The organism is Cupriavidus sp. USMAHM13 (genome assembly GCF_001854285.1).
In the GTDB taxonomy this organism is placed as follows: Bacteria; Pseudomonadota; Gammaproteobacteria; order Burkholderiales; family Burkholderiaceae; genus Cupriavidus; species Cupriavidus malaysiensis.
This window is the reverse complement of sequence record NZ_CP017752.1, coordinates 2,034,468-2,090,062: the sequence shown is the minus strand read 5'-3', so window position 1 is coordinate 2,090,062 and position 55,595 is coordinate 2,034,468. Positions and strand designations below refer to the sequence as shown.

Genomic DNA, 55,595 nt, shown 5'->3' with positions numbered 1-55,595 from the left:
GACCGCGGAGGGCAACCACCTGTACCAGCGCGTCACCCATATCCTCGACTCGGTCGAGGACGCCCTGCGCGAACCGCGCTACCAGGTGCGCGAGCTGGCCGGCACGGTGCGCTTCGCCGCCTCCTACACCGTGCTGGGTTACTTCCTGCCCAGCCTGCTGGCGCGCTTTCGCGCGCACTATCCCGACGTGGTGTTCGACCTGTGCGACATGGACCGCCCGCAGATCGAGGCCGCGGTCCTGTCCGGCGACATCGAGCTGGGCGTGGTGCTGCTGTCGAACGTGACGCGGCCCGAGCGCTTCGCCCACCGCACCCTGCTCCGCTCGCGCCGCCAGCTATGGGCGCCGCCCGGCCATCCGCTGCTGCAGGGCGGCGCGCCCACGCTGAAGCAGATCGCGGCCTGGCCCTATATCCTGCTGACGGTGGACGAAGGCGAGGAATCGACGCTGCGCTACTGGCGCAGCAAGCGGCAGACGCCCGCGGTCGCCTTCCGCACGGCGTCGATGGAAGCCATGCGCGGCCTGGTCGCGCATGGCTTCGGCATCACGGTGCTGTCCGACATGGTGTTCCGGCCCTGGTCGCTGGAGGGCAAGGAGATCGAAGCGCGCCCCATCGCCGACGTGATCCCCGACATGGAAGTCGGCCTGCTGTGGCGGCAGGACGCCACGCTGGCCAGGCCGGCCGAGGCGCTGCGCGACTTCCTGATCTACGCCTGCGGGCGGTGATTGGCGGTGATTGGCGATGATTGGTGTGGATTGGCGGTGATGGGCGGTGATGGGGGTGCCGCGGTGCGGCAGGCCGCACATGGCAGCCGCCGCGCCCGGCCCGCATTCAGTTCTGGCGCCGCAGGCCCTGGGCCAGGTACAGCACCACGGCGGCGTTGGCCAGCGCCAGGCCGATGTGCAGCAAGGTCGGATGCACCACCGCCTGGTACAGCTCCAGCGGGATATAGATGCCGCCCGACCACACGCCCAGCCAGCTCGCCCAGGCGCGCTCGCGCCACAGGCCGTAGGCCTCGGTGAAACGCATCGCGGCATAGGCCAGCGCGGAACCGCCGATGGCCCACAGGCGCGCGTCGCTGGGATGGTCGAACAACTCCAGGAAGACACGCGGATAGTGCATGCCGGGGTTGAGGTGCAGCTTGCGCACGACCTCTTCGGCCGCCGACTGCGCGCCATGGTGGAGCAGCGCGATCAGGCCCAGGCCCGCCAGGATCACCAGCGCGCCCTTGGCGGCCTCGAACAGGGCCACGCCCTTCAGGCCCAGATGCCGGCTCGGCTTTGCCATCGGATTCCCTTCTCTTCTCTGTTGACGGTTGACGGTCGACTGCGGTCAACGGTTGCGATGGCGCTATTGTGCAGCATCCGGCGGGGCGGGGCGCGGCAGAGCCTTGCGTGCGCACCCGCCCGCCGGCGCGCCACAATCCGACAGGCCATGGCATCACCGCAACGTCAAGCGACGCTGAGAAAAAGTCTGCGAGTTGTCAGCGCCTCAATTGCGGCAATGGCTGACTAGACATCTGTAACGCCGACGAGGCGACTGTCTGCGGCCCCCGCGCCCGATTCCTCGGTCCGTCCCCGCCGCAATGGCCCTGCGCATGGAACAGAATTGCCAGATACGGGGAAAAAGCGACCCAGGCAGCACACAACACCCAGTCGCCATACATCCGCCTAAAGCTATCGGGCAACTATCCGTATACCTATGAGTCGCTCTCCTCTTAGTGTCTTCGGCACAAAGAGCAGTCTCCTTTCGGCCTTTTCCTACGCTTTCCGACATGTTACCCGGAGCTTTATCGCAGGACAGCTACGATTTAGCTACAGAGTTGCCGTCCATCTTTGGTGCGGAAGAGAGTCGGCTCGTTGGCGAGGAACCCCGCAGGTTCGAAGGCGCATTGTCCACCTTTGCCGTCAGTGCGCTGCTAGAAGCCTCTGCCGGGCTGGCCGTTCAGGTGAACGAGCAAGGTCACATCGTTGCGGCGTCGCTGAAGTCCGCCGATGTCCTGGAATATTCCCGCGACAGCCTGTTGCAATGCCGCCTGGCCGACCTTGTCACGGGGCAAGACCAGGATCATTTTCTCCGGGCCTTTCATCTGGCTTGGGAACACGGTTCAGCCTCGACCCAGCCGTTGCAGTTCTCCAAGGGCCTGACCGGGTCAGCCTGGCTGGAACTGCGCCTCGTCGTACTCAATACCGAAGGTGCTGCTTCGCTGGTCGTCTATGGTCAGGATGTCACGGCCTGGAAGCAGAACACTGACGAACTGTCTCGGGAGATTTTGCGTGACCCCTTGACTGGTCTGGGTAACCGCCTCATGGTGCGCGAGGAATTGCAGTTGGCGATTGAGCGCACCCAATCCCAGAACACCCACATTGCTGTGGCCATCCTGGACCTGGATGGGTTCAAGAAGATCAATGATTCGCTCGGTCACGATATCGGGGATGAACTGCTGCGACAGATCAGCAAGCGGTTGAAAGCTGCCGTACGTGAACACGATATCGTCTCGAGAGTCGGTGGTGATGAGTTCGTCATCGTGCTGCCCAATCTTTCGACCGAGAAAGAAGCACGAAGCGTGGCAACGCGGATATTGACCACTATCCAGCAACCCATCCCTCTGGCAGGCCATCAACTGCAGATGTCCACCAGCATCGGGCTGGCCTTGTATCCCCAGCACGGAAGCAGCGAAGCCGACCTGATGAAGAATGCTGACGCTGCCATGTACCGGGCGAAGGAGCAAGGCAAGAACGCCTACTGTGTTTACAACTCTGAGATCGGTATTCAGAAGGAACACGCCTTGGCGATGGAGCTGAGCATGTTCCAGGCCATTCGGAACGGTGAGTTCGACTTGCACTATCAGCCCATCTGCAGGGCCATGACTCGGGAAGTGATCGCTGTCGAGTCTTTGATGCGCTGGACGCACGATGAGCAGGATGTTCCTCCGGCCGAGTTCATTCGGCTCGCCGAAGAAAACGGCCTGATTCATCTGTTAGGCGGATGGGCTCTGCGTACGGCGGCGATGCAATTATCGCAATGGGATAGTGTCGGTCTGCGCCTGGACTACTTGACAGTGAACGTTTCACCGGTTCAATTCTTGCACCCTGGCTTCCCGGCAACTGTGTACAAGGCAGTCCAGGACTCGGGTATCGAACCCCATCGGCTGGTGCTGGAAATTACTGAGGGGGCACTGATTCGTGACCCCAAGAAAACCGAAGCCGTGTTTGAGGAGCTGAAAGCCTTCGGTGTCAAGTTTGCGATTGACGATTTTGGTACGGGATACTCGAACCTGCGCAATCTGAAGCGGTTCCCTTTGACCAGCCTGAAGGTCGACCGAAGCTTCGTCAGCGAGGTTTGCGAGTCGTCGAATGATCAAGCCATCGTGTCACTTATCCTGCTGCTGGCAAAGGAACTCGGCCTGACGATCGTCGCCGAGGGCGTAGAAACCGAAGCGCAACTGAGCTTCCTGGTGGAGCGAGGTTGCACCTACATCCAGGGCTGGCTGGTGTCAAGAGCGCTCCCTCCTCAGGCACTAGAAGAGCGCATTCATAGTGGAAAACTTAAGCTGGGCTCCTGATTCCAGCATTTCTTATATCGGGGGAAACGGATGACAAGTAAGAACCCAATTTTCAAGACATTGTGGTCGCGCATCAATGAGCGAGGTGACTTTCCCACTCTCCAGCGCAACATCAGCAGTATTGTTTCTGCGATGCACAATGAAGAGGCCAATACCTCTCAATTGGTATCCGTGGTGCTATCGGACTTCACCCTGACCCAGCAGGTGATTCGACTCGCCAACTCAGCCATGTATGCAGCTTTTGGCGGCAATGTGACGACTGTGACGCGCGCATTGTCCGTGCTGGGCGTAGACGCCATTGGACACCTGGCGCTGGGGTTGCAGCTCTTGGAGAACTTCAGCGGACTTGCGGAAACACGCGAAGCGGCTGGAAGCGAACTGCACCGCGTCCTGGTGGCCAGCGAATTTGCACGCAAAATCACGATCAGCAAGGGCCCGAAGGAGGCGGAAGAAGCCGTTGTGTGCACTTTGCTGCGGAATCTTGCGCGACTTCTTGTGGTCTTCTACTTCCCCGAGGAGTGGGTCGAGATTCAAAAGTTGTCGGCGACAGAGGGCATGACCATCTCTGCCGCATGTGAGCAGGTTCTAGGAGTCAGCCTTGAAGAACTCGGCGAAGAAGTGACGCGACGCTGGAGCTTACCCCCGGCGATCGCTCAAAGTATCCAGCCCAAGCCGCTTGATGTGTCTACGCCTTTAGGCACGCATGTCGCCTGGCTTAATGCTGTGGCCACCCTCTCCAGCGACGTTGCCGAACAATTGCTGGAGCGGCGAGAAGCGGATTCGATTGGCGAAATGCTCACAGAACATGCAGCTTGGCTGGGGGTCGAGGATTCGCTCATGACGGATTCCGCGCTCGACAGTGCTTCGTATCTGACTCAACTGGAACAGGAAGGCATATCGACTCCGACTGCAGGTGGCCCGGTCCCATCCCAAGGAAAACCCGCGGATTCCGAGGCACGGCTGGAACGCAGTCTCGATGAAGTGGCCACAGTGGCATTGACAACACCCGCAGGTGCCTTGACCCCTCTCGTTCTTGAGTCATGGATGCACGCCATGGGCTTCGAGCGGTGCTTCGGCATGTTCCTGAATTACGCGACCAAGCGCTACGAAGCAAAGCTTGGTTTTGGCGCAGATATCCCGGCCAAGCTCTCCAGACTCTCGTTCGAACAAGGCTTTTTCCCGGATGTTTTTCATTTGGCGTTGACACAAATCGCCGCCATTTTTGTAGAAGACGCTGCCAGCAGTCCTATTATCAGTCGACTGCCCGAGTGGTATGTCCGGGAATTCGCGAAAACACGATCATTCATTCTGCTGCCCCTGCAGCTTCGCAATCGAGCAATCGGGCTTTTTTATGGTGATTGGGGACAGACGCCCTGTCCGGCAGTGTCGCGCCAGGAGCTCTCCAAGATGTACAAGCTGGGTGAAATACTGATGCAGAGCTTTGAGCGGGCAGTGCCGGCTGCGCCGCCCCCCGCCTATGCACAAGGTATCGGGGCCTGACGCCCGCACTCTCCCACTTTCCCACTCTCTTACCCGCGCCAACTCACCAACTGCCGAATCGTGTCCGGGTCGGTGACGGACCGACAGCGCGTCAGGACGGTCATGCGGCATCACCCCGGTTTCGGCATTCAGCACCGGATGCCGATATCGGCATAAGGTACACCGTCACGGCGCGGCGTCCCGTATGCCTTTTTCCAACCGCCATCTCACCAGATCATCCGCGCCTGGTCTATCGCGACCTGCCCTCCTTCTATGCCGGCGTGGTGTTCGAGGCCGTGCCGAAGTCCGCGTTCTATATCGGGGGCAAGCCAGCCAATGACTTCGTGCGCATTGCCGTCGATCACATCGCACGCCAGATCAACGACGACGAGACGAAACAGAGATTCCTCGCGGCCGTTGCAAAGCAACTGGCACCGTACATCGCGGAAAGAGGCTTGCGCGGGGAAATGCACGTCGACGAGACACCCTTCAGCCTGTGGACCATCCAGGGCATTCGCCCGCCGGTACCCGGCACGCCGCAGGGTGAGACATGGCGGACGGAGAACAGGCCGTCCGCCTATTGAGCCAGGACGGGGCGGACGGGGTTGGTGGCGGCCGCTGGGCGGGCATGGAATCAGGCTCCTTGATGCGCTCCTCGCAGTCGGCGCTGCCGCCAACCCTGAAATGGCTTGTGAAATCGCGCCCTGCCTCTCATCCCGAAATCATCGGTTTTTTGAGATCACACCACTCATGTATTGATTTAAATCGCGCAGGTCCTTGACGCTCCAAGCGTGGGGCGGCAGCTTTACACCATTCTCCTTCAAAGTCCTGGGGATCAAGTCTCCATTTGGACGGAGGATTACCGATGATACGATCACGCCAGGATAATCGACCAGCCGTTTCCTGAAAGCGGATGTTGTCAGATCAGGCGTAGGGGGATTGCTCTTATTTGCCAATGGCCCTGTCCCTTTGAGATCCGCGCCGTGACACACAGCACATCTCTGCATATAGAGACTTTTCCCATTGACATTTTCCGCGAAGGATAGCGATGCCTGAATCAGCGATGAAATTCCTAGCGAAGCGATGACTAATATTTTCATTCTTATGCAGCCGTTTTATAAATCAGGTCGAATCGATGGCAAACCCTCTAGGTGCCACTGCCACGCACCCCGCACACAGGATGCTGCAATGGCCCGACGGTAAGGCAAAGAGCATAGCCGCGCACGGACTCACGGCCCGAGCGTGATCTTCCCAGTGAGATCCGCCATGCGTGGTGACAGCCCCCTTCGATCAGAACGCGGGCATTGCGTCCTGATACGCCATGGTTCCCTGCATCAGGCGCCACCGGTAGATTGCGTGCGGATTCCCTTGCAGGTACTGCCATCACGCACGCGAGCGTGCGCGAAGCTCCGTGATGCCGTGCCTGATCTCGGGTTGCCCGCCTGCTGTCAGGCCATTTCACTGGCAGCTTCGCCAGCCAGCGCGACTTCCGTCGCGTCGGTCACGGTGCTTTGCGCGATCGCGTGGTCGACTTCCGAAACCATGTCGCCCAGACCGATGACAACCGTGATATTCGGCGTCCAGTTCTTGCGGTCGGTGCTGGCCTCGGCAAACGTGGTCACCGTTGCCGTGTAGCCCTGGGCCCGTAGGTCAGAGGCCAGCCGCTGCGCACGCGGCTCCAGCGCTGCCTGGGGGTTGTCTTCGTCGATATCGAGTACCAGCCTGGTCTCGAATTCTTCCTTGCCCTTCTGGATTGCCGTCTGCATTGCCTTGAGCTGCTTGTTCGCGAGCGCGACGAGCTTGCTGTACCTGGATTCTTCCTGGCTGGCGCGCAGTGCCTTGGCAGCGTTGATGATTTCGGTGCGATCCACGAACATGATGGCCTTTCGAGGTGAGGGAGAGAAAGCGCACGCGCCGCGCGGGCTTGGCTTCAGGAGCCAGCTTTTGCAGGGTGCGACGATAACTGTATAAATATACAGTACCCGCCGGCTAACCGGCAAGGGATGGTGCTGTGGAAGGTCACCTTGAGGGGAGCCGACTGGTGCCTTCCGACCCATCTCTGCCATCGGCAAAGCCCGTACCAACGTCTACAGTTCATCTCAAAACAGCCACCTAAACTTCCACCTAAACTCTCACTGACGCGTTTTCTCTAGCGTAAGAGTTCCACAATCACGACATCTGTGTCGTCTTGCGCTCTCAACATGAGCCACGTTTCACCCCGAATGGCAATGCCATCGCGTCGCGTCAGCCTGATCGGCCCTACGTCCAGTCGCCCATGATCTGCGACCAAATAAGCAGAACCAGGCATCGGCAAAACGTGCTGCATCGCCGTGCCTTCACGCAGCGTCGCGATACGCACGCGCGCGTCGGCGTGAATGGGCAAGGCGCCGGCGCGGACGTCCTCCGGGTCCCCGCTCGCCAGCGTAACGAATCGGCCCTCGCGACATCCGAGCGAACAGGCTCGCGTCGAGCAGCGCGGCGTACTGGCCGGTGTGCGCGGGCGCAGCCAGATCTGGAACTGCCGTGCGGGTAGATTCTCCTCGTTGCGCTCGGCGCGATGGAGCGCCGCTCCGGCACTCATCACATGGATGGAATTAGCGACCAGACGCGTGCGATTGCCCGCGTCGTCTTCGTGCGTGATTGCGCCCGAACGCACCCACGTGACGATCTCGACGTCGCGGTGAGCCTGCAGGCCGAGGTCCGAGTGCGGCGCGAATTCAACGTCGTTCCACCCGTGGAGCGGACCGAGTTGTCCCTGGTCGGCGCGCCCGGATCCGCCCACGCTGAAATGCTGGCGCGTGTCGACACAGCCGCGCCGGACGGTGGCAAGTGCAAGAAAAGGCCGATGTTCAGTCATGACGGAGTTCGGTTCGAGTACGCTGGGTGCGGATTACGATGGTCAAAGACCGCGTCCACCGCACCCCACGCACCCCACGCACCCTGGCCACGCTCAGATCTGCTGCTGGCCGCCGTCGACAAACAATTCGATGCCGTTGACGAAGCTCGCATCGTCCGAGGCCAGGAACAACGCCGCGCTTGCGATCTCGCCGGGATCGCCGAGGCGCCCCATCGGGATCTGGGCCGCCAGATAATCGGCAAGCCCCTGGCGCTGGGCAGCATCGTCACCGGCAAGATCGAGCAGGCCGGGCGTGCGGGTCGCACCCGGGCTGATCGTGTTCACGCGGATCTGGCGGTCCTTGAGATCCAGGATCCAATTACGCGCGAAAGCGCGTACCGCAGCCTTCGAAGCCGAGTACACGCTGAATGCCGCCGTGCCCGCGCTGCCGGCCGTCGATCCCGTGAGAATCACCGATGCCCCCTTGGCGAGCAACGGTAGCGCTTTTTGCACCGTGAACAGCACGCCCTTCACGTTGCGATTGAAGGTGTCATCGAAATGTTCTTCGGTGATGCTGCCGAACGACAGCATCGAGCCGCCGCCGGCGTTCGCGAACAGTACATCCAGACGGCCCTGTTCTTCCTTGATTTGCGCATACAGCGCGTCGAGTTCGCCCAGCTTCGTGGAATCGACACGCACGCCGGTGGCTTTGCCGCCGGCTTCGTGGATGCTTTTCACTGCGGCATCGAGTTCGGCCTGACGGCGGCCCGTGAGATAGACGTGTGCCCCTTCGGCTGCAAAGCGCTGGGCGGTGGCGAGGCCGATGCCGCTGCTTGCGCCGGTGACGAGTGCGATCTTGTTGTCGAGTTTGCGTGCCATGGTATTGCTCCTTTCGTTCAGGCCAGTGTTTGCGTTGGTGTTGGGGTGTTGGGGTGTTGCGTGCTGCGATGTGAGGAGAATATCGACGGCCCGATCCTTTCGAAATAGAATTGATTGCAATCCAACGTTGCAAAAATGAAAAGATGAGGACAAATGGCGAAGCTGCCTGATTTCGAAGGACTCGCGATGTTCGCGAAGGTCGCCGAGGAGGGATCGTTCGCGGCTGCGGCGCGCGCGATGGGCGTGTCGGTGGCGACGGTCTCGCGCGCTGTGGCCCGTCTGGAAGACCGGCTGGGCGCGCGGCTTTTCAACCGCACGTCGCGCCAACTGTCGCTCACCGAGTTTGGCCGGACGATCTGCGAGAAGGCCGGCGAGATCTATCGCCAGGCAGAGGAGGCGGAAAGCGCCGCGCGCGAGATGTCGGTGCAGCCGCGCGGCCTGGTGCGCGTCGCCGTGCCGATGTCGTTCGGGCTGCGCTGGGTCGCGCCGCTGCTACCGGGCTTCTTTCGCAGGTATCCGGAGGTGTCGATCGACCTCCATCTATCCGATGCGTCGGTCGACCTGGTTGCCGATGGCTTTGACGCCGCGCTGCGCATTGCTGCGTTGCCGGATTCGTCGCTGGTGGCGCGGCGGCTGTGCGCGGTGACGCAATTCGTGGTGGCGTCGCCGGAATATCTACGGCGTGAAGGACGGCCCACGCATCCGCGCGAACTGATAGACCGGCCATGTCTCTCGTACGCATATCGCGCGCGTAGCGATGTGTGGCGCTTCACGAACGACGCGGGCGACGAGGAACCGGTGATGCCGACCGGCCCGCTGCGCGTGACAAATTCCGATGCACTGTTGCCCACGCTGCTCGAGGGCGTTGCGATCGCGGAACTGCCCGAGTTCATCGCGGGCGAATATCTGGCCGACGGCCGTCTTGAGGCGATTCTCACCGACTGGTCGCTGACGAAAGGCGGTCTTTACTTCGTCACGCCCTCGGCGCGCGCGCGGCCCGCGAAAGTCGCGGTGCTGTCGGATTACTTTGCCGAACACCTTTCCGAGCCAACATGGCGATGGCCCAAATGATGCAGCGGCGCAGTGGATCAGCCGGCGTTCATCATTGCATTTATGCAATGATGAATCTCAAACAATTCCATTTCGCGAATAAGTTCGCAAATAAGTTCGCAAATAAGTTCGCAAATAAGTTCGCAAATAAGTTCACGAATATGGTCGGATCCGCATAGATCCGTATTCTCCTTTCCACCGGTTGCACGACCTCATGTCGCAAGCCACTCAGGCAAAAGGAAGGAGAATCACAATGGACACGCAAGCCACCCCGAATACGCCTGGTATCGCCACAGCCGCCTTCCTCAATGCGCTGAACAGCTATTTCCACTTCGATCCGAGATTTTCCAACCCGGCTTTCTTCAGGTCTTCCGGAGCCATCACAACGCGAAACTCGCAGTCAGCGTTGAACATTAGAAACCACGGCTCTACGAGTGCAGGAATCAGCGACGGCTCATCGAGGTTGACGACCAGGATGGCTCCGCGTGCTCCGTTTTGCTCGGTGAAATAGGCGGCTTCCGGCTTTGTTTCTTCTAGTATTCTCGCCATCACTTCTCCGATGGTGCCTTCGCGCACAAAAGCATTAAATGGCTCGTGGGGAATTCGTATGTTGAGAAGCATGCGCATGATCATCTTCCTTGCTTGCTTGAGGCCCTCAATGGGCTCTTCAAGCATAAGGGTTCCCCGACGTTGTTTTAGTGGGCCAGGCAACACAAGGCTAGACTCCTCGCTCATTCGTGCGGAACAGTACTGAGCATCTAAAACCAGGGAACTGACGCGGGCGATAGACAGCGGCCGACGTCTGCCGTTTGTCGCGAACTGACGCTTGACTGTCAGCCCACGCTCGCCGGCGAACGCCGCAGTTGGTTGGTCGCGGTCGGATACCAGCCGTGAAACGGCGACCGTCTCTGGCCGACCCGTCCCGGCCGTTGGACAAGCCGCAGCAAGCGGCGGCTCCCCGACCGCCAGCGGCTGCCGGCTGGTCATAGAGCAGATATCGAATTTTTAGTAAGACAACGCCGCAACGGTCTTTGCGACCGTCTGCAGCGACTGCCGCAGCGCTTCCCGCGACACCGAAGCCAGCGCGAGGCGTATGGCGTGTGGTACATGCTTTGAAGTCGAGTAGGGATGTGCAGGGGAAACCAAGACCTGCTCGCGTATCAATGCTTTGCAAAGCGCGTCGGCACGCACCTCTTCGGGCATGGGTAGCCACGCGAAGTATGAGGCTGGATGACGCAGAGGTTTTAAATGTCCAAGGATCTCCGTGACCAGGGCTTGCCGTCGACAAGCATCAACGCGCTTCTCTGCTTCCAGCCGGGCTACGGTGCCGTCCTCGATCCAGCCGCAAGCAATTGCCGTCATCATGGCGGGAGTTTGCCAGGTCGTTGCGCGGATCGTGCGTTCCAGAGAGGGAATCCACTGAAGCGGCGCGTGAATCATTCCTACCCGCAGTCCCGCGGCAACGCTCTTGGAGAGGCCTGACACATAGACAGTGAGCTCAGGTGCAAGCGCGGCAAGAGGCGGCGGGGAACGATCCTCGAGGAATGCGTATGCGCCATCCTCGATGAGCATCAGCCCATGTTTTCTGGCGATCGCAACCAACTCACGTCTTCTCTGCGCGGCAATGACCCATCCAAGCGGGTTATGCAGCGTGGGCATGGTGTAGAACGCTCGTACTCTACGACGTTTGCACAACTGCGCCAGGGCATCGAGATCGGTACCCCGGCCAGCCGCGGGAACGGCCACTAATTCGATGCGGCAGGTCTCGGCCGCGAGCTTGAAACCTGGATAGGTCAGCGCGTCTGCCGCGACGACATCGCCGGGCTCGAGCAACGCCATACTCGTCACGCTCAGACCGTGCTGCGCGCCACTGACGAGTACAGTGTTTTCCATCGAAGCCGAGATGCCGCGACTGCTTAGGTGCTCCGCCATGATTCTCCGCTCATGGGCACGGCCGCCGTGCGGTTGATAGCGCAGGAGCGCTTCAACATCGCCCACACTCGCGAGCTGGCGCAATGCCGCCCTCAGCAGTTCCGTCTGACCCGGTACCGATGGACTATTGAAACTAAGGTCGATGGTCGGAGCACTCCAAGCGGGTAGATCCACGCCGTGGCCGCGCGGGAGCGCTTCCTTCACAAACGTCCCGCGGCCTACCTCGCCGCTCACCAACCCCATCGACTCCAGCTCGGCGTAGACGCGTGTAGCTGTGACCAGTGCAAGTCCTTCGCGCGCGGCCAGCTTGCGATGGGTGGGCAACTGAGTGCCGGGCCGCAGGCGTCCCTCGCGGATATCGGCTGCCAGCCGGTCGACTATCTCCTTGTAGCGAAGCTTAGGCATCGGACAATGTTTGCATGACAATTTTTTGGATGTATTGATTATCAGCGCTACGCTCCGCCCAACAACGTCCGCACGTGTGGGAAAACACATCATGGAACTGAACGCCATCACCATCCTTGTCACCACTCTAGGGGTGTTTCTCATCTGCTTCATGAAGGGGGCGTTCGGTGGCGGCTTCGCCATCGTGGGCATCCCGATCCTCTCGCTGGTGATGGATCCCGTCACGGCGGGCGGCTTGCTCGCCCCATTGTTTATCGCTATGGACATCGCCGGATTGCGCTACTGGAAGCCGTCTACTTGGTCGAAGCCGGATTTGCGCCTGCTGGTACCTGGGCTGGTGGCGGGCATCGGCGTTGGCTACCTGCTGTTCCGCTTCCTCGATCACCGCGCGATCTCGATCGTGATGGCGGCGGTGACGCTGGCCTTCGTGGGGTTGTGGCTGCTGCGCGGCGGCGAGGTGACGGTGCGCCCGAGATCGTCGCCCAAAGCTGTCGCCGCAGGTTTTACCTCGGGCATCACCACGATGGTCGCGCACTCGGGTGGTCCCCCGCTAGCGATGTATCTGCTGCCGCTCGGCCTGAGTAAGTATGTCTATGCGGGAACAACAAGCATGTTCTTTACCGTCGGCAACCTTCTCAAGGCGGTACCCTGGCTCGCGCTGGCGCGCCCCACCGGCCCGGTGTGGATGCTGATGGGCATTAGCCTGCTCGCTGTGCCGACAGGCGTCTGGCTCGGGTGGCGCCTGCATGACAGACTCGATCAGCAGCAGCTTTATCGGGCATGCTATGGCTTGCTCGTCCTCACAGCGGCAAAACTCATGTGGGATGGAGTTGCGGGCTACGCGAGTTGAGGGTCTTCCGCGCGGCGCCGAATTTTCGCCCACGCGACTGTTGAGCATACTCCCGCTGCCTCTAGTCCACTGAACTCCGATTCGTCTGGAGGGAGAATAGGACGACGGCAAACACCTAGCGAGAAGGAACGGAGACGGGCAACCACGAGTGGAACTGAGACGACTGCGGCTGGGCTTACTGCCCTGCTTCGATACATTGTTGGCGCGCCGCGGCCTCCTGGATCGCATCGGAGATGCGGGCTGCCTGCTCCGCCAGCGTGCGCGCGGCGGCGGCCACGAGACCTTGCAGCGCGTCGGTGGTCGTCTTATCCAGCATCGCCGGTTCGCCCGCATCATTCGCGGCCTCGTCGTTGATCAGGGCGCGCGTGACGGCCTCGATGCCGTAGGCGATCGCCTGCGTCGTGTTCAGCAGATCGATCAGATCATTGGCGCAGGGAAGCGGCGTGCCGTTCGCGCGCACGTCGAGCGCTACGCCGCCCCGACCAGCCGCTATGACGTGGCGGAACACCTGCGCACCGAAGAGGAAATGCAGGCGTACATCGAAGCCGCCTTCGAAGAGGCGGGCAACGATGCCGCTTTCATTGCGCGTGCGCTTGGCGACGTGGCCCGCGCCCGTGGCATGAGCCAGGTGGCCCGCAATGCAGGTTTGTCCCGTGAGAGCTTGTACAAGGCGCTCTCTGGCGAACGAAGCCCCGATTTCGCCACCGTGCTCAAAGTCGTGCGCGCTTTGGGCCTGCGGCTGCATCCCGAATTGGCGGGCACCTGACAGCCAGGGGAGGCTCGCCCCGCCTCCGCGCTCCATTCAATCAATGCTTCTGCGCCTTGTAGGTGCCGACCAGCTCCGCCTCGGCCAGCACATGGCCCTGCATGGCGCGTTCCAGCGCGCTGCGGTCGGGCGTGCCGAGGTCCGGCAGCACCACGTCCAAGGCGTACAGGCGATGGAAGTAGCGGTGCCTGCCCACCGGCGGGCAGGCCGCGCCGTAGCCGGTGCGCTGCCAGCCGTTGCTGCCCTGGCGCGTGCCGGGCGGCAGCCCGGCGGCGGACACTGCTTCGGGCAGCCCTGCGGTGTCGGGCGGCAGGTCGTACAGGATCCAATGCACCCAGGTCATGCGCGGCGCGGCCGGGTCGGGCGCGTCCGGATCCTCGATGACCAGTGCCAGGCTGCGCGTGCCGGCGGGCACGCCGGACCAGTCCAGCGGTGGCGATACGCCGGCCCCGTCGCAGCTGAAGCGCTGCGGCAGGACGGCACCGGCGTGAAACGCGGGAGATGTGAGGGTAAGCGGCATGGCAAACCTCGTCTGGGCAGGAAGCGAAGCCGCCAGCAGCGGGCCCAGTATCAGGACGGCGAGGCGCGATCGGCGCGGCATGGCGGCTCCCGGGCGATGCGCCGCCGGCACGCGGCGGCACTGATTCACCCTAGGGCGGCGCGCGGCGTCCTGCAAGCCCGGCGCGCGCCGCGGGCGGCGCTGGAGCCCGGCCGCCGCCGGCATCGCGCCATGGCACCTGCCCGCCACTTGGCGCCCGCACAACCACCGCCGCACGCACTTTCCCGTGCGGCTGAGCCTCCGCGCTTGGGCCGCCCGGCGCCGTACGTGTAAACTGTGCGATTTTTCATTCCGGCGGTATGTCGCAAGTGCCCCGGCGCACCGGTCTCAGTGGCCCCACGCTCATACGCGTGCTGGCCCGCCTGACCGACGCCGCAGCTCCCGAATCGAAGCGGTCGCTCTCGGACCAGCTCAGCCAGTGGCTGGGCTGGACCGAAGCCATTGCCTTGTCCACGGCCCTGAAAGCCCCTGCGGCCGAAACGGCGGCCGGCGCGCGCGCGCCGTCTGCGCAGTGCGATGCCGAGGCGGCGGAATGTGCGCGCGTGCGCACGGCGCTGGCCGAAGCCGTGCGGGAGGACGGCGCGCTCGCCGCCCGGCGCCGCGCGCCCGCCCGCACGGCGCTGCCGGAACCCGGCGGCACGGTGGCCTATGCGGTCTACCGCCAGCGCTATCTCACGTTGCAGCAGACCATGGAGACCGGCATCGCCGGCCTGCGCGGCCGCCTGCGCACCGCCCTCGCGGCCGGCGCGCCGGGCATGGCCAAGCTGGCCATGGTCGACGCCGTCATGGAGCGCGTGATGAGCGCACACGAGCGCAGCCTGCTCGCCGCCGTGCCGGGGATGCTCGAGACACACTTCACGCGGCTGCGCCAGGGCGAGGAAGTCCGGCTGGCCGCCGCGCTCGCCGAAGGCCGGCCCGCTCCCGTGGCGGCGGGCGCGTGGCAGAGCGCGTTCCGCCGCGATATGCAGAGCGTGCTGCTCGCCGAACTGGAAATCCGCTTCCAGCCCATCGACGGACTGCTGGCCGCGCTGCGCGCCAGCTAACCAGGACATCATGACCCGAACCCTCATTCCCTCGATCGTCTTCTTGGCAGGCCTGGCCGTGTTGGGCTGGGTCGGCGCCGGCTACGCGGCCAGCAACCTGCCGGCCCTGGCCGTCACCCTGCTGATCGCCGCCTGCTACGTGACCGGTGCCGTCGAGCTGCGGCGCTACCGCCAGGCCACGGATTCGCTGGCGCAGGCCGTGGCCGGGCTGGACACGGCCCCGGCCAGCCTCGGCGACTGGCTGCAGCGCCTGCATCCGAGCCTGCGCCATGCCGTGCGCCTGCGCGTCGAGGGTGAGCGTGCCGCCCTGCCCGGCCCCGCGCTGACCCCTTACCTGGTCGGCCTGCTGGTGCTGCTGGGCATGCTGGGCACCTTCCTCGGCATGGTCGCCACGCTGCGCGGCACCGGCATGGCGCTCGACAGCGCGACCGACCTGCAGGCCATCCGCGCCTCGCTGGCCGCGCCGGTCAAGGGCCTGGGCTTCGCCTTCGGCACCTCGGTCGCCGGCGTGGCCACCTCCGCCATGCTGGGACTGCTGTCCGCGCTGTTCCGCCGCGAACGCATCGAAGCCGCGCAGGCGCTCGACGCCCGCGCCACCACCACCCTGCGCGCTTACTCCCAACAGCACCAGCGCGAGGCATCGCTGCAGTTGCTGGAGCGCCAGGCCGAGGCGATGCCGGGCCTGGTGGAAGGACTGCAAGCGATGATGCGTGCCGTCGCGCAGCAGAACCAGGAACTGGGCGAGCGCCTGGCCGCCAGCCAGGCGGCCTTCCACGACCGCACGGAGTCCACCTACAAGCAACTGGCCGCCTCGGTCGAGCAATCGCTCAAGGACAGCGTCGCCCACAGCGCCCAGGCCGCCGGCGCGGCGATCCAGCCGGCCGTCGAAACCACCATGGCAGGCCTGGCGCGCGAAGCCGAGACCTGGCGCGACACCGTGACGCACGCCGTGCAGCAGCAGCTGGACGGCCTGTCGGAGCGCTTCGCCACCACCACCGGCGCGGTGGCCGGCCTCTGGCAGCAGGCGCTCACCGAACACCAGCGCGCCGGCACGGCCCAGGCCGAAGCGCTGCGCAGCTCGCTCGACGGCTTCGCCGCCACCTTCGCGCAACGCTCGGCCGGACTGGTCGAGCAGGTCTCGGCGCGCCTGGACCTGGCCGCGGACAAGGCCGCGCAGGCCTGGGAACAGGCCCTGACCAGCCAGCGCGGCCACAGCGAGGCGCTGGCCGCCGACCACCGCAAGGCCCTGGCCGGGACGGCCGCGGCCTTTGCCGGGCAGGCCGAAGCGCTGCTGCGCACGGTCGACCGCTCGCACGCCGAACTGCAGGCGCAGCTCGGCAGCCAGGACGCGCAACGGCTCGATGCCTGGACCAGCGCCCTCGGCACGGTCGCCGACGGCCTGCGCCAGCAATGGGAGCAGACCGGCACCCAGGCCGCCGCCCGCCAGCAGGCCATCTGCGACGCCCTGGCCCAGAGCGCCCGCGACATCTCCTCGCAAGCGGAGGCCTACAACAGCAAGACCGTCGCCGAGATCGACCGCCTGGTCCTGGCCGCCGCCGAGGCCCCCAAGGCCGCGCTGGCCATGCAGGCCGAACTGGCCGCGCGCGACGAGCAGCGCCTCGCCACCTGGACGGACTCCCTGGCGACCATGGCCCAGGCCCTGCGCCAGGAATGGGAACAGACCGGCACCCAGGCCGCCGCGCGCCAACAGGCCATCTGCGACGCCCTGGCCCAGAGCGCCCGCGACATCTCCTCGCAGGCCGAGGCCTACAACAGCAAGACCGTGGCCGAGATCGACCGCCTGGTCCTGGCCGCCGCCGAGGCCCCCAAGGCCGCGCTCGCCATGCAGGCCGAACTGGCCGCGCGCGACGAGCAGCGCCTCGCCACCTGGACCGAGTCCCTGGCGACCATGGCCCAGGCCCTGCGCCAGGAGTGGGAGCAGACCGGCACCCAGGCCGCCGCCCGCCAGCAGGCCATCTGCGATGCGCTCGCCCAGAGCGCCCGCGACATCTCCTCGCAAGCGGAGGCCTACAACAGCAAGACCGTGGCCGAGATCGACCGCCTGGTCCTGGCCGCCGCCGAGGCCCCCAAGGCCGCGCTGGCCATGCAGGCCGAACTGGCCGCGCGCGACGAGCAGCGGCTGACCAACTGGACCGAGTCCCTGGCGACCATGGCCCAGGCCCTGCGCCAGGAATGGGAACAGACCGGCACCCAGGCGGCCGCGCGCCAACAGGCCATCTGCGACGCCCTGGCCCAGAGCGCCCGCGACATCTCCTCGCAAGCCGAGGCCTACAACAGCAAGACCGTCGCCGAGATCGATCGCCTGGTCCTGGCCGCCGCCGAGGCGCCCAAGGCCGCGCTCGCCATGCAGGCCGAACTGGCCGCGCGCGACGAGCAGCGCCTCGCCACCTGGACGGACTCTCTCGCCACCATGGCCCAGGCCCTGCGCCAGGAATGGGAACAGACCGGCACCCAAGCCGCCGCGCGCCAACAGGCCATCTGCGACACCCTGGCCCAGAGCGCCCGCGACATCTCCTCGCAGGCCGAGGCCTACAACAGCAAGACCGTGGCCGAGATCGACCGTCTGGTCCTGGCCGCCGCCGAGGCCCCCAAGGCCGCGCTGGCCATGCAGGCCGAACTGGCCGCGCGCGACGAGCAGCGCCTCGCGACCTGGACCGAGTCCCTGGCGACCATGGCCCAGGCTCTGCGCCAGGAATGGGAGCAGACCGGCACCCAGGCCGCCGCGCGCCAGCAGGCCATCTGCGATGCGCTCGCCCAGAGCGCCCGCGACATCTCCTCGCAAGCGGAGGCCTACAACAGCAAGACCGTGGCCGAGATCGACCGCCTGGTCCTGGCCGCCGCCGAAGCCCCCAAGGCCGCGCTGGCCATGCAGGCCGAACTGGCCGCGCGCGACGAGCAGCGCCTCGCCACCTGGACGGACTCCCTCGCCACCATGGCCCAGGCCCTGCGCCAGGAATGGGAGCAGACCGGCACCCAGGCCGCCGCGCGCCAGCAGGCCATCTGCGACACGTTGGCCGACACGGCACGCGGCATCGCCGCCCAGGCCCAGGCCCACCATGACAGCTCGGTCGCCGAGGTCGCGCGCCTGATGCAGGCCGCGGCCGAAGCCCCGCGTGCCGCCGCCGAGACCCTCGGCGAGCTGCGCCAGAAACTGTCCGACAGCATGGCACGCGACCAGGCCATGCTCGAAGAGCGCGCCGGCATGCTGTCTACGCTGGAAACCCTGCTGCAGGCGGTCGGCCAGGCCTCCACGGAACAACGCGCGGCGGTGGAAAGCCTGGTCGCCGGGGCGTCCTCGCTGCTGGAACAGGCCGGCGCGCGCTTCGCCGGCCAGGTCGAGTCCGAAGGCGGCCGGCTGGAAGCCATGGCGGCCCAGGTCACCGGCAGCGCGGTGGAAGTCGCCAGCCTGGGCGAAGCTTTCGGCATGGCCGTGCAGCTGTTCAGCGAATCCAGCGACAAGCTGGGCGCACAGCTCCAGCGCATCGAGGCCGCCCTGGACAAGTCGATGGCACGCAGTGACGAGCAGCTCGCCTACTACGTGGCGCAGGCGCGCGAAGTGGTCGACCTGAGCGTGATGTCGCAGAAGCAGATCCTCGACGACCTGCAGCAGCTCGCCGCCACGCAGGCGGCCAACGGCGCCGAGGCGGCATGAGGGAGGACATCGACGCCGGCGTGGAACCGGCCGCCCCGATCTGGGCCGTCTTCGGCGACCTGATGTCCGTGCTGCTGGGCGCCTTCGTGCTGGTCCTGCTGGGCGCCATCGGCATGCAGCTCGAACTGACGGCACGGCTGGAAGACGAGGTCCGGCACCGCCAGGAGGAAATGCAGCGCCGCGAGTCGCTCGAGAAGGCGCTGGCGGTGCCGCTGGCAGCCGGCCGCGTGACCCTGGTCAACGGCCGCATCGGCATCAGCGGCAGCGTGCTGTTCGCCCTCAACTCCGACCAGCTCCAGCCCGAAGGCCGCGACCTGCTGAAGAGCCTGGCGGGGCCGCTGTCGGCCTACCTCAGCGCGCGTGACGAGATCCTGATGGTGAGCGGCTTCACCGACGACCAGCAGGTCAAGGAAAGCAACCGCCGCTTCGCCGACAACTGGGAGCTGTCGGCCCAGCGCGCGCTGACGGTGACGCGCGCGCTGATCGAGGCCGGCGTCCCGCCCGCCTCGGTCTTCTCGGCCGCCTTCGGCGCCGAGCAGCCGGTCACCTCGAACGCCGACGCCGAAGGCCGCGCGAAGAACCGCCGCGTCGAGATCGCGCCGATCCCGCGCGGCTCCACCGGCGCGGCGAAACCTCGTGGCTGACGGCATCATGGACCGTGGCATGGCGGAGCCCGCACAGGGTGCGGCGCACGCGGCGCCGGCCGGCCCGTCAGCCACCGCCCCGCACGATGCGCCGGCCCAGGCACCGACCCCGGCGGGCAACGATGCGCCGCCGGATGCCATGCAACAACTCGAAGCCTGGCAGGCATGCGGCGCTGACCGCCTCGACCCGGTACGCTTCCGCCTGATGCAGGCCCTGGCGCGCCGTGCCGCGCCCCACCAGGGCGCAGCGCGGCGCGTGCTCGACGACAAGCTGGCGGCCCGGCTCTCTGCCTATCGCCTCGCGCTCGAAGCGGCGGGTACCAAGGCGGCGGCATCGACCGATTCCATCCCATCCTCCACGCCCGGCACCGCTGCGGCGGCACCGCCGGCCGCACCGCGCCTGCCCGCACGCGGTGCGCTGGCGGCACTGGCCGACCAGCTCGCCGGCCGCGCCCGGGCCAGAAGCACGGCAGAGCCCCCCGCGACCGCAAGCGCACGGATCGCCACGCCGGCCCGGCCGCCAGTCCCGGCCGAGCCGGAACTGATCGACTACTTCCGCGACACCTGGACCCGCGTCAGCGCCAACCAGCGCGTGCAGCAATCGCTGCAGCAGGTGCCCGAGCATGCCGGCCCGCTCAATTCCCACTACCTGATCCACCGCTCGCTGACGCTGATGCAGGAATTGTCGCCGGAATACCTGCACCAGTTCCTCTCCTATGTCGACGCCCTGACGCTGCTCGAACAGATGCAGCGGGTCGACGCCGCGCCAGCGGCGGAGGCGCCCGCGGGCGCGGTGGTGCGCAAGAAGACGCGGGCCAAGGCGCGCTAGCCTCCCATCCCCTCCAGCCGCGCCTTCAGCCGCACCACCGCCTCGGCCGACTCGGCCTCGACGCGGCGGCGCAGCACCAGCTGATTGAGAATGGCGAAACCGAGCGTGGGCGAACGGTAGCGGAAGTCGCGCGAGAAGCGCGTCTGGTCGCCCTCTTCCCGCAGCGTGTAGGCCACGGTGCCGGCCGGACGGCCTTCGATGGTGCCGGCGATGGCCCAGAAAGCCGGGCGCTGGCGCGCCGTCACGGTCCACACCACGACGCCGCTGCGCCCTGCCACCCGGAAGGTTTCGCTCACCTGCTCGCCCGGCTGCAGCGGATGGCCGGTGGCCCCGGACACGGCCAGCGACGATGGATGCCAGTCGGGCCAGTGGGCGGGCGTGGTGACATAGTCGAACACGTGCTGCGCCGAACGCGCGATCACGACCTCGTTGTGGACCTGGGTGGTCAGGTCCCAGGGCAGCGGCAGCAGGCAGGCGGCAGCGGCCGCGCACAGCACGGCCACGCCGAGCACCCAGGCCTTGCGCAGGGGCATGGTCGGCGCCTCCGGGGCTGGCGCCCCGCGGTGGGGCGCGATGTGTTCAGTGTAGGCGGTGGTGTTGGTGCCGGTGGGCTGGATGCGCGGGTATCGCACCGAGGGCTTGCGGCGGGGGGCTCGCTTGCTGGAGCACACCGGCGGCTTCGCTTTTACACGGCGCCTTGCTGATCCACCCCTCCTCCCAACCCGCTCCCCGTGCGCGCAGAGGGAGCCACGACATCATGCCTGGCCGATGGTGTTGGCGTCTCGGCCTGCCCGTTCGGCGCACCCCAGCCGCCGCCGAGCGCGCGCACCAGCGATACCGTGGCGGCGGCGCGCAGGCCGGCTACCTGGTTGGCTTCGCGCTGGGCCTGCAGCACGGTGCGGTCGGCGTCGATCACGGTCAGGTAGTCGACCGCGCCCGCGTCGTAGCGGCTGCGCGAGATGCGCTGCGCGCGGCGCGCGCCGGCCAGCGCGCTGTCCAGTGCCTGCGCCTGCTGGCTCAGCCAGCGGGTGTCGGCCAGGCTGTCCTCGACTTCGCGGAAGGCCACCAGCACGGTCTGCCGGTAGCGCGCCACGCTCTCTTCGTGCTGGGCGCGCGCGGCCGCCAGGTTGGCGCGGTTGCGGCCGCCGTCGAAGATGGGCGCGGCGATGGTGGAGCCGACCAGCGGACCGATCCCCCATACCGCGGACGACCAGCGGAACAGGTTGGACAGATCGCCCGACTCGAAGCCGAACAGGCCCGTCAGCGTGATGCGCGGGAAAAACGCGGCCTTGGCCACGCCGATGCGCGCATTGGCGGCGGCCATCAGGCGTTCCGCCTGGGCGATGTCCGGGCGGCGCTCCAGCAGGTCCGACGGCAGGCCGGCCGGGATCGCCACAGGCTGGGCGTCGAAGGGCCGCGACGGCATCGCGAAAGCCGACGGCGGCAGCCCGGTCAGCACCGCCAGCGCGTGCTCCTGGGTGGCGCGGCGCCGTTCGATGGCGGCCAGGTCGGCCCGTGCCGTGCCCAGTTCGGCCTCGGCGCGCGCCGGGTCCAGGTCGGTGGTTTCGCCCGCGTCGAAGCGGCGCTTGAGCAGCTTGAGCGCGTCTTCGCGCAAGGTCACCGTGGCCTGCAGCAATTCGCGCTCGCTGTCGAGCGTGCGCAGCGCGAAGTAGGCCTGTGCCACGTCGGCCTGCAACGTGAGCTGCACCGAGCGGAACAGGTCTTCGGCGGCTTCGCCCTCGGCGCGCGCGGCCTGGGTATTGCTGGCCACGCGGCCGAACAGGTCGAGCTCGTAGCTGGCGAAGGCGCGCGCGCGCAGCAGGGTCTGCGCCGGCACCTTGGTGCCGTCGGGCAGGCCGTTGGCGGCGGCCGAGGTCTGCGCCCGGGTCGGGTCCAGGCCCACGCTGAGCTGCGGGTAGAGGTCGGCCTCGGCCACGCCGGTCAGCGCGCGCGCCTGCTTCAGGCGCGCCGCCGCGGCGGCCAGGTCCTGGTTGGCGCTGGTGGCGGCGGTGATCAGCCGGTCCAGTTCCGCATCGGAGAAGACCCGCCACCATTGGCCGCGCTCGGCGCCTTCGGCCGGCGTGGCGGTCTTCCATTGCGCGCCCTCGGCGCGTGCGCCCTCGGCCTCCTTGAAGGCCGGTGCGGCAGCGCTCTCGGGCACCCGGTAGGCCGGGGCCAGCGAGCAGCCGGCCAGCACCAGCGCGGCGGCCAGCGTGGCCAGGCGGGGCATCCAGTTCTGCATGGCAGTTATCCGTGTTGTCATGTCATCTCCCTCACTCGGCCGATGCCGCCGGGGCCAGCGCGGCGGGCGCCTGCTGCGCCGCCCGGCGCCGCTCGCCGCGCGTGGCCCACAGCCGCAGCGCCACGTAGAACACCGGCGTCAGGAACAGGCCGAAGAAGGTCACGCCCAGCATGCCGGCGAACACCGCCACGCCCATCGCATGCCGCATCTCGGCGCCGGCGCCGGTGGAGATCACCAGCGGCACCACGCCCATGATGAAGGCGAAGGAGGTCATCAGGATCGGGCGCAGGCGCAGCCGGCTGGCCTCGATGGCGGCGGCCACGATGCTGCGGCCCTGGTGTTCCAGCTCGCGCGCGAACTCCACGATCAGGATGGCGTTCTTGGCCGACAAGCCCACCAGCACGATGAAGCCGATCTGCGTGAAGATGTTGTTGTCGCCGCGCGTCAGCCATACGCCGGTCATGGCCGCGAGCAGGCTCATCGGCACGATCAGGATCACCGCCAGCGGCAGTGTCAGGCTCTCGTACTGGGCGGCCAGCACCAGGAACACCAGCAGCACGCACAGCGGGAAGATCCACACGCCCGCGTTGCCGGCCAGGATGTCCTGGTAGGTCAGCTCGGTCCATTCGAACTTCATGCCCTTGGGCAGCGTCTCGGCGGCGATGCGCTCGGCCGCGGCCTGCGCCTGGCCCGAAGAAAAGCCCGGGGCCGGGCCGGCGTTGACGTCGGCGGCAGTGAAGCCGTTGTAGCGCACCACGCTGTCCGGGCCGAAGCCCTGCCTGACCTGCACCAGCGACGACAGCGGCACCATCTCGCCGGCGGCGTTGCGCGTCTTCAGCTGCAGGATGTCCTCGGCGTGGGCGCGGTACGGCGCATCCGCCTGCACCTTGACCTGGTAGGTGCGGCCGAACTTGTTGAAGTCGTTCACATAGGCCGAGCCCAGGTAGGTCTGCAGCGTGTCGAACACGTCGGTGACGGGCACGCCGAGCTGCTTGGCCTTGACGCGGTCGAGCTTGACATCGAGCTGCGGCACGTTGACCTGGTAGTTGCTGAACACACCGGTCAGCTCGGGCGTGGCGCGCGCCTTGCCGATGAAGGCATTGGTGGCGTCGAACAGCGCGTCGTAGCCGAGCGCGGCACGGTCCTCGATCATCAGCTTGAAGCCGCCGATGGTGCCCAGGCCCTGCACGGGCGGCGGCGGGAACACTGCGATGAAAGCGTCCTGGATGGCCGCGTACTTGGCGTTGAGCTGCTGCGCGATGGCATCGCCCGACAGGTCCTTGCCCTTGCGCTGCTCGAAAGGCTTGAGCGTGGCGAACACGATGCCGGCGCTGGGGCTGTTGGTGAAGCCGTTGATCGACAGGCCCGGGAAGGCCACCGCCGATTCCACGCCCGGGTGCTTGAGCGCGATCTCCGACATGCGGCGGATCACGTCCTCGGTGCGGTCCAGCGTGGCGCCGTCGGGCAGCTTGGCGAAGCCCACCAGGTACTGCTTGTCCTGCGCCGGCACGAAGCCCTTGGGCACCATCTGGAACACACCCCAGGTCAGCGCCAGCATCACCGCGTAGACGCCGAACACCGCACCCTTGCGCGAGATCACGCCCTTGACGCCGCTGCCGTAGCGCTGCGCGCTGGCACCGAAGAAGCGGTTGAAGCGCGCGAAGAAGCCGCCCAGCACGCGCTCCATGCCGCGCGTCAGCCAGTCCTTGGGCGCGTCATGGCCGCGCAGCAGCAGCGCGGACAGCGCCGGCGACAAGGTCAGCGAGTTGAACGCGGAGATGATCGTCGAGATCGAGATGGTCAGCGCGAACTGCTTGTAGAACTGGCCGGTCAGGCCGGTCATGAAGGCCAGCGGCACGAACACCGCGATCAGCGTCAGCGCGATGGCGATGATGGGACCGCTCACCTCGCGCATGGCCTTGTAGGTGGCCTCCTTGGGTGACAGCCCCTCCTCGATGTTGCGCTCGACGTTCTCCACCACCACGATGGCGTCGTCCACCACGATGCCGATGGCCAGCACCAGGCCGAACAGCGACAGCGCGTTGATCGAGAAGCCGAAGGCATGCATCAGCCCGAAGGTACCGACGATGGAGACCGGCACCGCCAGCAGCGGGATGATCGACGCGCGCCAGGTCTGCAGGAACAGGATCACCACCAGCACCACCAGCAGGATGGCCTCGAACAGCGTATGCGTGACCGCCTCGATCGAGTGGCGCACGAACTGCGTCGGATCGTAGACGATGCTGTAGTCGACCCCGTCGGGGAAGTTCTGCTTCAGCTCTTCCATGGTCTTGCGCACGTCATCCGAGATCTGGATGGCGTTGGAGCCCGGCGCCTGGAAGATGGGGATGGCCACCGCGGGCTTGTTGTCCAGCAGCGAGCGCAGCGCGTACTCGGATGCGCCCAGCTCGATACGGGCGATGTCCTTCAGGTAGGTCACGCCGCCATCGGCCGAAGTGCGCACCACGATGTCGCCGAACTCCTCGACGGTGGACAGGCGCCCCTGCGCGTTGACCGAGAGCTGCAGGTCGGCACCGGGCAAGGCCGGCGACGAGCCGATCACGCCGGCCGCCACCTGCACGTTCTGCTCGCGGATGGCCTTGACCACGTCGGAGGCGGCGAGCTGGCGCTCGGCCATCTTCTCCGGGTTCAGCCACACGCGCATGGCGTAGTCGCCCGAGCCGAACAGCTGGACCTGGCCCACGCCCTGGATGCGCGCCAGCCGGTCCTTGACGTTGATCACCGCGTAGTTGCGCAGGTAGGTCATGTCATAGCGGTCGTTGGGCGAGACCAGGTGCACCACCATGGTCAGGTCCGGCGAGCTCTTGACGGTGGTCACGCCCAGGCGCCGCACGTCCTCGGGCAGGCGCGGCTCGGCCTGCGCCACCCGGTTCTGCACCAGCTGCTGGGCCTTGTCGGGGTCGGTGCCGAGCTTGAAGGTGACGGTCAGCGTCAGCACGCCGTCGCTGTTGGCCTGCGAAGACATGTAGAGCATGTCTTCCACGCCATTGATCTGCTCTTCCAGCGGCGAGGCCACCGTCTCGGCGATCACCTTGGGGTTGGCGCCCGGATACTGGGCGCGCACCACCACGGAAGGCGGCACGACCTCGGGGTATTCCGAGATCGGCAGCTTGAACATCGAGATGGCGCCGACCAGGAAGATCAGCACCGATAACACGCCCGCGAAGATCGGGCGGTCGATAAAGAATTTCGAGAGATTCATCTTGGTCTCGGCTAAATCTCAGCTACAACTCGTGAGAGCGGCGAACAGCCGCCCCTGGCGGCCCGCTGGCGGGCGCCATATCGAGGGAACGGCGTACGGGTTTTGGCGGTGGCGGTGGCGCAGGCGTTTGCCGGGCTTCCGGCCTGCTCCCCTTTCCCGCCTGCGGGAGAGGGGTTGGGGGAGAGGGCAGGCATCCGCGCCAGAACGATTGCCTGCGCATGGCGCGAGCGCCCGCCCTCTCCCCCTGCCCCTCTCCCATGAATGGGAGAGGGGAGCCAACCCTCAGCCGTTACGCGCCGGCACCATGCCCACCGGCATCCACATCAGCTCATCGGCTTGCCATCGTCGGTCCCGGCCTTGGCCTGCTTGCGGTCGGCCGACTCCGCACGCGGCTCCACCTCGCGCTTGAAGGCCATGTCGACCGGCTTGGGCGCCACCAGGTCGCCCGGGCGCACCCGCTGCAGCCCGTTGACGGCGATGGTCTCGCCCGCCGCCAGGCCCTTGCGGATCACGCGCAGGCCGTCGTAGGCCGGTCCGAGTTCCACTTCGCGGTAGATCAGCTTGTTGTCGCGGCCCACCACCAGCACGAACTTCTTGCCCTGGTCGGTACCGACGGCGCGGTCATTGACCAGCACCGCGGCATGGGGCGCGGCGCCGCCGAACTTGATGCGGGCATAGAGGCCCGGCAGCAGGCGGCCGTCGTCGTTGTCGAACACCGCCCGCACGCGGATGGTGCCGCTGCGCGTATCGAGGCGGTTGTCGACCGACTGGATGCGGCCCTGGTGCGGATGGCCGTTCTCGTCAGCCAGGCCCAGGTAGATGGGCAGGTTGGGCTGGCTGCCGCCGGCGCCCGGCGCGGTGTAGCGCAGGTAGCTCTGCTCGTCGAGCTCGAAGCTGGCATAGACCGGCGACACCGACACCACGGTGGTCAGCGCCGGCGACGCGGCGCCCGCCGCCACCAGGTTGCCGACGGTGATCTCGGCGCGCGAGACCCGTCCTGCCACCGGCGCGGTGATGCGCGTGTAGGCCAGGTTCAGCCGCGCCGCTTCCAGCTCGGCCTGGGCCGCGCGCACATTGGCGGCTGCCTCGCGCGCGCCGTTGTCGCGCTCGTCGAACTCGCGGCGCGACACCGCGTTGTCCTGCAGCAGGCGCTGGGCGCGCGCCTGCTCGGTCTGCGCGTGCGTGGCACGCACCTGGGCCGCGGCCAGCGCCGCCTCGGCGCGTGCCACCTCCGCCGCATAGGGGCGCGGATCGATGGTGAAGAGCAGGTCGCCCTTCTTCACCAGCGCCCCCTCGCGGAAGTGCACCGCGTCGATGGTGCCGGACACGCGTGGGCGGATCTCCACGCGGTCCACCGCTTCGAGGCGGCCGGAGAACTCGTCCCACTCGGTGATGGTCTTGCCGATGGCGGCGGCCACGTCCACCGCCGGCGCGGCAGGCGCGGTGACGGCGCGCGCCTCGCCGCCGTGCGGACGCAGCAGCGATGCCGCCAGGCCGGCGCCGACCAGCGCGACCACGGCCACCGCGATCAGGGTACGTCGAGTTGTGTTCTGCATTTCTTCACTCCGTTTCTGGCTTTCTTCAACCGGAAAAGCAAAAGGCCGAACGCCGCCCTCCGGGCCGCGCAAGGCGGTCCGGCTAACCAGGGATCGGGCTGTCTCTACGCCTGCGGCTCGGGCCGCTCAGCGCCTGCGCCAGGGGCCGCTCAGCCGGCGGGTCCCGCTGCGCGCCGGCCGGGCGGGCGGCGTTCGGTCTGTTTCGAGGCATCGTCGCTTCCCGCCAGGCATTGCCGCAGGAAACGCGCGCCTTCATCTACCCACATTTCACAGTCTTCATGGGTCTCTTCCACCCCGTCGCCACAGGCGCCGGGCATGATCATGGTCTGTGCCGGCACGCCGGCACCGCGCAGGCGCTCGCCGAAGGCCTCGCCCTCGGCGCGCAGGGCGTCCTGCTCCGCCACCTGGATCAGCGTGGCCGGCAGCCCTGCCAGGCGCGACGCATGCGCCGGCGCCGCATAGGGGTGCACGCTGGCCGCCGCTGTCGGCAGGTAGTCGCGGTAGTGGCCGGCGATACGCCGCAGCATCTCCAGCGGCACGCTCGGGCCGTCCGCGCCGCCCGCGCACGATGCGTGCTGCAGGCAGGGATCGGTCAGCGGCCGGATCAGCCACTGCCCGCGCGCCTGCGGCAGGCCGCGGTCGCGCATCATCTGCGCCAGCGCGATCGCCAGGTTGCCGCCGGCCTCCTCGCCCACCAGGGCGAAGCGCTGCTTGTCGACCTTGAGCCGGCGCGCATGCGCCAGCACCCAGGCGACCGTGCTGAACGCATCCTCCGGCGCCGCCGGGAACGGATGGTCCGGCGCCAGCGAATAGGCCGGCACCACCACCACCGCCGGCACCCGCGCCGCCAGGTCCATCGCCAGGCACTCGCTGGACTGCTGGCTGCAATCGACGAAGCCGCCGGCGTGCAGGTAGATCAGCCACGGCAGCGGCGCCGCGCCGGCGGCCGGATAGCCGGCCGGGTAGCACAGCCGGGCGCCGATGCGGCGCGCGCCGCTGGTCAGCACATAGTCGAGCACCTGCACGCGCTCCGGGTGTCCGGCGGGCGGGGCGACGGGGGGCTGGGCATCGAGCGGGCTGGACATCGGCGGCTCCGGCGGCCGACGCCAAAGCGCGGCCTTGTCTTGTTGCGTTGCAACGGATTATGGTGATTGACGAGGGTGGGATAAAGCAAAGGCACACCAACGCACTGTTGCTGCGATGGAATAATCGCCAGCCGACAACCCCACCGCGTGCAAGGTCATCCGATTTGTGGTCCACTCGCGCTCTCCGGCGCGCGCGCCACATGCGCGTGCCGGAGCCAACCGCCGCGCCAGCGGGGCCCACAGGTCTCGCGCCGCGCTTCATCTGCCAGGGAATCACCATGGATCGCTTCATCTCAATGCAGGCCTTCACCCGTGTGGTCGATGTCGGCAGCTTCGCCCGCGCGGCGGAGTCGCTCGACCTGCCCAAGGCCACCTTGACGCGCATGATCCAGAACCTGGAGACCCATCTCGGCGTCAAGCTGCTGCACCGCACCACGCGCCGCATCAGCGTCACCACCGAGGGCGCGGCCTATTACGAACGCTGCGTGCGCATCCTGGCCGACGTCGACGAGGCCGAGCAATCGCTGTCCCACCACAACAACAATCCGCGCGGCACGCTGCGCGTGGACACCATCAGCAGCCTGGCCCAGATGGTGCTGCTGCCCGAGCTGCCGGCCTTCTTCACCGCCTATCCGGACCTCAAGCTGGAGCTGACCACCAACGGCAAACCCATCGACCTGCTGCAGGAGGGCGTGGACGTGGTGCTGCGCGTGGGCGCCCTGGTCGACGAGTCGATGGTGGCGCGCCGCATCGGCCAGCTCAAGCTGGCGATCTATGCCTCGCCGATCTACCTGCGCCAGCACGGCACGCCGCGCACCATGGCCGAGCTGCAGGCGCACCGCTGCATCAACTACGTGTCCCACCGCACCGGGCGCGAGGTCACCTGGGACCTGACGCGCGGCGAGCAGCGCCACGAACTGCTGCTGGACTCGGTGCTGGCCACCAACGACTCCGACGTCTATCTCGGCAGCGCGCTGCAGGGGCTGGGCCTCGCCTACCTCTCCTGCGCGCTGGCCGAGCCCTATGTGCGCAGCGGCCGGCTGGTGGAACTGATGACGGACTGGCAGGGGGAGTCGCTGCCGATCTCGGCGATGTACCCGCAGAACCGCCACCTGTCGGCCAAGGTGCGCATCTTCGTCAACTGGGCCGCCGAGCTGTTCGCGCGCCATCCGCACTTCGGCGAGCCGGCGCGGCAGGCTGCCTGAGCGAGGCATCGCCCCCATCCCCCCACCGCGAGCGCTAGCGCCCGGCCGCCGCGCCCACCGCGAGCGCCTCGACCTCGAACAGCATCCCATCCAGCGCCAGGCGCGGTACCGGGATCAGCGTGCAGGCCGGCGGCGGCGCCTCGCCCCACAGGCGCGCCACTTCCTCGGCCAGCACGCGCAAGCGCGTCTCGTCGTGGTCGACGATCAGCACCGTCAGCTTGGCCACGTCGGCGGGCACCGCGCCGGCCGCGCGCAGCGCCGTGGCGAGGTTGTCGAAGGCCTGCCGTACCTGGCCGGCGAAGCTCGCCGGCAGCGTGCCGTCCTCGCGCTCGCCGCCCTGCCCCGCCACGCAGATCAGGGCTCGCCCCGCCGGCACCAGGGCCAGGTGGGAATAGCCGTTGGGACGCGGATCGTAGAGGCCTGGCGGATTGAGGAAGGCCAGCGCGCGTGCCGGCCGGGTATCGGACGATCCGGCCGATCCGGCCTCGTCGAAGGAGGTGAGATGCGAGAAGGTGTCTGGCTGCATGAGGTGGCTCCTTTTTGCCATGCGCCAGGGCCCTCGACAGCGAGGCGGCCCCGGCCTAATATCCAAGAATTCCGTTGGATATTAGGCCTCCCCAGTGAATTACACAACAAATCCCTTGGATAATTCAGGGAATCCGCAGCCGTCGGATCGCATCCTCTTCTTGCTGAAAACGCGCGGACCGGCCTCGACCGCGCAGATTGCCGAGCGCCTGCAGATCACCGCCGAGGCCGCGCGCCAGCAGGTGCAGAAGCTGCTCGCGGCCGGCCTCGTCGAAGGGCGGCGCCAGGCCGCGGCCGGCGCCGGGCGCCCGCGCCAGGAATGGGAATTGAGCGCGGCCGGGCAGGCGCGCTTTCCCGACACCCACGCCCAGCTCACGGTGCAGCTGATCGGCTCGATCCGCCAACTGTTCGGCGAAGCCGGGCTGGACAAGCTGATCGGGCAGCGCGAGCAGCAGGCACGCGAGGACTACACGCGCGCCTGCGCCGGCGAGGCCACGCTGCCCGAGCGCGTGCGCCGGCTCGCCGCGCTGCGCGAGGCGGAAGGCTATATGGCACGGGTCGAGCGCGACGGCGAGGATTGGCTGCTGATCGAAGACCACTGCCCGATCTGCGCCGCCGCGCAGACCTGCCAGGGCTTCTGCCGCGCCGAGCTGCAGGTGTTCCGCGAGGTGCTCGGCGCGCAGGCGCGCGTCGAGCGCGAGGAGCATCTGCTGGCCGGCGCGCGGCGCTGCGTCTACCGCGTCAGCGCCGCCGGTGAGGTGCCATGAGCGATGCTGCGAGCGATGCCAGGCGCGGCGCCATGATTTCCGGCGCCTTCAGTACGCCTTGAAGTTCGCGCTGACGCGCTGCTTGAGGTAGTCGCCCGCGCTGATCGGCGGGTACTTGCCGGCCGGTCCCGCGATGATGGCATCGCGGTTGGCCTGGCAGAAGAAGGCGATGCTGTAGCGCGCACCCATGGACTCGTGCGGCGCCGGATTCCTGACGCGGTGGAAGTTGGAAGGCAGCCGGTCGTCGCTCCAGCGCATCAGCATGTCGCCGATATTGCAGGTGATGACGGTCTCGTCGGGTTCGATCGAGGTCCATTGCTGCGCCTCCATCTCCTTGCCCGGGCAGACCTGCAGGCCACCCTGCCCGGTGCGCTGGAACAGCAGCGTCAGGCAGTCGAAGTCGGTGTGGGCGCCGGCGCGCCACAGGCCGAGCTTGTCCTGGTACTCGGGCGGGATCGCATAGTAGTGCAGCAGGCGCAGCGTGCTCTGGTACTCGGGCGAGGCGGGCGCGTGCGCGCGCGTGAAGAAGTCGCTGTCGAAGCCCAGCTTGTCGGCGAAGCACGACAGCACTTTCATGCCTACCTCCCAGCACTGCGCCTCGAAGGCGAGCAGGGTGGACTGGAAGCCGGCCAGGGCTTCCTCGCCCGGCCACAAGCCGTCCATGTGCGGGCGCGTGATCTGGTAGGACTCCTTCTGGTCCGGCGTGCCGGTCGACGGCCGCACCTGGGCCTTGCTCTCCCAGCCGGCATTGAGCGCCTTCTTGAGCGGGTGGCGCGCCTTGACCGCCTCGGGCAGGGCGAAGAAGCGCTCGGTCATGGCGAAGGCCTCGTGCACCCGTGCGAGATCGATGCCGTGGTTGGCGACCTGGAAGAAGCCGACCTCGGTGGCAGCCTGCCAGAGCTGGTCGGCGATCTCGGCCTTGCGGCGCGCGAAGTCGGACAGGTCGATGCGGCGGATCTCGCGCGCATGGGTCTCGGAACCCATGGCACCCATGCGCGACTCCTTGCGCAGCTCGGCGAGGGCCGAGCCCGCCGCTGCCGCGGTCATGGCGTCGGCATCGGCGGTGGCAAGGGAAACGGCGGGGATGGCGGTGGTCTCGTTCATGTGGATTCTCCTGGTACGGGATGAGGATGGCCGGACCGCGCAGCGCCGGCCGACCGGGTACCGGGAGCAGCGTCCCGCCAGCGCGGCCGCATCGCCCCCGGGCCCCGGCGGCGGCGAACACAGTGTTCGCGGCGCGCGGACCGCAAGAGCAATTCCCGGCCTGCCGTCGCATGCCCGGCATGCACACGGCTGGTGAACGCTTCTACTCTTGCCCGGGATCAAGCAGGTTCCGGGCCAGCGCCCGGCGCGCCGTTCGCGCCCATGGCGCGCACCGCCGCGGCGCCACGCCACCTCGCCGGCGCCGCCAGCCGGTGCATGCAGCAGGCGGCCCGCACCAATCCGGCCGGCGGCGCAGCATCCACGCACCATCAGCGCACCATCAGCGCGCCGCCGGCTCGCCGCTTCACCCCATGGCACGGTTCCTGCAAAAACGCTGCAGGAGTAGAAGCGTTCAGCGGCCCCGCCGCCCGGAAATTGCTCCAACGAGGTGCGACGCCGCCACCCGCCGCCGCGCGACCCCGCGCATGCCATGCCGCTTCCGGCGGCCGCACCGGTGACCGACCGTCATTCGCCACGAGGGCAAGGACCACCATGCAACGACGCTCCCTGTTACGCGCCGCCGGCGCGACCGCCCTGCTAGCCGCCACGCCGTTCGTGCGTGCCACCGGCTCGCAGCAGAAGTTCAAGTTCAACCTGGGCTGGAAGGTGGAAGCCTCCGGCGCCGGCTTCCTGCTCGCGCAGCAGCGCGGCTACTACAAGGCAGCCGGCCTGGACCTCACCATCGATACCGGCAACGGCTCGTCCTCGGCCATCAGCCTGGTGGCCGGGGGCGCCTACGACTGCGCCTCGGCCGACCTGGCCAGCATGATCGAGTTCAACGTCAACAACCCGTCCGCCGCCCTCAAGGCGGTGGCGATCCAGTACGACCTGAACCCCAACGCCATCCTGGTGCGCAAGGGCGGCCCCATCGCCCGCCCGGCCGACCTGGCCGGCAAGCGCATCCTGGGCCAGCCCTTCAATGCCTCGCGCAAGCTGTTCCCGGTGTTCGCCAAGGCGCAGGGCTTCGACGCGGCCGGGGTGCAGTGGGAAAACGTCGCGCCGGACCTCGGCGACACGCGCTTCGCCAAGGGCGACTTCGACGCCGCCGCCTACTTCTTCTTCACCGGCCTGCTCAATCTCAAGGCGCGCGGCATGGGCCCCGAACACCTGACCGTGTTCCGCTTCTCCGACTACGGCATGAAGTCCTACGGCAACGGCCTGGTGGCCAACCGCCGCGCCATGGCCGAGCCGGAGGTCCTGCGCGCCTTCGTCAAGGCGTCCACGCGCGGCTGGCTCGATGCCATCGCCGATCCCAAGGCCGGCGCCGCCGCCGTCAAGGCGCGCGAGCCGCTGGCCGACGAGACGCTCGAACTGGAGCGCCTGCGCCTGATCGTCGACGGCACCATGAAGACCCCCGACACGCGGCGCGACGGCTGGGGCGCGGCCACCACCGCGCGCCTGCAGGCCACCCTAGACGAGACTGCCGGCGCCTTCGGCCTGAAGTCGGCGCCGGCCCCGGCCGACATCTGGAGCGAGCAGTTCCTGCCCGCCGCGGCCGAGCGCCGCCTCAAGGCCTGAGGGAGGGACACGCCATGGCCCTTCCCATCCTCGACCTCACCGATGCCCTCGCGCCGGGCGCGCCGCGCAGCGCCGAGGTGGCGCGCCAGCTGCGCGCGGCCGCCATGTCCAGCGGCTTCTTCTACGTGCGCCAGCACGGCGTCGATGCCGCCCAGGTGGCGCGGCAGTTCGCCCTCGCCGAGCAACTGCTCGACCTGCCCGCCGCCACCCGCGCGGCGCTGGCGATGCGCAACTCGCCCACCCTGCGCGGCTTCGAGAACCTCGGCGAGCAGACCCTGGACGAGCACGCCCGCCCCGACCTGAAAGAGAGCTTCTTCTGCGGCATGGCCTATTCGGACCAGCATCCCTATGTGCTGGCCGGCTACCAGTCCTACGGCCACAACCAGTGGCCGGCCGAACTGCCCGGGGCACCGGCGCAGTGCGAGGCCTACATCCAGGCCATGCTGGCGCTGTCGCGCCGCCTGATGCAGCTGATCGCGCTGTCGCTCGACCTGCCCGAGCACTACTTCGACCACACCAGCGACAGTCCCATGGTGACGCTGCGCATGGTCCGCTATCCGGCCCATCCGGCCGATGCCGACACGCGCACCTTCGGCGCCGGCGCCCACACCGACTGGGGCTGCGTCACGGTACTGGCCCAGGACGCGCACGGCGGCCTGGAAGTGTGCATGCCGGACGGCAGCTGGGTGGCGGCCACGCCGATCGACGGCTGCTTCGTGGTCAACCTGGGCGACATGATCCCGCGCTGGACCAACGGCCTCTACCACTCCAACCCGCACCGCGTGCGCAACGTGCATTCGGGCGGCGCGCCGCGCTATTCGATCCCCTTCTTCTACGAACCCGACTACCTGGCCCGCATCGAGCCGGTGCCGGGCGTGGTGCCGGCCGGCGAGGCCCCGCGCTTCGCGCTCTGCACCGCCGGCGAGCACCTGCGCGAGATGTACGACAAGACCTACGGCCTGCAGCGCGACCCGGCTGCCGCCGGCCAGGCCGGACACGCCGGCGTCGCCGCAGCGGGAGAGCCCGCATGAAGCTCTGGTTCCATCTGCTGTGCCGCGACATCGAGGCCCAGTGCGGCTTCTACGGCGCGCTGCTGGCGCTGCCCGAAGCCGTGGCGAGCCGTTCGCCGATCTACCGCGCGCTGGAGGCGCCAGGCTTCCAGTTCGGCTTCAACGCCGCCCCGGCCTATGCCTTGCTGGCGCTCGAAGACCGCCGCCCGCAGGCCGGCGCGGGCGCGCCGCCGGTGGTGGCCTACCCGACGCTGATGCTGGACACCCCGCACGCGGTCGATGCCGCGGCGCGGCGCGCGACGGCGCTGGGCGGACGCCTGCGCAAGGGGCCCTATCCCACCTACTACGGGCAATGGCAGGCAGTACTGGAAGACCCCGAAGGCAACGTCTTCCGCGTCGCCTGCATCGGGCTGCCGGACGGCGTCGAGCGGCCGGCGCTGCCAGCCTGAGGCGGTGCGGCGGGCCGGCCGCCAGGGCAGGCATAGTAAGATGGCGCCCCGCCCGGCCGCGCCAGGCAGTCCTTTGCGCCACCCGCCATGCTCCGCCTCGACGATCTCGCCATCTTCGTGCTGGCCGCCGACAACGGCAGCCTGTCGGCCGCCGCGCGCGTGGCCAATATCGCGCCGGCCGCCGCCAGCGCGGCGGTCAAGCGGCTGGAGGGCGAACTGGGCGTGCGGCTGCTGGCGCGCTCCACGCGCAGCCTGGGCCTGACGCAGGAAGGCGAACGCTACCTGGCACACGCGCGCCGCGCGCTGGCCGACCTCGATGCCGGCCGCGACGCGCTCGCCCAAGGACGCCAGGCCATCGGCGGCGAGGTCTCGCTGTCGATCCCCTCGGACCTCGGCCGCCACGTGCTGGCGCCCTGGCTGGATGCCTTCCAGCAGGCCCACCCCGCGGTCTCGCTGCACGTGCGCATCGGCGACCGCCTGGTCGACATGTTCCGCCAGCGCGTGGACGCCGTGGTGCGCTACGGCGTGCCCGACGACTCCTCGCTGGTGGCGCTGCCGCTGGCGCCGGACAACCGGCGCGTGCTGGTGGCCGCGCCGGCCTACTTCGCGCGCCACGGCAAACCCGCCACCCCGGACGCGCTGCGCGAGCACAACTGCCTGCGCTTCGCCCTGAGCGACGCCACCCACGACCACTGGACCTTCCACTCGGGCGCGCACACCCGCGTGGTCAAGGTGGCCGGCAACCGCGCCAGCGACGACGGCGAACTGGTGCGGCGCTGGGCGGTGGGCGGGCACGGCATCGCCTACAAGTCGCGGCTGGACGTGCTGGCCGACCTGCGCGCCGGCCGCCTGCAGGCCGCGCTCGAGGACTGGCAGCCGGAAGCCGCGCCGCTGCACCTGATCTGCACCCACCGCCTGGCGCTGTCGCCCACGCTGGCCAGCCTGCGCGACGTCCTGCAGGCACGCATCCGGGCCTACCTGGCGGAGGGCCCACGGTGAACACTGTGGGCCAGGTGGACGAGGTTGGCTTAGCGGCGCCTGGCGCGCCGCGCAAGCGGGTGCCGCGGCGGGCCTAGCGCCACCCTGCTCACACGCCACACTCGCCTCACTCGCCTCACTCGCCTCACTCGCCGCACACGCTGGCGCCCCCGCTCAGAACCCTTCCAGCACGATCTTGCCGCGCGCGCGCTGGCTCTCCAGCAAGGCATGGGCGCGCTTCAGGCTGGCGGCGTCGATGGTGCCGAAATGCTCGCCCAGCGTGGTGCGCAGCGTACCGGCATCGACCATCGCGGCAACCTGCTCCAGCAGCTCGTGCTGCCGCACCTGGTCGTCGGTGGCGAACATCGAGCGCGTGAACATGAACTCCCAGTGCAGCGACACGCTCTTGCGCTTGAGCTTGCGGAAATCGACCAGCTCCGGATCGTCGATCAGCGCAAAGCGGCCCTGCGGGCGGATCGCCTCGACGATCTGGTCGAAGTGGCGGTCGCTCTGGTTCAGGCTGGCCACGTAGTCGACCTCGCCCACGCCGACGCGGCGCAGCTCCTCGGCCAGCGGCTTGCTGTGGTCGATCACCTCGTGTGCCCCCAGCTCGCGCACCCAGTCGGCGGTCTGCGGCCGCGAAGCGGTGCCGATCACACGCAGTCCGGTGAGCCGGCGCGCCAGTTGCACCAGGATCGAGCCGACCCCGCCGGCGGCACCCACCACCAGCAGGCTGCGCCCGCAAGGATCGCGCTGCTGCGCCACCTGCAGGCGGTCGAACAGCAGTTCCCAGGCGGTGATGGCGGTCAGCGGCAGCGCGGCGGCGTGGGCGAAGTCCAGCGAGGATGGCATGTGCCCGACAATGCGCTCGTCGACCACATGCAGTTCGCTGTTGGTGCCCTGGCGCTGCAGCGCGCCGGCGTACCAGACCCGGTCGCCCGGACGGAACAGCGTGACCTCGGCCCCCACCGCCCGCACCACGCCGGCCGCATCCCAGCCCAGCACGCGCGGCTGCCCCGCGGCGGGCGGCATATTGGCGCGCACCTTGGTGTCGACCGGGTTGACGGAGACGGCGCGCACCTCGACCAGCAGGTCGCGCGGGCCGGGCTCGGGCGCGGGGAGCTCGACATCCCGCAGTGAATCGGGGGCCTCGATGGGCAGGTTCTGGTAGAAGGCGACGGCTTTCATGGCGGGCTTCCCGGGATCGGGTCGATCGGGTCGGAGACATGTGCCCATCTTCCCCGCGCGGCGGCGACAGAAACAGCCCCGCGGCGCCGATTCAGTTTCCGCGCGGGAGCGAAAATCCCCCTCCCGCCCCGGCCCGCTATTCCGGCTCCCAGGCCTTGCCGCGTGTGCGCGCCTCCACCTTCAGGCGCTGCTGCAGCGCGGCCTTGGCCAGCATGTGGGCACTGATCGGCGCGGTCAGGAACAGGAAGGCGGTGATCAGCAGCTCGTGCAGGCTCAAGCCGGCGCCCTGGCTGCTGAAGGCCACCACCGAGCCGGCCACCACGCCACCCACGCCGAGCGTGGTGGACTTGGTGGGTCCGTGCAGGCGCATGAAGAAGTCCGGCAGCCGGTACAGGCCCAGCGAGCCGACCAGGATGAAGACGCTGCCGATCAGCAGCAGCGCGCAGGCGGCAAGTTCCGCGGCGAACGACATAGCTTCTCCTCTCCTATTGCATCTCGATGATCTTGCCGCGCTGCAGGTACTTGGTCAGCGCGACGGTGCCCAGGAAGCCCATCACGGCGATCAGCAGCGCGATCTCGAAGAACAGCGCCGAACGCAGCCAGATGCCGTACAGCACGATCAGCGCGATGGCGTTGATATTGAGGGTGTCGAGGGCGACGATGCGGTCGGGCAGTCCCGGCCCCTTGACGAGGCGGGCGCAGGCAAGCAGCACCGCCAGGCCGACGATGGCCATGCAGACCGGGATCACGATGGCGAGCATACGAAGATCTCCTTCAGTGGCGCCTCATAGCGCGTCTTGATCAGGGCCGTCAATGCGGCCTCGTCCTGCAGGTCGAGCACGTGCACCAGCAGGCGGCGGCGGTCCTCGCTCAGCTCGACGCACAGGGTGCCGGGCGTCAGCGATACCACGCTGATCAGCGCCGTCAGGGCGATCTCGTGGTCGACATCGAGCGGCACCTCGATGAAGGCCGGGCGCAGCCGCGCCGGCGGGCCCAGCACCAGCAGCGCGACCTCCAGGTTGGCCATCACGATGTCGTACAGCACCACCAGCGCCAGCCGCAGCAGCAGCCAGGGGTGGCGCACCTGCACCGGGCGCAGCCATAGCCCCTTGTCCATCACCAGCGCGATGGCCCAGGCCAGCACGGCCCCGGCCACCCAGTCGGCGGCGGAGAAGCCATTGGACAGCAGCAGCCACAGCAGCAGCAGGATGGCGCTCAGCCAGGGATGGGGAAACAGGCGCTTCAGCATGGTTCAGCCCTCCCTGCCCAGCACGGCCTGCACATAGCCGTTGCGATCGAGCAGCTGCGCGGCGGTGGCATCGAGGTAGGCGGTCAGCGGCCGCGCGAACAGCACCAGGGCCACGCCGGCGCCCACCAGGATGGCGCAGCAGGCCAGGCGCGCGCCATCCGGCTCGGCGTGGCCGCCGCCCTCGCGCGGCAGGCGCCACAGCAGGCGCGTGCCGGTGCGGCTGACCGCCACGATCAGCAGCAGGCTGGACAGCAGCAGCACCGGCCACAGCACCGCCGCCTGCGCCAGCGGCACCGCGCGCATCAGCAGGAACTTGCCGAAGAAGCCCGACAGCGGCGGCAGGCCGACCGCCGCCACCGCGGCCAGCAGGAACAGCACCGCCGGCAGGCTGCCGTGGCGGGCCGGCGGCGGCTCATGCTCGCCATGGCCGCCGTGGCCGCCGTGGCCACCATGAGCCGGCGCGGCGGCAGGCGCGGCCGCGCTGCCTTGGCCCGGCTCCAGGCAGTCGGCCAGCAGGAACAACGCCGCCGTGCACAGCGTGGTGCTCAGCAGGTAGTAGAGGGTAGCGCTCCAGGCCGCCGCGCCGGCCAGGCAGACGCCGGCCGCCAGCAACCCCACCGAGGTCATCACCAGGTAGGCGGCGAGCTGGCTCAGCCGGGTCGAGGCCAGCGCCCCCAGCGCGCCCAGCACCATGGTCGCCAGCGCCAGCCACCACAGTCCGTGGCGCAGGAAGCCGGCCAGCAGCCCGGCCTCGGCGCCGAACACCAGCGCGGTGAAGCGCAGGATGGCGTAGATGCCGACCTTGGACATGATGGCGAACAGCGCCGCCACCGCGCCGCTGGTGCTGGCATAGGCGCGCGGCAGCCAGAAGTAGAGCGGGAAGACCGCCGCCTTCAGCCCGAACACCAGCATCAGCAATACGCCGGCCGCGCGCGCCAGCGGCAGCGTGCCGGCATCCAGGCGCGCCAGCCGCACGCCGAGGTCGGCCAGGTTGAGCGTGCCGGTGACGCCGTACAGGATGCCGATCGCGACCAGGAAGAAGGACGAACCCGCCAGGTTGATCAGCACATAGTGCAGCCCGGCGCCGACACGCTCGCGCCCGCCACCGTGCACCATCAGCGCGTAGGAGGCGATCAGCAGGATCTCGAAGAACACGAAGAGGTTGAAGAGGTCGCCGGCCAGGAAGGCGCCGTTCAGCCCCATCAGCTGGAACTGGAACATGGCGTGGAAGTTGCGCCCGAGCCGGTCGTCGCCACGCGCGGCGTAGAGTACGGCGGCGGTGGCCAGCAGCGCGCTCAGCACCAGCATCAGCGCGGCCAGCCGGTCGAGCTGCAGGGCGATGCCATAGGGCGCCGGCCAGTTGCCGAGCGCGTAGACCTGGATGGCGCCGCCGCTCGCCTGGGCCAGCAGCCAGGCCGCCAACGGCAGCTGCAGCAGTGTGGCGGCGACGCCGATGCCGCGCCGGTACCCCAACCAGTGCACCGGTACCATGGCCAGCAGGCTGCCGGCGAACATCGGCAGCAGGATGGGAAGCAGCAGGCCGTGGTTCATGCGCCCTCCCCCGGGCGCGCGGCCGGCATCGCGATCGTATCCGCAGGCTCCGCCGCCTTGCCGGCATGCTCGTGCGCCGGTTCCGCGCGCCCCTGCTCCATGCGCTCCGCTATGCAGCCGTCGACATGGTCGCTGTCCGACAGCCCCAGCGAGCGCAGCGCCAGCACCATGACGAAGGCCGTCATGGCGAAGCTGATCACGATGGCGGTCAGCACCAGCGCCTGCGGCACGGGATCGGCATAGGCCGCGCCGGGCGCGATCACCGGCGGCTTGCCGGTCGACAGCCGCCCCATCGCCAGCAGGAACAGGTTGACGGCGTACGACACCAGGGTCAGTCCCATCACCACGGAAAAGATCCGCGCGCGCAGCAGCAGGTAGACCCCGCAGGACATCAGCACGGCCAGCGTCATGGCATAGGCAGCTTCCATCAGGCGTTCTCCTCTTGCACTTGAAGTCCGGGCTGTTCCTGCCGTTCCTGCTGTTCCTGCCGTTCCGGCTGCATTTCGCGATGCTTGACGCCCAGGTGCGACAGGATCAGCAGGGTCACGCCGATCACCGCGAGGTAGACCCCCAGGTCGAAGATCATCGCCGTGGCCAGCTCGATCTCGCCGAGCAGCGGCAGGTGGAAGTGGCCGAAGGCAGCGGTCAGGAAAGGGGCGCCGAAGGCCCAGCTGCCCGCTCCCGCCAGGCCCGCCAGCGCCACGCCGGCGCCGGCCAGCGCGCGGTAGTCCAGCGTGATGCGCGCCTCCGTCCACAGCACGCCGTTGGCGACGTACTGCAGCAGCAGCGCCACCGCCGTCACCAGCGCGGCGATGAAGCCGCCGCCGGGCAGGTTGTGGCCGCGCAACAGGATGAAGACGGCCACCATCAGGGTGAGCGGCAGCATCAGCCGCGCCAGGATCGAGAGCAGCAGCGGATGCCCCTGGCGCGACCACGGGAAGCCGTTGGGCCCCAGGCCGGGCACCGGCAGCCGCATACCCTTGAGCAGGGCCTGCACGGCCAGCGCGGTGACCACCAGCACGCAGACCTCGCCCAACGTATCGAAGCCACGGAAATCCACCAGGATCACATTGACCACGTTGTGGCCGCCACCGCCCTCCACGGCGTTGGCGAGGAAGAAGTCGCCGATGCTCTGGTAGGGCCGCGTCAGCACCGCATAGGCCGCGCCGCCGAGCGCTCCGCCGGCCGCCAGCGCGATGGCGATGTCGCGCAGGCGCCGCCCCGGCCCGGGCGCCGGCGCGGCATCGACCGCGAGCGTGCTGCGCGGCATGAAATACAGCGCCAGCACCAGCAGCAGCACCGTCACCACCTCCACGCTGAGCTGGGTCAGCGCCAGGTCCGGCGCCGAGAAGCGCGTGAAGGCCAGTGCCACTAGCAGGCCGCAGGCACTCAGCAGGATCAGCGCGGTCAGGCGGTGCCGGTGGCTGGCCACCACGCCGAGCGCGCCCAGCGCCAGCAGCGCCATGCCGGCCGCGGTGGCGCCGTCGAGCGGACCGGCGGCCAGCGGCCCCGCCAGCGGCGCGGAGCCGGCCGCGCCCTGCCACCACGCCCAGGCCGGCAGCAACACCATGGCCGCCGCCAGGCAGGCCAGGTAGCGCTGCACCGAGCCATTCTCCAGCGCGCGCGTGATAGCGCGCGCGGTGCCCTCGGCCCAGGCCATCGCGGCCTCGAAGCGGTCGCGCGCGTTCCACGGCTGCAGGCTGACGAAGTAGCGGTGGAACACGCCGCGCCGGCGGAAGAACAGCACGGAGCCGGCCGCCATCGACACCGCGCTCATCAGCAGCGGCAGGTTGAAGCCGTGCCACAGGCTCAGGCTGTAGGCCGGCGGCGGCCCGCCCAGCGTGGCCACAGACGCCGCCGCCAGCAGCGCGCCGACGCTCAGCGAGGGCTCCAGCCCCACCACCAGGCAGATCACCACCAGCACCTCCACCGGGATCTTCATGTAGGGGCTGGGTTCGTGCGGCGGGTAGTGCGGCAGGTCCTCCGGCCGCGGCCGGCCGTCGAAGAACACACCGTAGATGAAGCGCAGCGAATAGCAGACCGTGAGCGCGCCGGCCAGCGTCGCCAGCGCCGGGATGACCCAGTTGAAGCTGCCCAGCAGTTCCTGCGCAAGGGTCTCGCCGAAGAACATCTCCTTGCTGAGGAAGCCGTTCAGCAGCGGCACGCCGGCCATCGACAGCGATGCCACGCTGGCCAGCAGCGCGGTATGCGGCATGTAGTGGCGCAGGCCGCGCAGCCGGTTCAGGTCGCGCGTGCCGGTCTCGTGGTCGATGATGCCCGCCGCCATGAAGAGCGACGCCTTGAAGACCGCATGGTTGAAGATGTGGAACAGCGCGGCGACCGTGCTGAGCTGGGTGTCGAGGCCGAACAGCAGCGTGATCAGGCCCAGGTGGCTGATGGTCGAGTAGGCCAGCAGGCCCTTCAGGTCTTCCTGCAGCAGCGCCATGGCGGCGCCGACCACCAGCGTGGCCAGGCCGGTCATGCTGACCAGGTAGAACCACAGGCCGGTGCCGTCCAGCACCGGGTAGAGCCGGGCCAGCAGGAAGACGCCGGCCTTGACCATGGTGGCCGAGTGCAGGTAGGAGGAGACCGGCGTCGGCGCCGCCATCGCATGCGGCAGCCAGAAGTGGAAGGGAAACTGCGCCGACTTGGTGAAGGCCGCCAGCAGCACCAGCACCAGTACCGCCGGATAGAGCGGATGCTTCTGCACCGCACCCGCCTGCGCCAGGACCGCGCTCAGCTCGAAGCTGCCGGCGATATGGCCGAGCAGCAGCACGCCGGCCAGCAGCGCGAGGCCGCCACCGCCGGTGACCGTCAGGGCCATGCGCGCGCCCTTGCGCGCGTCGGCGCGGTAGGACCAGAAGCCGATCAGCAGGAAGGAAACCAGGCTGGTCATCTCCCAGAACACCAGCAACTGCAGCAGGTTCTCCGACAGCACCACGCCCAGCATCGCGCCCATGAAGAGCAGCAGCAGGGTGAAGAAGCGGATGGTGGAGCGGCTGCGCGGCAGGTAGTAGCGCGCGTACAGGCAGACCAGCAGGCCGATGCCGAGCACCAGCAGGGCGAAGGCGAAACCGAGCCCGTCCAGGCGCAGGCTCAGGTTGAGTCCGGCGGACTCCAGCCAGGGCCGGCGCCAGACCAGCACGTGGCCGCCCAGCACGCCGGCGCCGACGCCGGCCAGCAGCGCCAGTCCGGCCAGGGGCGCGGCCAGCGCGAGCCAGCTCGCGCGGTCCCCCGCGGCGCGGTACGCCAGCGGCAGCAGCGCGGCGCTCAGCACGGGCAGCGCTATCAGCAGGATCATCACCATGCAGTTCTCCCCTTGTCACGCGACATGCCGGCACGGGAGCCCGCGCCCCGGTGGCGGCCTCGCCTGGGCCTCTCCGGGCCGCCGCCGTCCGGGCTCCATCATGACACAGGACGGTGGCCGCTCGCGCGCGAAGTGCGCTGCCCGCATCGCCGGCGCTTCCCCCATCGCCCGCTCGCCCGCCCCAAGCGACCGCTCAGCGGCGCACGGCGCGCGCGTGGTGGCGGCCGCGTCCGGCGCCGAGGCGGAGGGTGTCGGCGCCTACCTGGTCGACGGCAAGATGGTCGACCGCCCCTTCGTCGAGCGGGCCCGCGCCATCGTTGCCGAGGCGGGCCGGCTCGGGCTGCTGCCGGGGCAGCCCGGCTGCTAGTCCACTGAATCCCTGAAATCGGTCGGTGCCTGCCATGCCAGGCGGGCTCATCGCATCGTTGCAAAGGCCGCTCGATTCCCAGATGCGGTGAGCGACCAACGCGGCCTTAACGAGCAAACCGGTCGACGACCCCGCGCCACAAGGCGTCACGTTCTGCACCCAGGTGGGCACCGCTCGCATCACCCGATGCATCCTGCCCCACCGCGAGATGGACCATAGTCAGCCGTGATTTCGGGTCGACGTAGATCGCCTGCCCATAGACACCCAGCAAAACGAAGCGCCGCGCGTCTCCGGGGAGAATCCAGGTCTGGAAGCCGTAACCGTAGTAGCGGCTGCCGTGATAGACCATCTGCCCCGGGCGAAAGGGCGCTGGCTGGCGCGAGGCGTCCGTCATGTCCAGCAGGAAGTCGCGCGTCACCACTTGCCGGCCCTGCACCATGCCGTCGTTGGCGAGCATCGCGCCCAGGCGGGCATAGTCACGCGCGGTCGCGTTGAAACCGCCTTGGGCAAACGCCGAGCCGTCGGACTCGCGCACGAGATAGCTTGCCTTGGATTGCGCCCCCATCGGCTTCCATAACGTCTCGTCGACGAAGTCGCACAGGCTGCGATGCGTGGCCCCCCGGAGCACCAGCCCCAGCACTTCCGTCTGCGCCCCCGCATAGTTGAATCGCGCACCCGGCGCATCGGCACGTTCGTTCACCTGCGCGGCGGCCGCGAGCACGCCCTGCCTGGCAGCCGTGGCGAGGAATCGCGCTCGATCGTCGCCGGCAGTGTAGTCCTCGACGTACTTGGCGCCCGAGGCCATGCGCAGCAGGTCGATGATGCGGGTTCCGCCGTACAGGGTGCCCGCCAACTCAGGCACGTACTGGTCGACCTGATCCTGCAGCGAGCGCAGGCTGCCCTCCTCCAGCGCCTTGCCTATGGCAAGTGCCACCAGCGTCTTGGCCATCGAGTTGGACAACATCCGCATGTGCTGCGTGCGGTCGTACCCGTCGTGCTCGGCCAGGATCACACCGTCCTGCACGATCAGGACGGCGGTTGCCCGCTGGTGCTGCATGTAGTCCGCCAGCGTGTAATCGTGGCCGCGAAAGCGATAGCGGACGTCCGCTTCCTTGTCTGCACTCATGAGTGGCACCGGCTGATCGGCAGGCGCCAGCTCGCAAGACGGTGCGAGCCGATCCATGCCGCTGAAGGAGCCGACGATGTAAGCGGGATCGTGGATGCGTGCCAGTGTCGGCGCCAGCGGATAGCCTTGCTTCCGGCCCAGCAGCTCTTCGTCGGGGGATGCCGCGGCGACGCGGCAAGCAAGCAGCCCACAGGCCGCATAGAGTGCGAGTGCTTTCATCAATGGCATCGGGATCGGTCGGCTCGGGCCTGGTCCGCTGGATCATTGGATTTCGCTCGAATACTCGCATACGGAACATTGACGGGCGAAATTCAAATCATAAGACGCTTGCGTCCTGGGAGACAATCGTGACTAGCGCCCGGCTTGGTGCGAGGTGCTTCCCGAAACAGTACCAACTGGCTTCCGGTCATTGAATCTTCATATCATTCGCGCTGTGCACAAGCATCGGAGCCGACAACCATGAGGGCACGGCAGCCATCTTCCCCTACCGGCATCACTCCCGAGGCCTACGTCGGGCACGTCCGCCACGCGCTGCAGCCGCTGGCCGATCCGGCCGCGGCCGCCCGAATGCGCGCCTACATGCGCGATCAGTTTCCGTTTCTCGGCATTCCCACGCCGGCCCGCCGGCGGGCACTGCGCGCGCTGCCGACCGTGCCATGGCGCGACCGCGAATGGGTGGCCGTCGCGCAACGGCTTTGGCGCGAACCCGAGCGCGAGTACCGTTATGCAGCCGCGGATCTGTTGCGCAAGTACGCAAAGCGGTTCGATCCCGTGCACATCGCACCGATCCTCGCGCTCGCCCAAGCCGAGCCATGGTGGGACACCGTCGACAGCCTGGCCGTGACGATCGGCACCGTGATCGCGCGTGAGCGCAAGACCGGCGCCGACGCGCAGGCGCGCGCCGACGCCTGGATCGAGCACCGCTCGCCGTGGGTGCGGCGTATCGCGATGCTCCACCAGCTGGGCTGGCGGCTGGAGACGGACGAGGCGCGCCTCTTCCGCTACGCTCGGACGCTGGCGCCGGAGTCCGACGTCTTCGTCCGCAAGGCAATCGGCTGGGCCCTGCGCGACTATGCGCATTGGAATCCGGCTGCCGTGTCGGCATTCCTCGCCGCGCATCGCGACCACCTTTCCGCGTTGACGGTGCGCGAGGCCAGGAAACACTTGGAAGCTTGACGACTGGCGTCACGTGGATTTTCAGCGGCGAATGGCGGGGGGACTCAGTCGCCCAGCTGCACGGCCGCGACCGGGATGCCTTGTGCGTCGACGATGAGGTGAGGCCTGCGGCCGAGCTCGCGCCGGTCCGTTGGGTTGTGGCCCGTCAATAGCCTCTCAGGGGTGCCCGAAGCGTGCCAGGCAATGCCACACGCGCTTCAGCGCCTGCGGGTCATGGGCACCGCTGCGCGCGGCTTCGCCCAGCATGGCCGGGGTCAGCACGCCGCCGCGCGCCAGGGCCCGGCCCAGCCGCGCGACGTCCGCGCCGCGGTAGTCCTGGTGGGCGATCAGCACGTCGGCATGCACGCGAAAGCCTGCGTGCCATTCGATGGCGCATGGCAGCCCCGCCGCCAGCGCCTCGACCTCGGTACCGCGGAAGCTCGGATCGAGCACCAGCGCCTCGACATCGTCGGCCAGGCGCAGCGGCCCGTGGACATGGGCCTCGATGTAGCCGTCCAGCAGGTCCGCATCCGGCCGCATGCGCGCGGCGGCGACCAGCGGCAGCAGCGCCATGCGGCCGGGCACGCCGAAATGCGCCGGCTCGAAGAAGCTGTCGGGGAAGCAGAACGTGCAGCGCGCCAGCACCTCGGCGCGCAGGCGCAGGTGGGCCGAGCCGAAGCGCGGCGAGCCGCCGGCGCCGCCGCGCCGGTCGTCGAGCGCGCCGTACTTGGGCCGTTGCGCCGCCGGCTCGCCGTCGTAGGCGCCCTCGAAGATACGGCTCTCCCAGCGCCAGCGCTCCCCGCCCGGATGGGCGCTCAGGCCGCCGTTGCTGGTGCCGGTCTCGAACTGCGAGCGGTAGACACCGTCCACCGCCAGCCGGCGCAGGATGGGCTCACCGTCGTGCAGCCGGTCCGGATGGAAGTTCAGGGTGATGCGCAGGTCCGGGGCGAGCGGTCCCCCTGCGCTGCGCGCGGCGACACCAGCCAGCGCCCGTGCCTGCGGCGAGCCGGGTGGCGGCAGCCAGGCGGCAGGGCGGGACGGGCGGGATTCCGTTGCGGGTGGCATCTTCGGCGGCGTTGGACGCAGTTGCCGTCGATTATCCGCAATGGCCCCGCATCGCGCCAGCGCCGGCTCCCTGCCCCCGGCATCCGCGCCTCCAGCCAGTTCGCGCAAGACATCCTGGCCCGCCTTGCTTAGCCTTTGCAGCCAGCCCGGCTTCCGGCCCCCGACTGCCGGCGGCCGGCGCCGCCAACCCGCCCGCCACGCCAGGAGACACGTACAGATGAGCGCCACCCCGCTGGACCTGCCGGCCGACCGCTTCGGCGGCCAGCCCTCGCCCCTGCCCGCCATCGGCATGGCCCACTGGTTCACCGGCCGCGCCTGCCGCAGCCCCGAGCGCCCCGCGCTGAGCTTCGAGGGTGAGACCTGGAGCTACGGCCGCCTGCTGGCCGAGATCGAACGGCTCGCCAGTGTGCTCGACGCTGGCGGCGTGCGCCCCGGCATGCGGGTCGGCTACCTCGGCTTCAACCACCCTGCCTTCCTGCTGGCGCTGTTCGCCAGCGCCAGGCTGGGCGCCGTCTTCGTGCCGCTCAACTTCCGCCTGACCGGCGCCGAGCTGGCCTATATCGCCAACGACGCCGGCATCCACACCCTGCTGGTCGACGGCGAGCACCTCGCGACGATCGACCCGGTGCGCGACACGCTGTGCTGCGCCCGCTACCTGTGCGTGGAGGGCGAAGCCGCCGACCCGGCGCGCTGGCCGCCGCTGGCGGCCGCGATGGACGCCGCCGCGCCCTGGGCACAGGCGCCGGTGCCGGTGGCCAGCGACGACGTGGCCGTCATCATGTACACCTCCGGCACCACCGGCCGGCCCAAGGGCGCCATGCTGACCCATGGCAACTTCTGGTGGAACCACGTCGGCGAGTTGTACACGGTGGACGTGCTGGCCGACGACGTGCTGCTGGTGTTCGCGCCGCTGTTCCATATCGGCGGCCTCAACGTGCTGCTGATGACCACCCTGCTCAAGGGCGGCCACGTTGTGCTGCACCGCCACTTCGATCCGGCACGCGTGCTGGCGGACATCGCCGCCTACCGCGTGCGCACCCTCTTCGCGGTGCCGGCCATGCTGCTCTTCATCAGCCAGCACCCCGGCTTCGCCGATGCGCCGCTGGACCACGTGCGGCAGATCGTGTGCGGCGGCGCGCCCTGTCCCGAGCCCCTGCTGCGCACCTATGCCGCGCGCGGCATCGCCGTGCAGCAGGGCTACGGCCTGACCGAGACCGCCGCGCTGGTCACCGTGCTGACCGCGGAGCATGCGCTGGCCCGGATCGGCTCGGTCGGCCACACCGCGCTGCTGATCCAGATCCGGCTGGTCGACCCCCAGGGCAACACGGTGAGCGCGCCGCACGCGCGCGGCGAGATCTGCGTGCGCGGCCCCAACGTGACGCGCGGCTACTGGAACCAGCCGGAGGCCACGCGCGCGGCGATCGACGCCGACGGCTGGTTCCGCACCGGCGACGTCGGCTATGCCGACGAAGACGGCTTCTACTATGTCTGCGACCGCGTCAAGGACATGATCATCAGCGGCGGCGAGAACGTGTATCCGGCCGAGGTGGAAAGCGTGCTGTACGGCCACCCCGCCGTGGCGGAAGCGGCCGTGATCGGCGCGCCGGACCCGCGCTGGGGCGAGACCGTGATGGCGGTGGTGGCGCTCAAGCCCGGCCACGCCTTGACGCTGGAAGCGCTGCAGGACTTCGCCGGCACACGCCTGGCGCGCTACAAGATCCCGCGCCGGCTCGAACTGGTGCCGGCGCTGCCGCGCAACCCGACCGGCAAGATCCTCAAGTTCCAACTGCGCGAGACCTTCGCGCAAGGCTGAGGACGCGGCCGGGCTCAGGGATGAGGCTCAGGGCGTGATGGCCACCTTCAGCACGCCGTCGCGCTGGCTGCCGAAGAGTTCGTAGGCCTCCACGATGTCCGCGAGCGGGTAGCGGTGGGTGACCAGCGGCCCCAGGTCGAGCCGTCCGCTCTCGAGCACCTGGATCAGCCGGCGCATGCGCTCCTTGCCGCCCGGGCACAGTGACGTGACGATGCGGTTGTCGCCCAGTCCGGCGTGGAAGGCATCGAGCGGGATGCGCAGGTCGCTCGAATACACGCCGAGGCTGGACAGCGTGCCGCCGGGCTTGAGCACGCGCAGCGCGGCTTCGAAGGTGCCCTGCGTGCCCAGCGCCTCGATCGAGGCATCGACGCCGCGGCCCCCGGTCAGGCGCAGGATCTCGCTGACCACGTCGACCTGGCGGAAATTGAGGGTGACGTCGGCGCCCATCTTGCGCGCGATCGCCAGGCGCTCGTCGAGGCCGTCCACCACGATGATCAGGCCGGCCCCGCGCAGGCGCGCGCCAGCGGTTGCGCACAGCCCGATCGGCCCCTGCGCGAACACGGCCACGATGTCGCCGATCTTGATGTCGGCGCGCTCGGCGCCGGCGAAGCCGGTGGACATGATGTCGGGGCACATCAGCACCTGCTCATCGCTGAGCCCGTCGGGAATCGGCGCCAGGTTGGCCTGTGCGTCGGGCACCAGCACGTATTCCGCCTGTGCGCCATCGATGGTGTTGCCGAAGCGCCAGCCACCCATCGGCTTGTAGCCGTGACCATGGCATTGCCCATCCTGCGAGGGCACGCCATCCTGGCAGGCATAGGAATGGAAGCTCGGGCAGATCGCGCCGGCCAGCACGCGCTGGCCTTCCTGGTAGCCCTTGACCTCGCGCCCCAGTTTCTCGATCACGCCGACCGGCTCGTGGCCGATGGTAAGGCCGTGCGCCACCGGGTATTCGCCCTTGAGGATATGCACGTCGGTGCCGCAGATGGTGGTGGTGGTGACGCGCAGCAGGGCGTCGCCCGGGCCCACTTCCGGGATCGGCTTTTCCTGCAGGGCGATCTTGCCGGGACCGAGAAAGACGGTGGCTCGCATGTTTGCCATGGTGCTCTCCGTGGAGACGGTGTCGGGAAGATCATTCTAGGCAGCGGGTGCCGGCGTGAACTTGATGAAAGGCAAGGATGGCGGGGAACGTTCGCGACGGCGGCCCGGCGGCGCGACTGCAATGCGCAGGACTGGCTGATCTGGCATCGCGCAAGGCAGGCCGCGGCCGATGGCAGTGCGTGTGTGGACTAGAATGCGCGGTACCGGCCTCGCCGCCGGCGGGAGCCATCGCCTGTGCGCTGCGCGCCGCCCTGTGCGCCGGAGGCCCGCCTGCCGCGCCGCCCATGTTGCGGCGACCGGTTTCCGCCAGGAGAGATGTCACGATGACCGTGCCGACCACCGACTCGCCTATCGCCTCATCCGCCGCCTCATCCGCCGCCTCATCCGCGACCGCCCCGATGCCGGCGCTGCCCATGCGCGTCATGCTGCGCGACGGCCGCGAAGTCGTGCTGCGCGAGATCTGCGGCGCCGACAAGGCGGCCGTGCTCGATGCCTTCCACCATCTGTCGGCGGAGTCGCGCCACTCGCGCTTCATGGCGGCCATGCGGGAACTGCCGGAAGACCTGCTCGAATCGACCACCCATCCCCTGCCGGCGCGGGAATTCGTGCTGGTGGCGGCGGGCAGCGAGGACGGGCACGAGGCGCTGTTCGGCGGCGCCCGCTTCGTGCGGCAGGCCGGACACGCCTGCGAGTTCGCCGTCACCGTGGCCGACAGCTGGCACGGCAGCGGCCTGGGGCGCCAGTTGATGCAGGTGCTGCTGGAGGTGGCGCGCGCCCGCGGCTATCGGCAGATGATGGGCTATGTGCTGGCCTCCAACACGTCGATGCGCGCGCTCGCCCATCGCCTCGGCTTCGCCGACGAAGCCTGTCCGCAGGACCCCACGCTGCGCATCGTCACCTGCCCGCTGGCGGAGCCGGCGTCCGGCGCCGCGTCTTAGGAGACCCTTACTCCAGCGCCACGCCCTTCAACTCGGGGATCAGCAACAGCGTGGCCACCATGTCGAGCAAGTACAGGCCGGCCAACAGCGCGATCGCCACCGGGAAGGAGTAGGTGGCGGCCAGCGCGCCCACTACGATGGGGCCGAGCCCGCCCACCGCGCGGCCGATATTGAACAGCACGTTCTGCGCGGTAGCACGCGCCGCGGTCGGGTAGGCCTCGGAGATCAGCGCGCCATAGCCGCCGATCATGCCGTTGACGAACAGGCCCATCAGCGCGCCGGCCCACAGCATTGCCAGCGGATCGCTCAGGCGCGCGTAATACAGCACCATGCCGACCGCGCCGGCCTGGAACAACAGGAAGGTCGGCTTGCGGCCGATGCGGTCCGCCAGGTGGCCGAACAGGCAGATGCCGGCCATCATCCCCAGCACCGTCACCGAGGTCCACAGCGCGGACTTGGTCAGGGAGAAGCCCAGGGTCTTGGACAGGTAGGTCGGCAGCCAGATCATGATGCCGTAGTAACCGAAGTTCTGTACCGAGCACAGGATCACCACGCCCAGGCTGATACGCGCGGTACGGGCATCGGCGAGCAGCAGCCGGAAGGCGTTGGCGCGCGGCCGTTGCGCCTGGCGCACGAACAGCTCCGGCTCGTGCAGCCGGTTGCGCAGCACCCAGGCCACCAGCGCCGGCAGCACGCCCACCAGGAACATGCCGCGCCAGCCGATCAGCGGCAGCAGCAGCGGCGTCAGCAGCGAGGCCATCAGCACCCCGGCCTGCCAGCCCAGCGCGACATACGACGAGGCGCGCGCCCGCTTGGCCGCGGGCCACGCCTCGGCGGCCAGCGCCATGCCGATGCCGAACTCTCCACCCAGGCCGATGCCGGCAATGGTGCGGTAGACCAGCAGGTCGTGGAAGCCCTGGGCAAAGGCGCACAGGCCGGTGAACACGGCGAACAGCACGATGGTCCAGGTCAGCACGCGGATGCGGCCGTAGCGGTCGCTGAGCGCGCCGAACAGGATGCCGCCGGCCACCGCGCCGACCAGGGTCCAGGTCACCAGCGCGCCGGACTGCCCGCTCGACAGGCCCAGCGAGGCACTGATGGCAGGCAGCATGAAGCCGAGGATCAGCAGGTCGAAGCCATCCATCGCATAACCCACCGTGGAGCCGGCCAGGGCCTTCCAGGCATAGGCGCTGTGCTGGGGCGGGGACAGTTCGGCGGACGGCGATGCCGCGGCCTTGGCGGGGGCTTGCATGGGGGACGCTCCTCCTGTGTTGTTGGCGTCATGGCAGGATCGCGGCGCGTCCCGGGGGGCGCCGCGGCGGGCAGTGTACCGCATGGCACAGGAGCGGCATGGCGCGGGGCGCGGGCGGCCCTTGCGCCGGCGCCCCGGTAGTGGAAAGATGCCGTGACGCGGCCGGCTCGGATCCTTCTCCGCCTATTTGCGCCCTTCACGGCATCCGCACCCTTCGCGCAGACCCGACGCCACGCCACCCCCTGCCCACTGCACAGGACGAGGCCACCATGCACCTCAAGCAGATCGCAGACGCGTTCGAAGCCGCCGCCCCCGGCACGGACGCCTTCCTGGCCGTCAAGGACGGCACCCGCGCGCTGATCGCACGCGATCCCGCCCACGCCAGCGCCTACTACCTGCTCTACGGTTTCGCGCGCTCCTACGTGCTGCTGCATGAGGACGAAGGCATCTCGCCCGAGTTCGCCGAGGCGGCCAGGCACCAGCTGATGGGCTATCTGCGGCGCATCGAGGCAGCCGTCCCGCTCGGGCCGGCCGTACTGCTGGACGTGATGAACGGCGTGGTGCGCGACCACGAGGCGGCGCCGCAGGCATTCTGAGGCGGGCGGGAAGAGCGCCGGCAGCGGCCCGGCGCGCCCCGCCTGAGCATTCCTGCCAAGCGTGCTTGCCGGATCGGCCATTTCCCGATGCGGCAGCCGCCGCTACAGTGGGCCCCGAGCCCCCAGGCGTCGGGCGCGCCACCCCTGCACGACCGGCGCGCCCGCCCGGCGCCTCCGCCACCGTTTCTCCATCGCTAGCCACAGGCCATGAAAACTCCCGCCATCCAATCGCTGCTGATCGCCAACCGCTCCGAGATCGCCATCCGCGTGATGCGGGCGGCGGCCGAGATGAACATCCACACGGTGGCGATCTACGCCAAGGAAGACCGCCTCGCGCTGCACCGCTTCAAGGCCGACGAGAGCTACCTCGTCGGCGCGGGCCGCAAGCCGCTGGAAGCCTACCTCGACATCGCCGACATCCTGCGCGTGGCACGCCAGACCGGCGTCGACGCGGTCCACCCCGGCTACGGCTTCCTGTCGGAGAACCCGGAGTTCGCGCAGGCGGTGATCGACGCCGGCATCCGCTGGATCGGGCCGCCGCCGGACGTGATGCGCACGCTGGGCAACAAGGTCGCCGCGCGCAACGCGGCGGTGGCGGCGGGCGTGCCGGTGATGCCGGCCACGCCGCCGCTGCCGCGCGCGCTCGACGCGTGCCGCCGGCTGGCGGCCGAGGTCGGCTACCCGCTGATGCTCAAGGCCAGCTGGGGCGGCGGCGGGCGCGGCATGCGCGTGCTGGAGAATGAGCAGGACCTCGAAGCCATGCTGCCGATCGCGCGCCGCGAGGCGCTGGCCGCCTTCGGCAACGATGAGGTCTACGTCGAGAAACTGGTACGCAACGCGCGCCACGTCGAGGTGCAGATCCTCGGCGACCAGCACGGCAACGTGGTCCACCTCTACGAGCGCGATTGCACGGTGCAGCGCCGCAACCAGAAGGTGGTCGAGCGCGCCCCGGCCCCCTACCTGGACGACGCCGCGCGCCAGTCGCTGTGCGCCTCGGCGCTCAAGCTGATGCGCGCGGTCGGCTACACCCATGCGGGCACCGTCGAGTTCCTGATGGACGCCGACAGCGGGCGCTTCTACTTCATCGAGGTCAACCCGCGCATCCAGGTCGAGCATACGGTGACCGAGATGGTCACCGGGATCGACATCGTCAAGGCGCAGATCCGCATCACCGAGGGCGGCCGCATCGGCCTGACCGAGGACGAGCACGATGCCGCCGGCACGCTGGTGGCGCGTGCCGCCGGCGTGCCGCCGCAGGAGCGCATCGCGCTGAACGGCCATGCCCTGCAGTGCCGCATCACCACCGAGGATCCGGAGAACGGCTTCCTGCCCGACTACGGCCAGCTCACCGCCTACCGCAGCGCCTCCGGCTTCGGCGTGCGCCTGGACGCCGGCACCGCCTACGGCGGCGCCGTCATCACCCCCTACTACGATTCGCTGCTGGTCAAGGTGACCACCTGGGCCCCCAGCGCCCACGAATCGATCCGGCGCATGGACCGCGCGCTGCGCGAGTTCCGCATCCGCGGCGTGGCTTCGAACCTGCAGTTCCTCGAGAACGTCATCAACCACCCGGCCTTCTCGCCGGGCGAGGTCACCACCCGCTTCATCGACAACACGCCGGAGCTGTTCTCCTTCGCCAAGCGGCGCGACCGCGCCACGCGCCTGCTGCGCTATCTCGGCGAAGTCGCCGTCAACGGCAACCCCGAGATGAAGGGACGCGCCCTGCCGCCGCTGCCGCTGGCCAGGCCGGTGCTGCCCGCGCAGCCCGCCTGGACCGATACCGCCGTGCCGCCGGGCACGCGCGACCGCCTGCGCGAGCTGGGTCCCGAGGGCTTCGCCCGGTGGATGCTGGCCCAGCAGCGCGTGCTGCTGACCGACACCACGCTGCGCGACGCCCACCAGTCGCTGTTCGCCACCCGCATGCGCACCGCCGACATGCTGCCGATCGCGCCCTTCTACGCACGCGCCCTGCCGCAGCTGTTCTCGCTCGAATGCTGGGGCGGCGCCACCTTCGACGTGGCCCTGCGCTTCCTCAAGGAGGATCCGTGGCAGCGCCTGGCCAAGCTGCGCGAGGCGGTGCCGAACATCCTGTTCCAGATGCTGCTGCGCGGCTCCAACGCGGTCGGCTACACCAACTATGCCGACAACGTGGTGCGCTTCTTCGTGCGCCAGGCGGCCACCGCCGGCATCGACCTGTTCCGCGTGTTCGACTCGCTCAACTGGGTCGAGAACATGCGCGTGGCCATCGACGCGGTGCGCGACAGCGGCGCGCTGTGCGAGGGTGCGATCTGCTATACCGGCGACGTCTTCGACGGCGCGCGCGCCAAGTACGACCTCAAGTACTACGTCGGCATCGCGCGCGAGCTGCAGCGTGCCGGCGTGCACATCCTCGGCATCAAGGACATGGCCGGGATCTGCCGCCCGCGCGCCGCGGCCGCGCTGGTCAAGGCCATCAAGGAGGAAACCGGCCTGCCGGTGCACTTCCACACGCACGACACCAGCGGCATCTCGGCAGCCTCCGCTCTGGCGGCGATCGAGGCCGGCTGCGACGCGGTGGACGGCGCCCTCGACGCCATGAGCGGGCTCACCTCGCAGCCCAACCTGTCGAGCATCGCCG

50 protein-coding genes and 1 pseudogene (2 of these 51 cut by a window edge) are annotated in these 55,595 nt (G+C 68.6%); 23 read left to right on the top strand and 28 right to left on the bottom strand.

What is annotated here, in order from left to right; translation table 11 throughout:
• Positions 1-724: the 3' portion of a LysR family transcriptional regulator gene (locus BKK81_RS27485; RefSeq protein ID WP_071019442.1), read on the top strand. Its footprint begins 239 nt before the window's first position; the window shows 724 of its 963 coding nt (coding positions 240-963); its start codon lies off the left edge, out of view; the stop codon is at positions 722-724.
• Positions 725-830: 106 nt separating this feature from the next.
• Here the strand turns inward: BKK81_RS27485 and BKK81_RS27480 are convergent, their stop codons facing one another.
• Positions 831-1,286: a DUF2127 domain-containing protein gene (locus BKK81_RS27480; protein WP_071019439.1), complete on the bottom strand. Its 456-nt coding sequence runs from the start codon at positions 1,284-1,286 to the stop codon at positions 831-833.
• 487 nt (positions 1,287-1,773) lie between these two features.
• Between BKK81_RS27480 and BKK81_RS27475 the strand changes: the two genes are divergently transcribed.
• The 3 genes from BKK81_RS27475 to BKK81_RS27465 all read left to right on the top strand — a co-directional run bounded on the left by BKK81_RS27475 (position 1,774) and on the right by BKK81_RS27465 (position 5,627).
• A complete protein-coding gene (locus tag BKK81_RS27475; RefSeq protein ID WP_083384480.1) occupies positions 1,774-3,564 on the top strand; it encodes a putative bifunctional diguanylate cyclase/phosphodiesterase in 1,791 nt (596 codons plus the stop codon).
• 30 nt (positions 3,565-3,594) lie between these two features.
• Positions 3,595-5,064, top strand: coding sequence for an HDOD domain-containing protein (locus BKK81_RS27470; RefSeq protein ID WP_083384479.1), 1,470 nt, complete (start codon positions 3,595-3,597; stop codon positions 5,062-5,064).
• Positions 5,065-5,324: 260 nt separating this feature from the next.
• Positions 5,325-5,627 carry a tautomerase family protein gene (locus tag BKK81_RS27465; protein WP_231908107.1) on the top strand — a complete coding sequence of 101 codons (303 nt, stop codon included), beginning with the start codon at positions 5,325-5,327 and terminating at the stop codon, positions 5,625-5,627.
• Positions 5,628-5,765: 138 nt separating this feature from the next.
• On the opposite strand, the gene BKK81_RS34670 is transcribed toward BKK81_RS27465, so the two are convergent.
• From BKK81_RS34670 to BKK81_RS27450, 4 genes are all read right to left on the bottom strand, one after another.
• Complete coding sequence (locus BKK81_RS34670) at positions 5,766-6,143, bottom strand: cytochrome c (protein ID WP_197523988.1); 378 nt, start codon at positions 6,141-6,143, stop codon at positions 5,766-5,768.
• Between the two features lie 348 nt (positions 6,144-6,491).
• Entirely contained in the window at positions 6,492-6,920 is a 429-nt protein-coding gene (locus BKK81_RS27460) for a hypothetical protein (RefSeq protein WP_071019432.1), read from the bottom strand.
• 272 nt (positions 6,921-7,192) lie between these two features.
• A complete protein-coding gene (locus BKK81_RS27455; RefSeq protein WP_071019430.1) occupies positions 7,193-7,900 on the bottom strand; it encodes a pirin family protein in 708 nt (235 codons plus the stop codon).
• A gap of 93 nt (positions 7,901-7,993) precedes the next feature.
• Positions 7,994-8,758, bottom strand: coding sequence for an SDR family NAD(P)-dependent oxidoreductase (locus BKK81_RS27450; protein WP_071019427.1), 765 nt, complete (start codon positions 8,756-8,758; stop codon positions 7,994-7,996).
• A 153-nt stretch (positions 8,759-8,911) separates the two neighbouring features.
• On the opposite strand from BKK81_RS27450, the gene BKK81_RS27445 reads away from it, so the two are divergent.
• Positions 8,912-9,829, top strand: a complete 918-nt coding sequence (locus tag BKK81_RS27445; protein ID WP_071019426.1) for a LysR family transcriptional regulator — start codon at positions 8,912-8,914, stop codon at positions 9,827-9,829.
• Positions 9,830-10,129: 300 nt separating this feature from the next.
• Here BKK81_RS27445 and BKK81_RS27440 read toward each other — a convergent pair whose 3' ends face one another.
• Positions 10,130-10,435: a panthothenate synthetase gene (locus BKK81_RS27440; protein WP_071022444.1), complete on the bottom strand. Its 306-nt coding sequence runs from the start codon at positions 10,433-10,435 to the stop codon at positions 10,130-10,132.
• A gap of 378 nt (positions 10,436-10,813) precedes the next feature.
• Positions 10,814-12,145, bottom strand: coding sequence for an aminotransferase-like domain-containing protein (locus BKK81_RS27435; protein WP_071019423.1), 1,332 nt, complete (start codon positions 12,143-12,145; stop codon positions 10,814-10,816).
• Positions 12,146-12,236: 91 nt separating this feature from the next.
• On the opposite strand from BKK81_RS27435, the gene BKK81_RS27430 reads away from it, so the two are divergent.
• Positions 12,237-12,995: a sulfite exporter TauE/SafE family protein gene (locus BKK81_RS27430; RefSeq protein ID WP_071019422.1), complete on the top strand. Its 759-nt coding sequence runs from the start codon at positions 12,237-12,239 to the stop codon at positions 12,993-12,995.
• Positions 12,996-13,170: 175 nt separating this feature from the next.
• Here BKK81_RS27430 and BKK81_RS27425 read toward each other — a convergent pair whose 3' ends face one another.
• Positions 13,171-13,503 carry a hypothetical protein gene (locus tag BKK81_RS27425; protein WP_156811464.1) on the bottom strand — a complete coding sequence of 111 codons (333 nt, stop codon included), beginning with the start codon at positions 13,501-13,503 and terminating at the stop codon, positions 13,171-13,173.
• A gap of 18 nt (positions 13,504-13,521) precedes the next feature.
• On the opposite strand from BKK81_RS27425, the gene BKK81_RS27420 reads away from it, so the two are divergent.
• Entirely contained in the window at positions 13,522-13,761 is a 240-nt protein-coding gene (locus tag BKK81_RS27420) for an addiction module antidote protein (RefSeq protein WP_071022441.1), read from the top strand.
• Between the two features lie 40 nt (positions 13,762-13,801).
• Here the strand turns inward: BKK81_RS27420 and BKK81_RS27415 are convergent, their stop codons facing one another.
• On the bottom strand, positions 13,802-14,281 hold the full coding sequence (locus tag BKK81_RS27415) for a YbhB/YbcL family Raf kinase inhibitor-like protein (protein WP_071022439.1): 480 nt from the start codon (positions 14,279-14,281) through the stop codon (positions 13,802-13,804).
• 338 nt (positions 14,282-14,619) lie between these two features.
• Between BKK81_RS27415 and BKK81_RS27410 the strand changes: the two genes are divergently transcribed.
• From BKK81_RS27410 to BKK81_RS27395, 4 genes are all read left to right on the top strand, one after another.
• Positions 14,620-15,363, top strand: coding sequence for a DUF3348 domain-containing protein (locus BKK81_RS27410; protein WP_071019416.1), 744 nt, complete (start codon positions 14,620-14,622; stop codon positions 15,361-15,363).
• Between the two features lie 10 nt (positions 15,364-15,373).
• Complete coding sequence (locus BKK81_RS27405; RefSeq protein WP_071019414.1) at positions 15,374-19,036, top strand: DUF802 domain-containing protein; 3,663 nt, start codon at positions 15,374-15,376, stop codon at positions 19,034-19,036.
• Positions 19,033-19,680, top strand: coding sequence for an OmpA family protein (locus tag BKK81_RS27400; RefSeq protein WP_071019411.1), 648 nt, complete (start codon positions 19,033-19,035; stop codon positions 19,678-19,680). The genes BKK81_RS27405 and BKK81_RS27400 overlap by 4 nt, the downstream gene beginning before the upstream one ends.
• Positions 19,681-19,819: 139 nt before the next feature.
• Positions 19,820-20,509: a DUF2894 domain-containing protein gene (locus BKK81_RS27395; protein WP_071022436.1), complete on the top strand. Its 690-nt coding sequence runs from the start codon at positions 19,820-19,822 to the stop codon at positions 20,507-20,509.
• Here the strand turns inward: BKK81_RS27395 and BKK81_RS27390 are convergent.
• The 5 genes from BKK81_RS27390 to BKK81_RS27370 form a co-directional block, all read right to left on the bottom strand.
• Positions 20,506-21,042, bottom strand: coding sequence for an SRPBCC family protein (locus BKK81_RS27390; protein WP_071019408.1), 537 nt, complete (start codon positions 21,040-21,042; stop codon positions 20,506-20,508). The two genes, BKK81_RS27395 and BKK81_RS27390, sit on opposite strands and share 4 nt — an antisense overlap.
• A 152-nt stretch (positions 21,043-21,194) precedes the next feature.
• Positions 21,195-22,751, bottom strand: a complete 1,557-nt coding sequence (locus BKK81_RS27385; RefSeq protein ID WP_231908105.1) for an efflux transporter outer membrane subunit — start codon at positions 22,749-22,751, stop codon at positions 21,195-21,197.
• A gap of 31 nt (positions 22,752-22,782) precedes the next feature.
• Complete coding sequence (locus BKK81_RS27380; RefSeq protein WP_071019405.1) at positions 22,783-25,974, bottom strand: efflux RND transporter permease subunit; 3,192 nt, start codon at positions 25,972-25,974, stop codon at positions 22,783-22,785.
• A 323-nt stretch (positions 25,975-26,297) separates the two neighbouring features.
• Positions 26,298-27,530 (bottom strand): efflux RND transporter periplasmic adaptor subunit, encoded by a 1,233-nt coding sequence (locus BKK81_RS27375; RefSeq protein ID WP_071019403.1) that lies wholly within the window; start codon positions 27,528-27,530, stop codon positions 26,298-26,300.
• Positions 27,531-27,679: 149 nt separating this feature from the next.
• Positions 27,680-28,615: an alpha/beta hydrolase gene (locus BKK81_RS27370; protein WP_071019400.1), complete on the bottom strand. Its 936-nt coding sequence runs from the start codon at positions 28,613-28,615 to the stop codon at positions 27,680-27,682.
• Positions 28,616-28,893: 278 nt separating this feature from the next.
• Here BKK81_RS27370 and BKK81_RS27365 point away from each other — a divergent pair, with 278 nt between their 5' ends.
• Complete coding sequence (locus tag BKK81_RS27365) at positions 28,894-29,820, top strand: LysR family transcriptional regulator (protein ID WP_071019399.1); 927 nt, start codon at positions 28,894-28,896, stop codon at positions 29,818-29,820.
• A gap of 34 nt (positions 29,821-29,854) precedes the next feature.
• Here the strand turns inward: BKK81_RS27365 and BKK81_RS27360 are convergent, their stop codons facing one another.
• Positions 29,855-30,346: a RidA family protein gene (locus BKK81_RS27360; protein WP_083384475.1), complete on the bottom strand. Its 492-nt coding sequence runs from the start codon at positions 30,344-30,346 to the stop codon at positions 29,855-29,857.
• A 94-nt stretch (positions 30,347-30,440) separates the two neighbouring features.
• Between BKK81_RS27360 and BKK81_RS27355 the strand changes: the two genes are divergently transcribed.
• Entirely contained in the window at positions 30,441-31,112 is a 672-nt protein-coding gene (locus BKK81_RS27355; RefSeq protein WP_071019396.1) for a helix-turn-helix transcriptional regulator, read from the top strand.
• 48 nt (positions 31,113-31,160) lie between these two features.
• Here the strand turns inward: BKK81_RS27355 and BKK81_RS27350 are convergent, their stop codons facing one another.
• A complete protein-coding gene (locus BKK81_RS27350) occupies positions 31,161-32,159 on the bottom strand; it encodes an isopenicillin N synthase family dioxygenase (protein WP_071022431.1) in 999 nt (332 codons plus the stop codon).
• Between the two features lie 648 nt (positions 32,160-32,807).
• On the opposite strand from BKK81_RS27350, the gene BKK81_RS27345 reads away from it, so the two are divergent.
• The 4 genes from BKK81_RS27345 (at position 32,808) to BKK81_RS27330 (ending at position 36,291) form a co-directional block, all read left to right on the top strand.
• Positions 32,808-33,833 carry an ABC transporter substrate-binding protein gene (locus tag BKK81_RS27345; RefSeq protein ID WP_071019394.1) on the top strand — a complete coding sequence of 342 codons (1,026 nt, stop codon included), beginning with the start codon at positions 32,808-32,810 and terminating at the stop codon, positions 33,831-33,833.
• Positions 33,834-33,847: 14 nt separating this feature from the next.
• On the top strand, positions 33,848-34,864 hold the full coding sequence (locus BKK81_RS27340; RefSeq protein ID WP_083384474.1) for an isopenicillin N synthase family dioxygenase: 1,017 nt from the start codon (positions 33,848-33,850) through the stop codon (positions 34,862-34,864).
• Positions 34,861-35,292 carry a glyoxalase/bleomycin resistance/extradiol dioxygenase family protein gene (locus tag BKK81_RS27335; RefSeq protein WP_071019391.1) on the top strand — a complete coding sequence of 144 codons (432 nt, stop codon included), beginning with the start codon at positions 34,861-34,863 and terminating at the stop codon, positions 35,290-35,292. Before BKK81_RS27340 ends, BKK81_RS27335 begins: the two co-directional genes overlap by 4 nt.
• Positions 35,293-35,379: 87 nt before the next feature.
• A complete protein-coding gene (locus BKK81_RS27330) occupies positions 35,380-36,291 on the top strand; it encodes a LysR family transcriptional regulator (protein WP_071019388.1) in 912 nt (303 codons plus the stop codon).
• A 153-nt stretch (positions 36,292-36,444) separates the two neighbouring features.
• Here BKK81_RS27330 and BKK81_RS27325 read toward each other — a convergent pair whose 3' ends face one another.
• The 7 genes from BKK81_RS27325 to BKK81_RS27295 form a co-directional block, all read right to left on the bottom strand.
• A complete protein-coding gene (locus BKK81_RS27325) occupies positions 36,445-37,458 on the bottom strand; it encodes a zinc-binding alcohol dehydrogenase family protein (protein ID WP_071019385.1) in 1,014 nt (337 codons plus the stop codon).
• A 136-nt stretch (positions 37,459-37,594) separates the two neighbouring features.
• The gene (locus BKK81_RS27320; protein WP_071019382.1) at positions 37,595-37,930 is read right to left on the bottom strand and encodes a Na+/H+ antiporter subunit G; all 336 of its coding nucleotides are present in this window, start codon (positions 37,928-37,930) and stop codon (positions 37,595-37,597) included.
• A gap of 13 nt (positions 37,931-37,943) precedes the next feature.
• Entirely contained in the window at positions 37,944-38,219 is a 276-nt protein-coding gene (locus BKK81_RS27315) for a K+/H+ antiporter subunit F (RefSeq protein ID WP_071019379.1), read from the bottom strand.
• Positions 38,204-38,707, bottom strand: a complete 504-nt coding sequence (locus tag BKK81_RS27310; protein ID WP_071019378.1) for a Na+/H+ antiporter subunit E — start codon at positions 38,705-38,707, stop codon at positions 38,204-38,206. Before BKK81_RS27310 ends, BKK81_RS27315 begins: the two co-directional genes overlap by 16 nt.
• A gap of 3 nt (positions 38,708-38,710) precedes the next feature.
• Positions 38,711-40,258: a monovalent cation/H+ antiporter subunit D gene (locus BKK81_RS27305; RefSeq protein WP_071019375.1), complete on the bottom strand. Its 1,548-nt coding sequence runs from the start codon at positions 40,256-40,258 to the stop codon at positions 38,711-38,713.
• Positions 40,255-40,686, bottom strand: coding sequence for a Na+/H+ antiporter subunit C (locus BKK81_RS27300; RefSeq protein WP_083384473.1), 432 nt, complete (start codon positions 40,684-40,686; stop codon positions 40,255-40,257). The genes BKK81_RS27305 and BKK81_RS27300 overlap by 4 nt, the downstream gene beginning before the upstream one ends.
• The gene (locus BKK81_RS27295) at positions 40,686-43,565 is read right to left on the bottom strand and encodes a monovalent cation/H+ antiporter subunit A (RefSeq protein ID WP_071019372.1); all 2,880 of its coding nucleotides are present in this window, start codon (positions 43,563-43,565) and stop codon (positions 40,686-40,688) included. Before BKK81_RS27295 ends, BKK81_RS27300 begins: the two co-directional genes overlap by 1 nt.
• A gap of 100 nt (positions 43,566-43,665) precedes the next feature.
• Here BKK81_RS27295 and BKK81_RS36165 point away from each other — a divergent pair, with 100 nt between their 5' ends.
• Positions 43,666-43,932, top strand: coding sequence for a hypothetical protein (locus BKK81_RS36165; protein ID WP_071019369.1), 267 nt, complete (start codon positions 43,666-43,668; stop codon positions 43,930-43,932).
• A gap of 106 nt (positions 43,933-44,038) precedes the next feature.
• On the opposite strand, the gene BKK81_RS27285 is transcribed toward BKK81_RS36165, so the two are convergent.
• A complete protein-coding gene (locus tag BKK81_RS27285; RefSeq protein ID WP_071019367.1) occupies positions 44,039-45,277 on the bottom strand; it encodes a serine hydrolase domain-containing protein in 1,239 nt (412 codons plus the stop codon).
• A 240-nt stretch (positions 45,278-45,517) separates the two neighbouring features.
• On the opposite strand from BKK81_RS27285, the gene BKK81_RS27280 reads away from it, so the two are divergent.
• Positions 45,518-46,234: a DNA alkylation repair protein gene (locus BKK81_RS27280; RefSeq protein ID WP_231908103.1), complete on the top strand. Its 717-nt coding sequence runs from the start codon at positions 45,518-45,520 to the stop codon at positions 46,232-46,234.
• A gap of 59 nt (positions 46,235-46,293) precedes the next feature.
• Here the strand turns inward: BKK81_RS27280 and BKK81_RS37120 are convergent.
• Positions 46,294-46,377 (bottom strand): annotated as a pseudogene (locus BKK81_RS37120) (IS5/IS1182 family transposase); the annotation flags it as partial.
• A gap of 13 nt (positions 46,378-46,390) precedes the next feature.
• Entirely contained in the window at positions 46,391-47,278 is an 888-nt protein-coding gene (locus tag BKK81_RS27275) for a DUF3626 domain-containing protein (protein ID WP_083384472.1), read from the bottom strand.
• A gap of 217 nt (positions 47,279-47,495) precedes the next feature.
• Here BKK81_RS27275 and BKK81_RS27270 point away from each other — a divergent pair, with 217 nt between their 5' ends.
• Positions 47,496-49,091 carry an acyl-CoA synthetase gene (locus BKK81_RS27270; RefSeq protein WP_197523987.1) on the top strand — a complete coding sequence of 532 codons (1,596 nt, stop codon included), beginning with the start codon at positions 47,496-47,498 and terminating at the stop codon, positions 49,089-49,091.
• Between the two features lie 27 nt (positions 49,092-49,118).
• Here the strand turns inward: BKK81_RS27270 and BKK81_RS27265 are convergent, their stop codons facing one another.
• Positions 49,119-50,192, bottom strand: coding sequence for an NAD(P)-dependent alcohol dehydrogenase (locus tag BKK81_RS27265; protein WP_071019364.1), 1,074 nt, complete (start codon positions 50,190-50,192; stop codon positions 49,119-49,121).
• Positions 50,193-50,515: 323 nt separating this feature from the next.
• Between BKK81_RS27265 and BKK81_RS27260 the strand changes: the two genes are divergently transcribed.
• Positions 50,516-51,130 carry a GNAT family N-acetyltransferase gene (locus BKK81_RS27260; RefSeq protein ID WP_335582878.1) on the top strand — a complete coding sequence of 205 codons (615 nt, stop codon included), beginning with the start codon at positions 50,516-50,518 and terminating at the stop codon, positions 51,128-51,130.
• Positions 51,131-51,137: 7 nt separating this feature from the next.
• Here BKK81_RS27260 and BKK81_RS27255 read toward each other — a convergent pair whose 3' ends face one another.
• Entirely contained in the window at positions 51,138-52,382 is a 1,245-nt protein-coding gene (locus BKK81_RS27255) for an MFS transporter (RefSeq protein ID WP_071019361.1), read from the bottom strand.
• 269 nt (positions 52,383-52,651) lie between these two features.
• Between BKK81_RS27255 and BKK81_RS27250 the strand changes: the two genes are divergently transcribed.
• The gene (locus BKK81_RS27250; protein WP_071019358.1) at positions 52,652-52,978 is read left to right on the top strand and encodes a hypothetical protein; all 327 of its coding nucleotides are present in this window, start codon (positions 52,652-52,654) and stop codon (positions 52,976-52,978) included.
• Between the two features lie 207 nt (positions 52,979-53,185).
• Positions 53,186-55,595 carry the 5' portion of a pyruvate carboxylase gene (locus BKK81_RS27245; protein ID WP_071019356.1) on the top strand. Its footprint extends 1,112 nt past the window's final position, so only the first 2,410 of its 3,522 coding nucleotides appear in the window; its start codon is at positions 53,186-53,188; its stop codon lies off the right edge, out of view.

Coding starts and splice junctions, on each gene's coding strand:
- BKK81_RS27480 (WP_071019439.1), bottom strand. CDS start 1,286: ATGGCAAAGCCGAGCCGGCATCTGGGCCTGAAGGGCGTGGCCCTGTTC.
- BKK81_RS27475 (WP_083384480.1), top strand. CDS start 1,774: ATGTTACCCGGAGCTTTATCGCAGGACAGCTACGATTTAGCTACAGAG.
- BKK81_RS27470 (WP_083384479.1), top strand. CDS start 3,595: ATGACAAGTAAGAACCCAATTTTCAAGACATTGTGGTCGCGCATCAAT.
- BKK81_RS34670 (WP_197523988.1), bottom strand. CDS start 6,143: ATGAAAATATTAGTCATCGCTTCGCTAGGAATTTCATCGCTGATTCAG.
- BKK81_RS27460 (WP_071019432.1), bottom strand. CDS start 6,920: ATGTTCGTGGATCGCACCGAAATCATCAACGCTGCCAAGGCACTGCGC.
- BKK81_RS27455 (WP_071019430.1), bottom strand. CDS start 7,900: ATGACTGAACATCGGCCTTTTCTTGCACTTGCCACCGTCCGGCGCGGC.
- BKK81_RS27450 (WP_071019427.1), bottom strand. CDS start 8,758: ATGGCACGCAAACTCGACAACAAGATCGCACTCGTCACCGGCGCAAGC.
- BKK81_RS27445 (WP_071019426.1), top strand. CDS start 8,912: ATGGCGAAGCTGCCTGATTTCGAAGGACTCGCGATGTTCGCGAAGGTC.
- BKK81_RS27440 (WP_071022444.1), bottom strand. CDS start 10,435: ATGCGCATGCTTCTCAACATACGAATTCCCCACGAGCCATTTAATGCT.
- BKK81_RS27435 (WP_071019423.1), bottom strand. CDS start 12,145: ATGCCTAAGCTTCGCTACAAGGAGATAGTCGACCGGCTGGCAGCCGAT.
- BKK81_RS27430 (WP_071019422.1), top strand. CDS start 12,237: ATGGAACTGAACGCCATCACCATCCTTGTCACCACTCTAGGGGTGTTT.
- BKK81_RS27420 (WP_071022441.1), top strand. CDS start 13,522: ATGCAGGCGTACATCGAAGCCGCCTTCGAAGAGGCGGGCAACGATGCC.
- BKK81_RS27415 (WP_071022439.1), bottom strand. CDS start 14,281: ATGCCGCTTACCCTCACATCTCCCGCGTTTCACGCCGGTGCCGTCCTG.
- BKK81_RS27410 (WP_071019416.1), top strand. CDS start 14,620: ATGTCGCAAGTGCCCCGGCGCACCGGTCTCAGTGGCCCCACGCTCATA.
- BKK81_RS27405 (WP_071019414.1), top strand. CDS start 15,374: ATGACCCGAACCCTCATTCCCTCGATCGTCTTCTTGGCAGGCCTGGCC.
- BKK81_RS27400 (WP_071019411.1), top strand. CDS start 19,033: ATGAGGGAGGACATCGACGCCGGCGTGGAACCGGCCGCCCCGATCTGG.
- BKK81_RS27395 (WP_071022436.1), top strand. CDS start 19,820: ATGCAACAACTCGAAGCCTGGCAGGCATGCGGCGCTGACCGCCTCGAC.
- BKK81_RS27390 (WP_071019408.1), bottom strand. CDS start 21,042: ATGCCCCTGCGCAAGGCCTGGGTGCTCGGCGTGGCCGTGCTGTGCGCG.
- BKK81_RS27385 (WP_231908105.1), bottom strand. CDS start 22,751: ATGCAGAACTGGATGCCCCGCCTGGCCACGCTGGCCGCCGCGCTGGTG.
- BKK81_RS27380 (WP_071019405.1), bottom strand. CDS start 25,974: ATGAATCTCTCGAAATTCTTTATCGACCGCCCGATCTTCGCGGGCGTG.
- BKK81_RS27375 (WP_071019403.1), bottom strand. CDS start 27,530: ATGCAGAACACAACTCGACGTACCCTGATCGCGGTGGCCGTGGTCGCG.
- BKK81_RS27370 (WP_071019400.1), bottom strand. CDS start 28,615: ATGTCCAGCCCGCTCGATGCCCAGCCCCCCGTCGCCCCGCCCGCCGGA.
- BKK81_RS27365 (WP_071019399.1), top strand. CDS start 28,894: ATGGATCGCTTCATCTCAATGCAGGCCTTCACCCGTGTGGTCGATGTC.
- BKK81_RS27360 (WP_083384475.1), bottom strand. CDS start 30,346: ATGCAGCCAGACACCTTCTCGCATCTCACCTCCTTCGACGAGGCCGGA.
- BKK81_RS27350 (WP_071022431.1), bottom strand. CDS start 32,159: ATGACCGCGGCAGCGGCGGGCTCGGCCCTCGCCGAGCTGCGCAAGGAG.
- BKK81_RS27345 (WP_071019394.1), top strand. CDS start 32,808: ATGCAACGACGCTCCCTGTTACGCGCCGCCGGCGCGACCGCCCTGCTA.
- BKK81_RS27340 (WP_083384474.1), top strand. CDS start 33,848: ATGGCCCTTCCCATCCTCGACCTCACCGATGCCCTCGCGCCGGGCGCG.
- BKK81_RS27335 (WP_071019391.1), top strand. CDS start 34,861: ATGAAGCTCTGGTTCCATCTGCTGTGCCGCGACATCGAGGCCCAGTGC.
- BKK81_RS27330 (WP_071019388.1), top strand. CDS start 35,380: ATGCTCCGCCTCGACGATCTCGCCATCTTCGTGCTGGCCGCCGACAAC.
- BKK81_RS27325 (WP_071019385.1), bottom strand. CDS start 37,458: ATGAAAGCCGTCGCCTTCTACCAGAACCTGCCCATCGAGGCCCCCGAT.
- BKK81_RS27320 (WP_071019382.1), bottom strand. CDS start 37,930: ATGTCGTTCGCCGCGGAACTTGCCGCCTGCGCGCTGCTGCTGATCGGC.
- BKK81_RS27315 (WP_071019379.1), bottom strand. CDS start 38,219: ATGCTCGCCATCGTGATCCCGGTCTGCATGGCCATCGTCGGCCTGGCG.
- BKK81_RS27310 (WP_071019378.1), bottom strand. CDS start 38,707: ATGCTGAAGCGCCTGTTTCCCCATCCCTGGCTGAGCGCCATCCTGCTG.
- BKK81_RS27305 (WP_071019375.1), bottom strand. CDS start 40,258: ATGAACCACGGCCTGCTGCTTCCCATCCTGCTGCCGATGTTCGCCGGC.
- BKK81_RS27300 (WP_083384473.1), bottom strand. CDS start 40,686: ATGGAAGCTGCCTATGCCATGACGCTGGCCGTGCTGATGTCCTGCGGG.
- BKK81_RS27295 (WP_071019372.1), bottom strand. CDS start 43,565: ATGGTGATGATCCTGCTGATAGCGCTGCCCGTGCTGAGCGCCGCGCTG.
- BKK81_RS36165 (WP_071019369.1), top strand. CDS start 43,666: ATGACACAGGACGGTGGCCGCTCGCGCGCGAAGTGCGCTGCCCGCATC.
- BKK81_RS27285 (WP_071019367.1), bottom strand. CDS start 45,277: ATGAAAGCACTCGCACTCTATGCGGCCTGTGGGCTGCTTGCTTGCCGC.
- BKK81_RS27280 (WP_231908103.1), top strand. CDS start 45,518: ATGAGGGCACGGCAGCCATCTTCCCCTACCGGCATCACTCCCGAGGCC.
- BKK81_RS27275 (WP_083384472.1), bottom strand. CDS start 47,278: ATGCCACCCGCAACGGAATCCCGCCCGTCCCGCCCTGCCGCCTGGCTG.
- BKK81_RS27270 (WP_197523987.1), top strand. CDS start 47,496: ATGAGCGCCACCCCGCTGGACCTGCCGGCCGACCGCTTCGGCGGCCAG.
- BKK81_RS27265 (WP_071019364.1), bottom strand. CDS start 50,192: ATGGCAAACATGCGAGCCACCGTCTTTCTCGGTCCCGGCAAGATCGCC.
- BKK81_RS27260 (WP_335582878.1), top strand. CDS start 50,516: ATGACCGTGCCGACCACCGACTCGCCTATCGCCTCATCCGCCGCCTCA.
- BKK81_RS27255 (WP_071019361.1), bottom strand. CDS start 52,382: ATGCAAGCCCCCGCCAAGGCCGCGGCATCGCCGTCCGCCGAACTGTCC.
- BKK81_RS27250 (WP_071019358.1), top strand. CDS start 52,652: ATGCACCTCAAGCAGATCGCAGACGCGTTCGAAGCCGCCGCCCCCGGC.